The organism is Hydrogenophaga pseudoflava (assembly GCF_031020795.1).
GTDB lineage: Bacteria > Pseudomonadota > Gammaproteobacteria > Burkholderiales > Burkholderiaceae_C > Hydrogenophaga > Hydrogenophaga pseudoflava_A.
This window is the reverse complement of record NZ_JAVHJP010000002.1, coordinates 726,442-782,145: the sequence shown is the minus strand read 5'-3', so window position 1 is coordinate 782,145 and position 55,704 is coordinate 726,442. Positions and strand designations below refer to the sequence as shown.

General features: G+C 64.3%; 58 protein-coding genes (2 of these 58 cut by a window edge). 22 read left to right on the top strand and 36 right to left on the bottom strand.

The window, feature by feature from the left end; translation table 11 throughout:
- From RCO38_RS09475 to RCO38_RS09450, 6 genes are all read right to left on the bottom strand, one after another.
- Positions 1–2,111 carry the 5' portion of an efflux RND transporter permease subunit gene (locus tag RCO38_RS09475; RefSeq protein ID WP_308328041.1) on the bottom strand. The gene continues 1,012 nt to the left of window position 1, outside the view, so 2,111 of the gene's 3,123 nt are visible here — the first part of the coding sequence; it begins with the start codon at positions 2,109–2,111; its stop codon lies beyond the left edge, outside the window.
- Positions 2,108–3,745: an efflux RND transporter periplasmic adaptor subunit gene (locus RCO38_RS09470; protein ID WP_308328040.1), complete on the bottom strand. Its 1,638-nt coding sequence runs from the start codon at positions 3,743–3,745 to the stop codon at positions 2,108–2,110. Before RCO38_RS09470 ends, RCO38_RS09475 begins: the two co-directional genes overlap by 4 nt.
- Positions 3,742–5,085 (bottom strand): TolC family protein, encoded by a 1,344-nt coding sequence (locus RCO38_RS09465; protein WP_308328039.1) that lies wholly within the window; start codon positions 5,083–5,085, stop codon positions 3,742–3,744. The genes RCO38_RS09470 and RCO38_RS09465 overlap by 4 nt, the downstream gene beginning before the upstream one ends.
- A 110-nt stretch (positions 5,086–5,195) precedes the next feature.
- Positions 5,196–5,552 carry a hypothetical protein gene (locus RCO38_RS09460; protein WP_308328038.1) on the bottom strand — a complete coding sequence of 119 codons (357 nt, stop codon included), beginning with the start codon at positions 5,550–5,552 and terminating at the stop codon, positions 5,196–5,198.
- Positions 5,553–5,561: 9 nt separating this feature from the next.
- Positions 5,562–6,959, bottom strand: a complete 1,398-nt coding sequence (locus RCO38_RS09455) for a heavy metal sensor histidine kinase (RefSeq protein ID WP_308328037.1) — start codon at positions 6,957–6,959, stop codon at positions 5,562–5,564.
- On the bottom strand, positions 6,959–7,645 hold the full coding sequence (locus tag RCO38_RS09450; protein WP_308328036.1) for a heavy metal response regulator transcription factor: 687 nt from the start codon (positions 7,643–7,645) through the stop codon (positions 6,959–6,961). Before RCO38_RS09450 ends, RCO38_RS09455 begins: the two co-directional genes overlap by 1 nt.
- A gap of 146 nt (positions 7,646–7,791) precedes the next feature.
- Between RCO38_RS09450 and RCO38_RS09445 the strand changes: the two genes are divergently transcribed.
- From RCO38_RS09445 to RCO38_RS09400, 10 genes are all read left to right on the top strand, one after another.
- The gene (locus tag RCO38_RS09445) at positions 7,792–8,901 is read left to right on the top strand and encodes a TolC family protein (protein ID WP_308328035.1); all 1,110 of its coding nucleotides are present in this window, start codon (positions 7,792–7,794) and stop codon (positions 8,899–8,901) included.
- 13 nt (positions 8,902–8,914) lie between these two features.
- Positions 8,915–10,303 carry a multicopper oxidase family protein gene (locus tag RCO38_RS09440; RefSeq protein WP_308328034.1) on the top strand — a complete coding sequence of 463 codons (1,389 nt, stop codon included), beginning with the start codon at positions 8,915–8,917 and terminating at the stop codon, positions 10,301–10,303.
- A gap of 60 nt (positions 10,304–10,363) precedes the next feature.
- Positions 10,364–10,855: a cupredoxin domain-containing protein gene (locus RCO38_RS09435; protein ID WP_079364956.1), complete on the top strand. Its 492-nt coding sequence runs from the start codon at positions 10,364–10,366 to the stop codon at positions 10,853–10,855.
- 49 nt (positions 10,856–10,904) lie between these two features.
- Entirely contained in the window at positions 10,905–11,243 is a 339-nt protein-coding gene (locus RCO38_RS09430) for a copper-binding protein (protein ID WP_079364955.1), read from the top strand.
- Positions 11,244–11,383: 140 nt separating this feature from the next.
- Positions 11,384–11,746, top strand: a complete 363-nt coding sequence (locus RCO38_RS09425; protein WP_079364954.1) for a c-type cytochrome — start codon at positions 11,384–11,386, stop codon at positions 11,744–11,746.
- 158 nt (positions 11,747–11,904) lie between these two features.
- The gene (locus RCO38_RS09420; protein ID WP_308328033.1) at positions 11,905–12,405 is read left to right on the top strand and encodes a hypothetical protein; all 501 of its coding nucleotides are present in this window, start codon (positions 11,905–11,907) and stop codon (positions 12,403–12,405) included.
- 282 nt (positions 12,406–12,687) lie between these two features.
- Positions 12,688–14,103, top strand: a complete 1,416-nt coding sequence (locus RCO38_RS09415) for a multicopper oxidase family protein (RefSeq protein ID WP_308328032.1) — start codon at positions 12,688–12,690, stop codon at positions 14,101–14,103.
- A 20-nt stretch (positions 14,104–14,123) separates the two neighbouring features.
- The gene (locus RCO38_RS09410; RefSeq protein ID WP_308328031.1) at positions 14,124–14,372 is read left to right on the top strand and encodes a DUF2933 domain-containing protein; all 249 of its coding nucleotides are present in this window, start codon (positions 14,124–14,126) and stop codon (positions 14,370–14,372) included.
- 4 nt (positions 14,373–14,376) lie between these two features.
- On the top strand, positions 14,377–16,764 hold the full coding sequence (locus RCO38_RS09405; protein WP_308328030.1) for a heavy metal translocating P-type ATPase: 2,388 nt from the start codon (positions 14,377–14,379) through the stop codon (positions 16,762–16,764).
- Positions 16,765–16,931: 167 nt separating this feature from the next.
- Complete coding sequence (locus tag RCO38_RS09400) at positions 16,932–19,196, top strand: heavy metal translocating P-type ATPase (protein WP_374694528.1); 2,265 nt, start codon at positions 16,932–16,934, stop codon at positions 19,194–19,196.
- Between the two features lie 107 nt (positions 19,197–19,303).
- On the opposite strand, the gene RCO38_RS09395 is transcribed toward RCO38_RS09400, so the two are convergent.
- The 9 genes from RCO38_RS09395 to RCO38_RS09355 form a co-directional block, all read right to left on the bottom strand.
- Positions 19,304–20,443, bottom strand: coding sequence for a L,D-transpeptidase family protein (locus tag RCO38_RS09395; protein ID WP_308328029.1), 1,140 nt, complete (start codon positions 20,441–20,443; stop codon positions 19,304–19,306).
- Positions 20,444–20,583: 140 nt separating this feature from the next.
- Positions 20,584–21,912, bottom strand: coding sequence for a M23 family metallopeptidase (locus tag RCO38_RS09390; protein WP_308328028.1), 1,329 nt, complete (start codon positions 21,910–21,912; stop codon positions 20,584–20,586).
- A 42-nt stretch (positions 21,913–21,954) separates the two neighbouring features.
- The gene (locus RCO38_RS09385; protein WP_308328027.1) at positions 21,955–22,494 is read right to left on the bottom strand and encodes an SCO family protein; all 540 of its coding nucleotides are present in this window, start codon (positions 22,492–22,494) and stop codon (positions 21,955–21,957) included.
- A 100-nt stretch (positions 22,495–22,594) separates the two neighbouring features.
- Complete coding sequence (locus RCO38_RS09380) at positions 22,595–23,299, bottom strand: DsbA family protein (RefSeq protein WP_308328026.1); 705 nt, start codon at positions 23,297–23,299, stop codon at positions 22,595–22,597.
- Positions 23,296–23,712 carry a disulfide bond formation protein B gene (locus RCO38_RS09375; RefSeq protein ID WP_308328025.1) on the bottom strand — a complete coding sequence of 139 codons (417 nt, stop codon included), beginning with the start codon at positions 23,710–23,712 and terminating at the stop codon, positions 23,296–23,298. Before RCO38_RS09375 ends, RCO38_RS09380 begins: the two co-directional genes overlap by 4 nt.
- Positions 23,709–24,215, bottom strand: coding sequence for a signal peptidase II (gene lspA / locus RCO38_RS09370; RefSeq protein ID WP_308328024.1), 507 nt, complete (start codon positions 24,213–24,215; stop codon positions 23,709–23,711). The genes RCO38_RS09375 and lspA overlap by 4 nt, the downstream gene beginning before the upstream one ends.
- A gap of 102 nt (positions 24,216–24,317) precedes the next feature.
- The gene (locus RCO38_RS09365; protein ID WP_308328023.1) at positions 24,318–24,656 is read right to left on the bottom strand and encodes a hypothetical protein; all 339 of its coding nucleotides are present in this window, start codon (positions 24,654–24,656) and stop codon (positions 24,318–24,320) included.
- 64 nt (positions 24,657–24,720) lie between these two features.
- The gene (locus tag RCO38_RS09360) at positions 24,721–25,116 is read right to left on the bottom strand and encodes a DUF3703 domain-containing protein (protein ID WP_308328022.1); all 396 of its coding nucleotides are present in this window, start codon (positions 25,114–25,116) and stop codon (positions 24,721–24,723) included.
- Positions 25,091–25,756, bottom strand: coding sequence for a cation diffusion facilitator family transporter (locus RCO38_RS09355; protein WP_308328021.1), 666 nt, complete (start codon positions 25,754–25,756; stop codon positions 25,091–25,093). The genes RCO38_RS09360 and RCO38_RS09355 overlap by 26 nt, the downstream gene beginning before the upstream one ends.
- A gap of 90 nt (positions 25,757–25,846) precedes the next feature.
- On the opposite strand from RCO38_RS09355, the gene RCO38_RS09350 reads away from it, so the two are divergent.
- On the top strand, positions 25,847–26,284 hold the full coding sequence (locus RCO38_RS09350; protein WP_308328020.1) for a Cd(II)/Pb(II)-responsive transcriptional regulator: 438 nt from the start codon (positions 25,847–25,849) through the stop codon (positions 26,282–26,284).
- Positions 26,285–26,290: 6 nt separating this feature from the next.
- Entirely contained in the window at positions 26,291–26,608 is a 318-nt protein-coding gene (locus RCO38_RS09345) for a YnfA family protein (RefSeq protein WP_308328019.1), read from the top strand.
- A gap of 130 nt (positions 26,609–26,738) precedes the next feature.
- Here RCO38_RS09345 and RCO38_RS09340 read toward each other — a convergent pair whose 3' ends face one another.
- From RCO38_RS09340 to RCO38_RS09330, 3 genes are all read right to left on the bottom strand, one after another.
- Positions 26,739–27,443, bottom strand: a complete 705-nt coding sequence (locus tag RCO38_RS09340) for a helix-turn-helix transcriptional regulator (RefSeq protein ID WP_308328018.1) — start codon at positions 27,441–27,443, stop codon at positions 26,739–26,741.
- Between the two features lie 52 nt (positions 27,444–27,495).
- Positions 27,496–27,933, bottom strand: coding sequence for a hypothetical protein (locus RCO38_RS09335; protein WP_308328017.1), 438 nt, complete (start codon positions 27,931–27,933; stop codon positions 27,496–27,498).
- A gap of 200 nt (positions 27,934–28,133) precedes the next feature.
- Positions 28,134–28,547, bottom strand: a complete 414-nt coding sequence (locus tag RCO38_RS09330; RefSeq protein ID WP_308328016.1) for an ACT domain-containing protein — start codon at positions 28,545–28,547, stop codon at positions 28,134–28,136.
- A 266-nt stretch (positions 28,548–28,813) separates the two neighbouring features.
- On the opposite strand from RCO38_RS09330, the gene RCO38_RS09325 reads away from it, so the two are divergent.
- Together RCO38_RS09325 and RCO38_RS09320 are read left to right on the top strand one after the other, a co-directional pair.
- The gene (locus RCO38_RS09325; protein ID WP_308328015.1) at positions 28,814–29,758 is read left to right on the top strand and encodes a fatty acid desaturase; all 945 of its coding nucleotides are present in this window, start codon (positions 28,814–28,816) and stop codon (positions 29,756–29,758) included.
- The gene (locus tag RCO38_RS09320) at positions 29,755–31,014 is read left to right on the top strand and encodes a hypothetical protein (RefSeq protein ID WP_308328014.1); all 1,260 of its coding nucleotides are present in this window, start codon (positions 29,755–29,757) and stop codon (positions 31,012–31,014) included. The genes RCO38_RS09325 and RCO38_RS09320 overlap by 4 nt, the downstream gene beginning before the upstream one ends.
- Here the strand turns inward: RCO38_RS09320 and argP are convergent.
- Both argP and RCO38_RS09310 read right to left on the bottom strand, forming a co-directional pair.
- Entirely contained in the window at positions 30,946–31,956 is a 1,011-nt protein-coding gene (gene argP, locus RCO38_RS09315; RefSeq protein WP_308328013.1) for an HTH-type transcriptional regulator ArgP, read from the bottom strand. The genes RCO38_RS09320 and argP overlap by 69 nt on opposite strands.
- Before the next feature lie 819 nt (positions 31,957–32,775).
- Positions 32,776–32,940: an AlpA family phage regulatory protein gene (locus RCO38_RS09310; RefSeq protein ID WP_308328081.1), complete on the bottom strand. Its 165-nt coding sequence runs from the start codon at positions 32,938–32,940 to the stop codon at positions 32,776–32,778.
- 543 nt (positions 32,941–33,483) lie between these two features.
- Here RCO38_RS09310 and RCO38_RS09305 point away from each other — a divergent pair.
- From RCO38_RS09305 to RCO38_RS09295, 3 genes are read left to right on the top strand one after another with little or no spacing between them, the layout of a single operon-like run.
- Positions 33,484–34,059 carry a 2'-5' RNA ligase family protein gene (locus RCO38_RS09305; RefSeq protein WP_308328012.1) on the top strand — a complete coding sequence of 192 codons (576 nt, stop codon included), beginning with the start codon at positions 33,484–33,486 and terminating at the stop codon, positions 34,057–34,059.
- Between the two features lie 34 nt (positions 34,060–34,093).
- Positions 34,094–35,491 carry a tRNA adenosine(34) deaminase TadA gene (gene tadA, locus RCO38_RS09300; RefSeq protein ID WP_308328011.1) on the top strand — a complete coding sequence of 466 codons (1,398 nt, stop codon included), beginning with the start codon at positions 34,094–34,096 and terminating at the stop codon, positions 35,489–35,491.
- Positions 35,488–36,417, top strand: a complete 930-nt coding sequence (locus tag RCO38_RS09295; RefSeq protein WP_308328010.1) for an LD-carboxypeptidase — start codon at positions 35,488–35,490, stop codon at positions 36,415–36,417. Before tadA ends, RCO38_RS09295 begins: the two co-directional genes overlap by 4 nt.
- Before the next feature lie 20 nt (positions 36,418–36,437).
- Here RCO38_RS09295 and RCO38_RS09290 read toward each other — a convergent pair whose 3' ends face one another.
- A complete protein-coding gene (locus RCO38_RS09290) occupies positions 36,438–36,770 on the bottom strand; it encodes a hypothetical protein (RefSeq protein ID WP_308328009.1) in 333 nt (110 codons plus the stop codon).
- 383 nt (positions 36,771–37,153) lie between these two features.
- On the opposite strand from RCO38_RS09290, the gene RCO38_RS09285 reads away from it, so the two are divergent.
- Positions 37,154–38,098, top strand: a complete 945-nt coding sequence (locus tag RCO38_RS09285) for an adenylate/guanylate cyclase domain-containing protein (protein ID WP_308328008.1) — start codon at positions 37,154–37,156, stop codon at positions 38,096–38,098.
- A 68-nt stretch (positions 38,099–38,166) separates the two neighbouring features.
- The gene (locus RCO38_RS09280; RefSeq protein ID WP_308328007.1) at positions 38,167–40,650 is read left to right on the top strand and encodes a penicillin acylase family protein; all 2,484 of its coding nucleotides are present in this window, start codon (positions 38,167–38,169) and stop codon (positions 40,648–40,650) included.
- Between the two features lie 16 nt (positions 40,651–40,666).
- On the opposite strand, the gene RCO38_RS09275 is transcribed toward RCO38_RS09280, so the two are convergent.
- The 6 genes from RCO38_RS09275 to RCO38_RS09250 all read right to left on the bottom strand — a co-directional run bounded on the left by RCO38_RS09275 (position 40,667) and on the right by RCO38_RS09250 (position 45,795).
- The gene (locus RCO38_RS09275) at positions 40,667–41,440 is read right to left on the bottom strand and encodes an EF-hand domain-containing protein (RefSeq protein ID WP_308328006.1); all 774 of its coding nucleotides are present in this window, start codon (positions 41,438–41,440) and stop codon (positions 40,667–40,669) included.
- A 127-nt stretch (positions 41,441–41,567) separates the two neighbouring features.
- Entirely contained in the window at positions 41,568–42,335 is a 768-nt protein-coding gene (locus tag RCO38_RS09270; protein ID WP_308328005.1) for an ABC transporter ATP-binding protein, read from the bottom strand.
- Positions 42,336–42,349: 14 nt separating this feature from the next.
- Positions 42,350–43,471: a M14 family metallopeptidase gene (locus RCO38_RS09265; RefSeq protein ID WP_308328004.1), complete on the bottom strand. Its 1,122-nt coding sequence runs from the start codon at positions 43,469–43,471 to the stop codon at positions 42,350–42,352.
- Between the two features lie 22 nt (positions 43,472–43,493).
- Positions 43,494–44,210: an ABC transporter permease gene (locus RCO38_RS09260; protein ID WP_308328003.1), complete on the bottom strand. Its 717-nt coding sequence runs from the start codon at positions 44,208–44,210 to the stop codon at positions 43,494–43,496.
- Entirely contained in the window at positions 44,210–44,911 is a 702-nt protein-coding gene (locus RCO38_RS09255) for an ABC transporter permease (protein WP_308328002.1), read from the bottom strand. Before RCO38_RS09255 ends, RCO38_RS09260 begins: the two co-directional genes overlap by 1 nt.
- A gap of 26 nt (positions 44,912–44,937) precedes the next feature.
- Positions 44,938–45,795, bottom strand: a complete 858-nt coding sequence (locus RCO38_RS09250; RefSeq protein ID WP_308328001.1) for a transporter substrate-binding domain-containing protein — start codon at positions 45,793–45,795, stop codon at positions 44,938–44,940.
- 379 nt (positions 45,796–46,174) lie between these two features.
- On the opposite strand from RCO38_RS09250, the gene RCO38_RS09245 reads away from it, so the two are divergent.
- Positions 46,175–46,303, top strand: a complete 129-nt coding sequence (locus tag RCO38_RS09245) for a hypothetical protein (RefSeq protein ID WP_308328000.1) — start codon at positions 46,175–46,177, stop codon at positions 46,301–46,303.
- Positions 46,304–46,364: 61 nt separating this feature from the next.
- Here the strand turns inward: RCO38_RS09245 and RCO38_RS09240 are convergent, their stop codons facing one another.
- From RCO38_RS09240 to mltG, 8 genes are all read right to left on the bottom strand, one after another.
- On the bottom strand, positions 46,365–47,876 hold the full coding sequence (locus RCO38_RS09240; RefSeq protein ID WP_308327999.1) for a tripartite tricarboxylate transporter permease: 1,512 nt from the start codon (positions 47,874–47,876) through the stop codon (positions 46,365–46,367).
- A 19-nt stretch (positions 47,877–47,895) separates the two neighbouring features.
- Positions 47,896–48,384, bottom strand: coding sequence for a tripartite tricarboxylate transporter TctB family protein (locus RCO38_RS09235; RefSeq protein ID WP_308327998.1), 489 nt, complete (start codon positions 48,382–48,384; stop codon positions 47,896–47,898).
- A gap of 112 nt (positions 48,385–48,496) precedes the next feature.
- Positions 48,497–49,129, bottom strand: coding sequence for an ankyrin repeat domain-containing protein (locus RCO38_RS09230; RefSeq protein WP_308327997.1), 633 nt, complete (start codon positions 49,127–49,129; stop codon positions 48,497–48,499).
- Between the two features lie 48 nt (positions 49,130–49,177).
- Entirely contained in the window at positions 49,178–49,978 is an 801-nt protein-coding gene (locus RCO38_RS09225) for a TatD family hydrolase (protein WP_308327996.1), read from the bottom strand.
- A gap of 67 nt (positions 49,979–50,045) precedes the next feature.
- On the bottom strand, positions 50,046–50,414 hold the full coding sequence (locus RCO38_RS09220) for a PilZ domain-containing protein (protein ID WP_308327995.1): 369 nt from the start codon (positions 50,412–50,414) through the stop codon (positions 50,046–50,048).
- Between the two features lie 44 nt (positions 50,415–50,458).
- Positions 50,459–51,490: a DNA polymerase III subunit delta' gene (locus RCO38_RS09215; RefSeq protein WP_308327994.1), complete on the bottom strand. Its 1,032-nt coding sequence runs from the start codon at positions 51,488–51,490 to the stop codon at positions 50,459–50,461.
- Positions 51,487–52,176 carry a dTMP kinase gene (gene tmk / locus RCO38_RS09210; RefSeq protein ID WP_308327993.1) on the bottom strand — a complete coding sequence of 230 codons (690 nt, stop codon included), beginning with the start codon at positions 52,174–52,176 and terminating at the stop codon, positions 51,487–51,489. The genes RCO38_RS09215 and tmk overlap by 4 nt, the downstream gene beginning before the upstream one ends.
- A gap of 6 nt (positions 52,177–52,182) precedes the next feature.
- Positions 52,183–53,163: an endolytic transglycosylase MltG gene (gene mltG, locus RCO38_RS09205; protein WP_374694527.1), complete on the bottom strand. Its 981-nt coding sequence runs from the start codon at positions 53,161–53,163 to the stop codon at positions 52,183–52,185.
- Between the two features lie 97 nt (positions 53,164–53,260).
- On the opposite strand from mltG, the gene ygfZ reads away from it, so the two are divergent.
- Together ygfZ and RCO38_RS09195 are read left to right on the top strand one after the other, a co-directional pair.
- Positions 53,261–54,196: a CAF17-like 4Fe-4S cluster assembly/insertion protein YgfZ gene (gene ygfZ / locus RCO38_RS09200; protein WP_308327992.1), complete on the top strand. Its 936-nt coding sequence runs from the start codon at positions 53,261–53,263 to the stop codon at positions 54,194–54,196.
- A 19-nt stretch (positions 54,197–54,215) separates the two neighbouring features.
- Positions 54,216–55,043 (top strand): NRDE family protein, encoded by an 828-nt coding sequence (locus tag RCO38_RS09195; protein ID WP_308327991.1) that lies wholly within the window; start codon positions 54,216–54,218, stop codon positions 55,041–55,043.
- 13 nt (positions 55,044–55,056) lie between these two features.
- On the opposite strand, the gene RCO38_RS09190 is transcribed toward RCO38_RS09195, so the two are convergent.
- Positions 55,057–55,704 carry the 3' portion of a YbgC/FadM family acyl-CoA thioesterase gene (locus RCO38_RS09190; RefSeq protein ID WP_308328079.1) on the bottom strand. The gene runs 213 nt beyond the window's last position, so 648 of the gene's 861 nt are visible here — the last part of the coding sequence; its start codon lies off the right edge, out of view — the gene reads right to left on this strand; its stop codon occupies positions 55,057–55,059.

Genomic DNA, 55,704 nt, shown 5'->3' with positions numbered 1-55,704 from the left:
ATGGCGGCCTCGATCTGACCTGTGAGGCGGTCGATGGTGGCCAGGTCGGCGCCTGCCACCTTCACGCCCACAGGGCTCTTGATGCCGGTGGCGAGCATGTCGATGCGGTTGCGGATCGGTGGTACCCAGATGTTGGACAGGCCGGGCACACGCACCGTGCGGTCCAGTTCCTCGACCAGCTTTTCGGGCGTCATGCCGGCGCGCCACTGGCTGCGCGGCTTGAACTGGATGGTGGTCTCGAACATCTCCAGCGGTGCCGGGTCGGTGGCGCTGTCCGAGCGGCCCGCCTTGCCGTAGACGCTGAGCACCTCGGGCACGGTCTTGATCAGGCGGTCGGTCTGCTGCAGCAACTCGGCGGCCTTGCCGGCCGACAGGCCGGGCAGCGCGGTCGGCATGTACAGCAGGTCCCCCTCGTCCAGCCGGGGCATGAACTCGGCACCGATGTGCTTGAGCGGCCACAGGCTGGCCAGCAGCAGCACGGTGGCCACCACCAGCGTCAGCTTCGGTGCCCGCAACACCGCGTTCAGGCAGGGGCGGTAGAGCGCGATCAGCAGCCGGTTCAAGGGGTTGGCGTGTTCATCGGGAATACGTCCCCGGATCAGGTAGCCCATCAGCACCGGGATCAACGTCACGGCCAGCCCTGCCGCCGCCGCCATGGCATAGGTCTTGGTGTAAGCCAGGGGAGCGAACAGCCTTCCTTCCTGCGCTTGTAGCGTGAACACCGGAATGAAGCTCAGCGTGATGATCAACAAAGAAAAGAACAGCGCGGGCCCGACCTCGGCGGCCGCCTCACCGATGACGCGCCAGCGCGGTTCGCCCGCGAGGACCTGCCCCGGGTGCTCGTGGCCCCAGCGCTCCAGGTGCTTGTGCGCGTTCTCGATCATCACCACCGCAGCGTCCACCATCGCACCGATGGCGATCGCGATGCCGCCCAGGGACATGATGTTGGCGTTGACGCCCTGCTGCTGCATGACGATGAACGCCATCAGGATGCCCAGCGGCAGCGAGACGATGGCCACCAGGGCGCTGCGCAGGTGGAACAGGAACAGGGCGCAGACCACGGCCACCACCAGAAACTCCTCCAGCAGCTTGAACCCGAGGTTGTCCACCGCGCGCTCGATCAGCCCGGAGCGGTCGTACACCGGGACGATCTCCACGCCCTTGGGCAAGCCGCTTTGCAGTTCGGCCAGCTTGGCCTTGACGGCCTTGATGGTCTGCAGCGCGTTCTTGCCCGAACGCATCACGATCAGGCCACCGGCCGCTTCGCCCTCGCCATCGAGTTCGCCGATGCCGCGGCGCATCTCCGGCCCGAGCTGCACCCGGGCCACGTCGCCCAGGCGCACCGAGATGCCCAGGTCGGTCGTCGTCAGCGGGATGGCCCGGAAATCGTCCAGGGTCTTCAGGTAGCCGCTGGCGCGCACCGCGTATTCGGCTTCGCCCAGTTCGAGCACCGATCCCCCGGCCTCCTGGTTGGCGCGGCCGATCGCCTCGCTCACCATCGTCTGCGTGATGCGGAAGGCGGCCAGCTTGTCGGGGTCGAGCACGATCTGGTACTGGCGCACCATGCCGCCGAGGCTGGCCACCTCGGCCACGTCCGGCACGGTCTTGAGCTCAAAGCGCAGGAACCAATCCTGCAGCGAACGCAGTTGGTCCAGGCTCTGTCGGTCGCTGCGGTCCACCAGCGCGTACTGGTAGATCCAGCCCACACCGGTGGCGTCGGGCCCCAGGGAGGACTTGGCCGACGGCGGCAGCCGCGACTGCACCTGGTTGAGGTACTCCAGCACGCGCGAGCGCGCCCAGTACAGGTCCACGCCGTCATCGAAGAGCACGTAGACAAAGCTGTCGCCGAACAGGGAGTAACCTCGAACCGCCTTAGCCCCGGGCACCGACAGCATGGTGGTGGTCAGCGGGTAGGTGACCTGGTTTTCGACGATCTGCGGCGCCTGGCCGGGCCAGCTGGTGCGGATGATGACCTGGGTGTCCGAGAGATCGGGCAGCGCGTCCAGGGGCGTGCGCAGCATCGACACCACGCCCCAGGCACTGAGCATCACGGTGGCCAGCAGCACCAGGAAGCGGTTGCCGATGCTCCAGTGGATGAGCCGCGCGATCATGGTTTCGCTCCTTGCGCGGGCGGCGACACGCGCTCGATCCGGGTGATCTGCGGTTCGGCCCCATCCTGCGTGCGGAACTCGATGCGCACCGGGTCACCATGGGACAGTCCGCTGGGCCGTTGATCGGGCGGTGGCAGGCGGAACGCCATCGTCATCCCGGGCCACTTGAGCGCCGGGATGGCGGGATGGGTGAGGGTCACGCTGTCCCCGTCCACCGCGTCGATCACGGCATCCGTGCGGTGCAGATCCACAGCCGCCGCAGGGGCCGCAGCAGCAGCCGGGGCCTGGTTCAGGCGCGTCTCCAGCCCACGCAGGCTGGCTTCGGAATCGATCAGGAACTGGCCCGACAGCACCACCCGCTGACCCGCTAGAAGACCTTGCACGATCTCGGTCTGGCCACCGGCCTCACGTCCCGAACGCACCTCCACGGGCCGGAAATGCCCACCGTCTTCGGCCAGCATCACCACGCTGCGGCGACCGGTGTGGATCACCGCGTCACTGGGCACCAGCAAGGCTGGCTGGCCTGCCGGTTCGGCGAACCGCATCTGCACGAACATGCCCGGCACCAGTCTGCCGCCAGGGTTGTTCAGCTCCAGTCGCGCCTTGAGCGTGCGCGTGGCGGGGTCCACCTCGGGCAGGATCGCCTGCACCCGTCCCTCGAAGGTCTGCCCCGGCGCTGCCGGGCTGGTGGCGCTGACCTTCGCGCCGGGCTGGAGTTGTGCCACCTGGCTCTCGGGCACCTGGCCCTCGGCCCAGACCGTGGCTGTGCCTTGCAGGCGCATCAGCGGCATGCCCGGCATCACGGTCGCGCCTTCGCGCACCATCAGCTCGGTCAGGGTCCCGCCGATCGGGGCGCGCAGCGTGAAACGGGGCTGCACAGTACCGGTCCGCACCACCTGTTGAATCTGTGCCGCGTCCATGCCGGCCTGGCGCAGGCGCTGGGTCGCGGCGTCGCGCAGCGGCCCCAGGTCGGCGCCGGGCATGCGGGCAATGGCCAGGTACTCTTCCTGGGCCGCCACCCAGTCGGGGACGTAGATCTCGGCCAGGGGCGCACCGGCCGCCACGCGGTCCAGGGCGGCCCGGACATGCAGCTTCTCAACGAAGCCCATGGACCTCGCGCTGACCACCACCTGGTTGCGCTCGTTCCAGGCTACATTGCCCGCCACCGAGAAGCCGCCATCCAGCGATCCTTGAACCACCTCCGCCGTTCGAAGGCCCAGGCTTTGCTGGATGCGCGGACTCACCGCCACGGCGCCGGTGTCGGCGCTCGCGTTGGCGTTCGCGCCGTCCGCGTAGCGCGGCACCAGCATCATGTCCATGAAGGGCGATTTGCCTGGGGCCTCAAAGTTTTTGCCGGGCACCATCGGGTCGTGGTAATTCAAGATCACCCTGCCGGTCACTGGGTCCAGGTCGCCCGCCTTGAGCCCGTCTCGGACGTGGCGGGCGGTGGCTTCGCCACCTTGAACCATGCTCCAGGCGTCTGGATCCTGCGGGGCGCTGGCGGCACGGGGTGCCGGCTGGGGAGAGCCCATCTCCATGCCCGAGCGCATGCCGGCAGTCCAGGCAACGTAGCCCACCGCGCCCAGGGCCGCCACGGCCACAACGCCAAGGCCGATTGTTGTTCGGACGTTCATGGTGACACTCCTTTGACTGCAGCAGCCGGTTCGGTGGGGATGAGGTAAGCGAGTTGGGCCCACAGGCTGGCGGTTGAGCGTTGCAGTTCGATGCGCTCCATCCGCAGGTCCAGCGCCATGCGCCGCGCGGCCAGCACCTCGCTCAAGGGCGTCCGGCCGCCCCGGTAGGCAGCCAGGGTGGCCTGGATGCGCTGCTCGGCCAACGGCAGCCGCTCGGCGTCGATCAGGGCCAACTGGGCCAGACCGGCCCGCCAGCCCGCCTCCCATCGACTTACTTCGGCCAGGTGTTCCCGGGCGCGTTCCTCGCGTTCGGCACGCAAGCCATCGACCTGGGCGAGCCGGGCTGCAAGTTCCCGGTCCTGTCGCTGAGGTCGATCCCAGGGCAGTGGCACCGAAACCGCCAGCGAGACCATGTTCGGGTAGCCCGGGCCGCGCAGGCTGAGCATGAGTTCGGTGCTCCAGTCGGGCTCGCGCTCCTGTCGCGCCACCTCCGCTTCGGCCGCCATCGCCGCCTCTTGTGCCGAGAGTCGCAGCAGTTCGGGGTGGTGCGCCAGACGCTCGGTCACATCGCCCGTGCCGATGGGTGATGACCCCAGATCGGGCGGCGGGGCCAGCGGCTGTTCGGGGGCGTTTCCGGTCCAGCGGGCCAGAGTGAGGCGGGCGTTCTGGAGCTCGGCTTCGACGTCCAGAAGGGTCTGCTGCAACTGGGCGACCGACTCCCGCGCCGCGATCCAGTCGGCCGGCGATCCCCTGCCGCTGCGCGCGGCCGATTCGCTGGCCTGTACGAGCAGCCGGGCTTCGCCCAACTGCTCGTGCAACACAGCCAGGCGTTGCTCCAGCGCGTACCGCTCCAACCACGCCATGGCGGTTTCTCGGCCGATGGTGGCGGTTTGCTCCACGCGTCCGGCTTCGGCGGTTTGCGCTTCGCGTTCAAAGCGCGCCGAGCGGGCCTGGCGCTTGGCCGCGCTGGGCAGTGTTTGCATCAGCGACACCGATTTCGCTGTCATGAAGTCGCGGGTGGTGCTGAACCGGTCTGGCCCGGACAGCGGGACGTTGTCCAGCGACAGACGCAGGACCGGGTCGGGGCGCTGGCCGGCGGCCACGGCCATGTCCCGTGCCGAGCGGGCGGCCGCGTCCCGGGCGCCCAGCGCGGGGGAGCGCGCCAGCGCCGCCTGGACGGCTTGAGGCAGCGAGAGCGCCTCTGCCGCGTGCGCGATGGAGGACATCGCGAGGCCGATCAGGACTGCGATGTGTGCGGTTGTGGTCGCGGTGCGGCTGCGGGCGATGAAGTGGCCGCGACGGCGGTCCAGCCCACCGAATACCGGTGAAAGGGGTTCCATGTTTCTGCTCCAGAAGAATGCACACGGGCTGAGCACGCGCAGGGACGCGCGGCCGCCGCTGCTGAGCACCGGCCAGCCTCCAAGGGCCGGGCGGTGTCAGGGTGGAAACGTCAGAGCAGGGAAGGGGGACGCCAGATGCTGGTGGGCGGGCCACGCAGTGGCTCGGGGGGCGCGGGTGCGTGCAGATCGCTTACAGGGAACGCCTGTGCCATGGCCATGACCGGTGACACCACAAAGCCCGTGGGGGCCTGGCACTCCTGACCGGTCTTGCACATCTTGCCAGTGAGCTGAAAAGTCTCGGCATCGTTGCAGCAATCGTCCATCGCCATGTCCTGGCCGGTGCCGGCCGTGTCGCCTTGCAGGGCCATGGCCGCTTCCATCGGGCATGGTGGCTGCAGGCGCAGGCCACCACCCCAACCCTGCAGGGGAAGGGCCAGGCACAACAGGAGGGCCAGGAACAGGCGCATGGGCGGATTCTAGGACGCTGGGTCCTGCATGGGAAAGTCCAGGCAGAAGGTGGTCGCCTGATCGTTGGACGCTACCGATGCGGAGCCTCCGTGGGCTTGCATGATGGCTCTGGTAATGGACAGACCCAGACCCGTGCCCTCTGAGTCGGGGTGGCTGCGCGACTTCTCGGTCCGGTAGAAACGGTCAAACAGCCGCGGCAGGTCAGCCGCCGGGATGGCGGGACCGGCGTTGTGCACGCACAGCTGGACCTGACCGTTGCCCTGTTTCACCAACACCTGCACAGGCACGTTCGGTGGCGAGTACCGAATCGCGTTGGACAGCAGGTTGCTGATCGCGCGGCGGATCATCAGCCGGTCGCACACGATGTGCGCATCGCCGTCGGTGTTCAGGTGGATCAGTTTTTCGTCGGCGAGCGCTTCGTAGAAGTCGAACAGGTCCAGCACCTCGTCGCGCAGCGACACGGTCTCGCGGTGCGGCAGCTCGATCCCGTGTTCGGTCTTGGCGAGGAACAGCATGTCGGAGACCATGCGGGCCAGCCGCTGCAACTCCTCGGCGTTGGAGGCCAGGATGTCCTGGTACACGTTCACGTCGCGTTTCTGCGCCAAAGACACCTGGGTCTGGGTCAGCAGGTTGTTGATGGGGGTCCGCAGCTCGTGCGCCAGGTCGCTGGAGAATTCCTGCAAGCGCGCAAAGTCCGCCTGCAGGCGGCCGAGCATGTTGTTCAAGCTCTGGGCCAGATTGGCAAACTCCACCGGCACGGTTTCCACGGGCATGCGCTGGTCCAGGTTCTGGGCCGTGACCGCCATCGCGCGCTCCTTCATGACCCGCAGGGGCTCCAGCCCACGGCGGGCGGCCCACCAGCCCAGCACACCGCTGACCAGAAGGGCTGCCATCAGGTAGAGCGCCAGCGTCTGCCTGAGCGACTGCATGAAATGGGTGTGGTGCGCTGTGTCCAGCGCGATCAGGAGTTCAAGCGCGCTGCCGCCAGCAGCTTGGCCCGTCCACGCGGAGGGAGGGCGGATGGTCGCCCTCAGACCGCGCAGCGTTTGATCGCCGACCGTCCAGTCGAAGGCGTGCCCGTCGGTGCCGATGGATGGCGACAGCGCGGAGAACACCGACCCCTGGTTGCCATAGACCAGCCGGTCGCTGTTGCGCAGTTCGATGAACAACCCATGGTGACTCGTCAGCAACTCATCCAGCCGGGGTGCCAGCATCTCCGATGACGACGCCTCTCCGACGATGGTCTGCACCAGGGCGATCTTGTCCTTCAGGAAATCCCGGTCGAGTTCGACAAAGTGCCGACCCACGGCAATCGAGACCAGCAGGCCCAGCCCGACGAGCACACAGGCCGAGACCAAGGTGTACAGCGCGGTCAGGCGCGCCGTCAGCGACAGGCGGTCGAGCATCAGCTGGCGTCCTCGGGCGCTTCGAGCACGTAGCCCATGCCGCGCACGGTCTGGATCAGGCGCGGTTCAAAACCATCGTCCACCTTGACCCGCAGACGCCGCATGGCCACTTCAATCACGTTGGTGTCGCTGTCGAAGTTCACGTCCCACACCTGCGAGGCGATCAGGGAGCGGGGCAGCACCTCGCCATGGCGGCGCATCAGCAATTCCAGCAGACCGAATTCCTTGGCTGTCAGGTCGATGCGTTTGCCAGATCGGGTCACCCGCCGGCGCAGCAGATCAAGCTCCAGATCGGCCACTTTCATAGATGTGGCCTCCAGTCCCGTCCGGCCTCGCCGCAGTATCGTCCGGACCCTGGCCAGCAGCTCGGCAAACGAAAACGGCTTGACCAGGTAGTCGTCGGCCCCCAGCTCCAGGCCCTTGACACGGTCTTCGACCTGATCGCGTGCCGTGAGGAACAGGACCGGCATCTGCCGGCCCTGGCTGCGCAGGTTCTTGAGCACCTGCCACCCGTCCATGCCGGGCAGCATGACGTCCAGGATCACCAGATCGTGATCCCCTTCCAGACCGTGGTGCAGACCGTCCACACCGTTGGTGACGAGGTCCACGGCAAAACCCGCCTCGCGCAGGCCTTGCTTCAGGTAGTCACCCGCTTTGGGTTCGTCTTCAACGATCAGAATTTTCACGTTCACATGCTCCTGACCGCGAGTTTGCCCTCTGCGGGGTGGGTGTGACCGAAGCTGACATTTTTGTAATCCGGCCGACAGGGAAGTGACGCACACGCATGGCCAGAATCCGCATCACTTGATTTACATCAAAAGGAGCGAATGCAGTGAAACCTTTGTTCAGTTATCGGACCACGAGCCAAATGCTGGTGGCGGGCCTGCTGGTCCTGCCTTTGGCGCTGGCTGCTCAGACCGCCAGCCCAACGCAGGAGGCCGACTGGCGCCGGGCCAACGACGCGGTGGGTGCGCTCAAGCGTGGCCATGCCGACGTGCTCAAGTGGGAGCAGGCCAATGCGGGGGCGTCCACCACGACGCCGGGTAATACCACGGGTGTTGCCATTCCCAACGCAGAGGCTGCGGTTCGGATGGCCTGGACGGTGCACCGCGATCTGGCCCGTGCGTTGGCTCGGCTGGGTCCGAAGAACGAACAACTGATCGCTGAAGGCCGCTGGACAGAGATCGACCCCAGCCTGCAGCGTCGCGTCGAAGATGCCGGTGAGGTGCTGGAAGTGGCTGCAGCGGGGCGCAAAGCCTGGATTGAAGCTGTGGCCGCTCAACAGGTTCTGAAACACCAGCGCGACATGATGGAAGCCGCGCAGGCGGCCTATGAACTGGGGCAGCGCATGGTGACGGTGGGCAACTGGAGCAAGCTGCAGCTGTCTCCCGTTCAACTGGCTGCCTCCAACGCACGCATGAATCTGCGGCGTGCACAGCAAGCCGCCGCCCAGGCCCAGGCCAATCTGGTCAATACGATGGGGCAAACGGGCCTTCAGGAGGGCTTTGAGCTGCCGGGCCAGCTGCCTGCCATCCCGGTGCAGGCCATGACGGAAGTCGATCTGCAAAAGCGTGCCGACGCGATCCGCAACCAATTGCCTGGAGCTGAGAGTCTGCGCAACCGAGCGCTGGCCAGAAGCGCTATGAAGGTTTACTCGGCTGCCCATGCGCTGGCGCAGGACAGCCAGGGGGATGTGCTCAAGACCCGTGAGTTCATCACCGAAGAAACGGTGCTGCACTACAACGGCATGCTCAAAAGCGTCTGGGACCTGCTGGACGAGGTGCGCAACCAGTCCCAAGCCACGGTAGACGCCATTGGCGCACAGCGCGACTTCTGGATCGCCGAGACCGATCTTCAGTGGGTCTTGCAGGGCGGAGAACCGGACAGCTTCGTCTCGCTGGGTGGTGCCGGTGGAAATGCACCGACTGCAGCCGCACATTGAAAGGGCACAACACATGACCAACACAAACTCCAGACGACAGTTTTTTGCCGGCGCCGCCGCATCCGTGGCCGGCTTGGCCGTGGCCCGATCGGCTCTGGCTGGTTTGCCAGAACCCGTCATCCAGACGTCGGTAGAGACCGCACCACCCTTGATTCCGACGACCGGTCGGCCCTACAACCCGGTGGTCACGCTCAACGGCTGGACGCTGCCCTGGCGCATGAACGATGGCGTCAAGGAATTCCACCTGGTGGCTGAGCCCGTGGTGCGAGAGGTCTCACCGGGCTTCAAGGTCAACATGTGGGGTTACAACGGCCAGAGTCCGGGCCCCACCATTGAGGTGGTGGAAGGCGACCGCGTGCGCATCTTCGTGACCAACAAGCTGCCGGAACACACCACCATCCACTGGCATGGTCAGCGCCTGCCCAGCGGCATGGACGGCGTCGGCGGTCTGAACCAGCGCGCCATCCCCGTGGGGAAAACCTATGTGTATGAATTTGAGGCACGGCGCCCCGGCACCTTCATGTACCACCCGCATGCGGACGAAATGGTGCAGATGGCCATGGGCATGATGGGCATGTGGGTGACGCACCCGAAAGCCAGACACCCGCACATCAGCGAGGTGGACCGGGATTTCTGTTTCCTGCTCAATGCGTTCGACGTCGAGCCCGGCAGCAAGACGCCCAAGGTCAACACCATGACCGACTTCAACATCTGGTGCTGGAACAGCCGGGTGTTCCCGGCCATCGACACCTTGAACGTGCGCCTGAACGACCGCGTGCGCATCCGGGTGGGTAACCTCACTATGACCAACCACCCCATCCACCTGCACGGCCACGAATTTCTGGTCACCGGCACCGATGGCGGCCCGACCCCGCCCAGCACCCGCTGGTATGAGGTCACCACCGATGTGGCCGTGGGACAGATGCGGCAGATCGAGCTGATCGCCGACGAAGAAGGCGACTGGGCCATGCACTGCCACAAGAGCCACCACACCATGAACGCCATGGGGCACGACGTGCCCACCATGATCGGCGTGGACCACCGTGGCCTGGTCAAGAAGATCCAGAAGGTGGCGCCCGACTACATGCTGATGGGTGAACGCGGCATGGCCGACATGGGCGAGATGCAGATGCCCATTCCCGACAACACGGCACCCATGATGACCGGCACCGGCCAGTTCGGCCCGCTGGAGATGGGCGGCATGTTCACCGTCTTCAAAGTCCGCAAGGACCAGAAGCCGGGTGACTACAAGGACCCGGGCCCCTACAAGTTCCCCGAAGGCACCGTGGCCTACGAGTGGAACGGTGCACTGCCCCCGACACCGCGTCCTGCGGCCAGCAGCGACACCACACCCGCCACCGCCCAGGCGATCAAGCCCACCGCCAAAGGCATGTCGCACTGAGCGCTCAGCGTATCCAAGTTCTCCTCACTGTTTCCCCAACCACAACCCTGAAAGACAACCATGAAATTCGTCAAGTTCCACATCGCTCCCCGTGCTGGCTTTGTTTTCGCTGCTGCGGCTTTGGCAGCTTCCGCCACGTTCGCTGGTGGCACCCACGGCGGTGGGCACGATGAGTCGCCGATCGGCGAGGCCGGTGTCGCCGCAAACGTCACACGCACGATTGAAGTGGACGCCGCAGACAGCATGCGCTTCACGCCTTCGAACGTGTCGGTGAAAAAGGGTGAAACCATCCGTTTTGTCATCAAGAACTCCGGCAAAGTGCCGCATGAGTTCAGCCTTGGCACGGAAAAAGAGCTCAAGGAGCACTACGAGGTCATGAAGAAAAATCCAGGCATGGAGCACGAAGAAGCCAACAAGATTTCGCTCAAACCCGGTAAGCAAGGTGAAGTGATCTGGCGCTTCACGAAACCCGGTGTGGTGGACTTCGCCTGCCTGCATGTGGGCCACTACGACGCTGGCATGAAGGGCCAGGTCAAGGTAGCCGCCAAGTAAGCGGCTTTCCCAGCATCACAACCTCCACCCAATCACACAAGGATTCACGATGAAACTGCGACTGGTTCTGAGCGCAACCGCTCTGGCCTTCACGGCCTTTGCAGTCAACCCCGTGTTCGCTCAGATGAACATGGACCACGGAAAAATGGGCATGGCAGCCATGCCCGGCATGACCGACGGCGAGGTCCGCAGGATCGACAAAGAAGCGGGCAAGATCACCATCAAGCACGGTGACATCAAGCACATGGACATGCCCGGCATGACCATGGTCTTCGTGGTCAAGGACAAGGCCTTGCTGGACAAGACCAGCGTCGGCGCCAAGATCCAGTTCATGGCCACGAACGAGAACGGTCAGATGACGGTGACGGATATCCAACCGGCGAAGTGATCCTTCACCGTTTCAAGTCACTCCGGTTGGCTGCGGCCGTCCTAGCTCTGGCAGGGGTTGCCGCAGCCTTTTTCGGGTGGCGATCTCCTGACCTCTTCCGATCAGAGCCTGTCGGGCTGCTTCGACCTGATGACGCCGTGATGCTCACGCAGGGCGCGCTGATCTACCAGGCCCGGTGCGCCATTTGCCATGGCGTGAAACTGGAGGGTCAAGCCAACTGGAGAGAACGGGGCCCAGACGGGCGATTGCCAGCGCCGCCCCATGACGAAAGCGGTCACACCTGGCACCACCCGGACGATGTGCTGTTTCAGCTGACCAAGGACGGCGTGGCGAAAGCCGCAGGGCTTTCGGACTACGCGACCAACATGCCCGCCTTCGGCGATTCCCTCAGCGACGCTGACATCGTCGCAGTGCTGTCCTGGATCAAGTCCCAGTGGCCACCCGAGACCCGATCCCAGCACGACGAGCTCAACCGCCAGGCGAGACAGCGTTCGCAACACTGAACCTGACTTTTTTGTCATCTTCGGGTCATCTTGCCGACCCGGATCGATTTCTACAGTGACGGCATGGCGTGAAGGTGTGACACGCACCCCCGGTGACCGATCACCTCCATGCCGGCTCTGGCAATCCCGCCAGCAGCCAGTCATGAAAGGAAATTGACATGTCCAAGTTGATGCGCTCTCTGGTGGCCGCCGCCATCGCCGGCATTGCGTTCGCAGCCTCTGCTCAGCAAGCCGCAGACCACACCCAGCACCACCCGTCTACCTCGGCGGCCAGCACCACAACCCAGCAGGCCACACCCCAGGCTGGTATGCCGATGGGCATGTCTTCGATGCCGCAGATGCAGGAGCACATGCAGCAGCACATGGTCACCATGCAGGCACTTCGCGCCAAGATGGCAGCGGCCAAAACGCCGGCCGAACGCCAGTCTCTGATGGCAGCGCACATGAAGGCGATGCAGGAGGGCATGGACATGATGAAAAACATGAAGTCCATGGGGGGCATGTCTGGCATGCCGGGGGCGGGCACGCCTGGCGCCGACACGCCGGACCTGACCCAACGCCATCAAATGATGGAGATGCGCATGGACATGATGCAGAACATGATGGAAATGATGATGCAGCGCATGCCGCAGTCCCCCGCCAGTACCGGTGCCCAGTGACCGCGTCCACGTTCTGAGGCAGCGCCAGCTTTCGTTTTCAGTTCAGGAGATTTTGTGATGTCGATGTATTCGCGGCGGCAGTTTCTGAGTGGCGTAGGTGCTCTGGGTGCCGCGACAGCCTGCCCGGGCATCTGGGCGGCCACCGTTGCCCAGTCAGGCCTGTCCTCAGAACAGATCCTTCGCCTTGAGGCGCAGGCGCTGGGTTTCTCCAACCCCTTGCGACTCCCGGGAAGCAGCGGTCTTTTTGGCGTTCTGCCTGCGACAGACTTCAAGGAAGTCCACGTGGTCCGCAGCGAGATCGAAGTGCTGCCGGGGCAGCGCACCCCCATCCTGGCCTACGCCGTGGAATCGGGTGGCAAGAAGTTCCTCAACCCGGCGCTTCTGGCCCGCCGTGGTGACGAGATGCGGGTGAAGCTGATCAATCACATCGATCAACCGACGGTCATTCACTGGCATGGCCTGGGTGTCGACTCTCGCAACGACGGCAATGGCCTCAACGTCGTGGCGCCGGGCCAGAGCATGGACTACGCGTTCGCCTTGCAGGACCGGTCGTCGATGTACTGGTACCACCCCCACGCCCACGGATACATCCCTCAGCAGGCCTATCACGGCCTGGCCAGCCTGCTGTTTGTCGAAGACGATGATGAAGCCGCCCTGCGCAAGGAGTTGGCGCTGGCGCTGGGCGAATCCGAAATCCCGCTGGTGCTCCAGGACAAGGAGTTCGATGCACAAGGGCGCCTCCAGTACGCGCCCAGCACTGCCCAGTCTTTTGGTGGCTGGGTGGGCAGCCGGATGATGGTCAACCTGACCGAGCGCTCACACCTGAAGGCCGGGCATCGCATCGTGCGTTTTCGCATTCTCAACGGCAGCAACGCGCGCAGCTACCGGCTCGCGTTCCTGCAGGACGGCAAGGCGCTGGGCTTCTACCTGGCGGGCACGGACGGTGGCCTGCTCGCGCAGCCCTTGCGCATCGATCAGACCTTTCTCTCCCCGGGTCAGCGGCTGGATGTGCTGGTGGATTTCCGGGAAGCCAACCCCACCCGCCCGGTGACCCTGGCGTCCTTGCCCTTCGATCCGATGCACCAGGAAGGTGGTCACGACATGGCAACGATGGATCACAGCCAGCATGGCGCTGCACAAGGCACCGCCTCGCCTGCGGCGATGGCCATGGAAGGCGATGCGCTGGCGCTGATGCGGATCGACCTGACGCCGTCCAGCACGCTATACGACCGCCGTCTGCCTGCACGCCTGTCCAGCCTCACCGCTCCGGCTGAGCCGGCGGGCGCTGCGCGGCGCATGCAACTGGGCCACGATGGCAAGGGCCACTGGACGATCAACGGCGGGGTGTTCGACCACGCGGCGGTCCCATTGACCGTCCAGCGCGGTGCGCGTGAAACCTGGCTGATCGAGAACGCCGAACGCAGCATGCCGCACCCCATGCACCTGCACGGGTTCTCGTTCCGGGTGCTCGAACGCCTGGGCAGTCCCGCGCAGGTTCGCACTCTGGCCGGTGCACGCGGTCTGCTGCCTCAGGACCAGGGGGTGGTCGACACCCTGCAGGTGTGGCCAGGTGAATCCGTGCGCATCGCCATCGACTTTTCGCATGCGCACCAAGGCGATCAGGACTACGTCTTTCACTGTCACACGCTGGAACACGCCGAGGCGGGAATGATGATGCGATACGCGGTCAAAGCCTAACCAACAGAGCACCAGACACCATGAACCACGATGACAACGAGCCCCATGTGCCTTCTTTCTGGCGGCGCCCAGCCGGCATGGCGCTGGCGACGGCCGCCCTGATCGCCGGGTTCTATCTGCTGCGCGAGCACTGGGGCCATGTCCTGGGGTTCTGGCCCTACCTGCTGTTGCTGGCGTGCCCGCTGATTCACCTGATGCATGGACACGGTCATGGAGGACATGGTCGGCAGCCGCAGACACCCGGTCGGCCTCAGGACCACAAGCCGTAGGCCCATGGACATGAGCACACACCAACACCACAGCAGCGGCACCCCGCCGACCGTGCCCCCCCAGCCCACCGATCTCAAGGACCCGGTGTGCGGCATGAAGGTCACGGCGCAGTCGGCGCACACGCTGAACCACGCGGGGCGACCCTACTACTTCTGCAGTGTCAGGTGCCAAGGCAAGTTCGCGGCGAACCCGCTGCAATACTTGGTATCCGCAGCGCCGGCAGACTCAGCGCCAGCGCCAGCGCCAGCGCCAGCGCCAGCGCCAGCGCCAGCGCCAGCGGCCGCAGCCGCCGGCACCGTCTACACCTGCCCGATGCACCCGGAGATTCGCCAGGACCATCCTGGCATTTGTCCCAAGTGCGGCATGACGCTGGAGCCCTTGCTGCCGGAGCTCGAAGACGACGACAACCCCGAGCTGCGCGATTTCCAGCGCCGCTTCTGGTGGACGCTGCCGCTGACCGCAGGGGTCTTTGTGCTCGCCATGTTTGGCCACCGCCTCCGGTGGATGGACATGTCCGTGCAGAGCTGGGTCGAGATGGTCTTGTCCATTCCCATCGTTCTGTGGGCCGGGTGGCCGTTTTTCTCGCGTGGCTGGCAATCGGTGGTGAACCGAAGTCCCAACATGTGGACCTTGATCGGCCTGGGCACAGGGGCCGCGTTTGTCTACAGCGTGGTCGCGACGGTCACGCCCCAGGTGTTCCCGGACTCGTTCATCTCCATGGGCCGCGTCGCCGTGTACTTCGAGGCCGCCGCCGTGATCATCTCGCTCACGCTGCTGGGCCAGGTGCTCGAACTCAAGGCACGGTCGCAGACCTCGGCGGCCATCAAGTCGCTGTTGGGCCTGGCGCCCAAAACCGCCCGCCGCATCCGCGCCGACGGCACGGAAGAGGACGTGCCATTGACCCATGTGCATGTGGGTGACGTGCTGCGCGTGCGCCCCGGCGAAAAAATCCCGGTGGACGGCGAGGTGACCGAAGGCGGCAGTTCGGTCGATGAATCCATGCTCACGGGCGAGCCGATGCCCGTGTCCAAACGGGTGGGTGACAAGGTGATTGGTGCCACGCTCAACACCAGCGGCGCGCTGGTGATGCGCAGCGAGCGCGTGGGCGCGTCCACCATGCTGTCGCAGATCGTGCAAATGGTGGCCCAGGCACAGCGCTCCCGGGCACCGATGCAGCGCATGGCCGACGTGGTGGCGGGCTACTTCGTCGTCACGGTGGTGGGCATTGCCTTGCTGACTTTCTTCGGCTGGGGCCTGTTCGGCCCCGAGCCGCGCTGGGTGTTCGGCCTGATCAACGCGGTATCGGTGCTGATCATTGCCTGTCCCTGCGCCCTGGGTCTGGCCACTCCCATGTCCATCATGGTCGCGACCGGTCGGGGCGCCACGCACGGCGTGTTGTTCCGGGACGCCGCGGCGATCGAGAACATGCGCAAGATCGACACCCTCATCATCGACAAGACCGGCACGTTGACCGAGGGCCGCCCGAGTTTCGAGCGCGCCATTCCGGCGCCCGGATATGACGCCGACGAGGTGCTGCGCCTGGCCGCCAGCCTGGACCAGGGCAGCGAGCACCCGCTGGCCGAAACCATCGTGCGCGCCGCCCGCGAACGCGGCATGGCGCTGGACAAGCCCGAGAACTTCGAATCCGGCTCGGGCATCGGCGTGCGTGGCCAGGTGGCCGGGCGCCAGCTGGCACTGGGCAACACCACGCTGATGGAACAAATCGGTGCATCCGTCGCGGCGCTGGTGCCGCAGGCCGAGGCCTTGCGTGCAGAAGGTGCCAGCGTGATGCACCTGGCGGTGGATGGCCAGCTGATGGGCCTGCTGGCGGTGTCCGATCCGGTCAAGGCCAGCACGCCGGAGGCCTTGGCGACCCTCAAGGCATCGGGACTGCGCATCGTGATGGCAACCGGTGACGGCCTGACCACGGCCCAGGCTGTGGCCGCCCGCCTGGGCATCGACGAGGTGCATGGCGAGGTCAAGCCGGCCGACAAGCTGCTGCTGGTCGAGCGCTTGCAGAAAGAAGGCCGCGTGGTGGCCATGGCCGGCGACGGCATCAACGATGCGCCGGCACTGGCCAAGGCCGATGTGGGCGTGGCCATGGGGACCGGGACCGACGTGGCGATGAACAGCGCGCAGATCACGCTGGTCAAGGGCGATCTGCGCGGCATTGCCATTGCGCGCGCGCTGTCCGAGGCAACGGTGGGCAACATGAAGCAGAACCTGGTGTTTGCCTTTTTGTACAACGCGCTGGGCATCCCGGTGGCGGCCGGCGTGCTGTACCCGTTGACGGGCTGGCTGCTGTCGCCCCTGATTGCCGCGCTGGCCATGAGCCTGAGTTCGGTGTCGGTGATCGGCAATGCGCTGCGGCTGCGACACGGGAAACCCTGACGACGCCTTCCGATGGGCTTGGTCGGACCTGTTCAACAAGAACGGACTTTGAGGACAAGAAGGAGATCCTCGCCACGCTCTGCAGACCATCTCAAAAGGGCTTGACTCTGTGGTCGCTACAGGGTTTTAAATGTGCCGATTGCTTCAAAGCCATTCCGAGGACCCTCATGAGTACCCTGCATCCCGAAGAACCCCATGCCAGCCACTCCTGTGGGTGTGGAACCACCTGCGGAGCGGGGCCCTCTGCCACCGTGATGCCCCCGCCAAAACCGGTTCCAGAAGGTGTACCGGTTTTTCGTATTCCTACCATGGACTGCGCGGCGGAAGAGGGCGAAATCCGCCATGCTCTGGCCAATCTCCCGGGCCTGCGCAGCCTGAGCTTTCAACTGGGCGCACGTACGATTGCCATCGATGCCCCTGCCGATTCGGTTCAGCAGGCGTTGGATGCCATTCGCAAAGCCGGATTCAATCCGGTTCCCTTGTCCGAGGGCGCGGCAGGCGAGCATTCCGGGCACGATCACGATCACGATCATCGGCATGACGACCGGGGCCTTGCGCTGCCAGAAGGTCTGCCCAGATACGCGCTGGCATTGTTGTTGGCCTTTGTTGCTGAAAGCATCTCATTCTTTGCGCCAAGCACCCTGGTGTTCACCGGCCTTGGCATGGCCCTTGCGGCGGCGGCCATTGGCTTGGCCGGGTTTTCGACCTACGTGAAGGGCTTGGCCGCATTGCGCAACCGGCGTTTGAACATCAATGCGCTGATGACTGTCGCGGTCACGGGCGCGTTCCTGATCGGTCAGTGGCCGGAAGCGGCTATGGTGATGGCCCTGTACGCGATTGCAGAACTCATTGAGGCCCGCTCGGTGGACCGTGCGCGCAACGCCATCAAGGGCCTGCTGAACATGACGCCAGAAATGGCCGAGGTCCAGCAAGCGGATGGTTCCTGGTCTGACGCTCTGGTCAAGACCGTCGCGATCGGCTCCATCGTCCGTATCAAGCCTGGAGCGCGGGTTCCCCTGGATGGCGAGGTTGTCGCGGGCAACACGTCCATCGATCAATCGCCTGTGACCGGTGAAAGCATTCCTGTTGACAAAGCGGCCGGAGACCTCGTGTTCGCCGGCACCATCAATGCGACCGGCATGGTTGAGGTCAGGGTCAAATCCGAGGCCAATGACACGCTGTTGGCTCGCATCATCCACGCGGTCGAGCAGGCGCAGGGGTCGAGGGCTCCCACCCAGCAGTTCGTGGACCGCTTTGCCTCCATCTATACACCTGCGGTTTTTGCACTGGCATTGGCCGTGTGTTTGCTCACGCCTTGGCTCATGGGCTGGACCTGGATGCAGGCTATCTACAAGGCCCTGGTGCTTTTGGTCATCGCTTGTCCTTGTGCGTTGGTGATCTCCACTCCGGTCACGGTGGTCAGTGGTCTGGCTGCAGCAGCTCGTCGCGGCATTCTGATCAAGGGGGGTGTCCATCTGGAAGGCGCACGCAAGATCAAGGCCATTGCGCTGGACAAGACCGGCACCATCACGCAAGGAAAACCCAAGCTGGTGGCGACCGAAGTTCTGACTGGTGGCCCCGGTGAATCACAGGTCCTGCGCTGGGCCTCGGATCTGTCGGCCCACTCCGACCACCCCGTCTCACAAGCCATCGCACAAGGGCTTGAGAGAGAAAAGGGCGGCAGCCTGTTCACTGGTTTCACCGCATTGCCGGGGCGTGGTGTTGAAGCCCAAGCCGATGGATTGACATTGATTCTGGGGAATCACCGACTGATGGAAGAGCGCGGCCTCTGCAGTCCCCAGATCGAGGCGCGTCTGGCAGAGCAGGAAGCACAGGGCCGCACGGTCACGATGCTGGCGTCCAGCAGCCAGGTGCTGGCAATCTTTGCTGTGGCCGACACCATCAAGGAGAGTTCGCGCGAGGCCATTGCAGAGCTTCACGCTCTGGGTGTGACGTCGGTCATGCTCACGGGTGACAACGTTGCCACCGCCAAGGCCATCGCGATGCAAGCTGGGATTGACGATGCGCGCGGTAATCTGCTTCCGGAGGACAAGCTCGCCGCTATCGAGGCGTTGCAAAAACAATTCGGCTGTGTGGCCATGACGGGCGACGGGATCAACGACGCTCCAGCGCTTGCGCGCTCCGACATCGGCTTTGCCATGGGTGGCGCGGGTACCGATACGGCCATGGAAGCGGCGGACGTGGTGATCATGAACGACGATCTGCGCCGCATTCCCGAGACGATCAGGCTCTCACGCAAAACCCAGTCCATCCTCTGGCAAAACATCGCATTGGCTCTGGGCATCAAGGCCGTGTTCTTGCTGCTCGCCTTGTTCAACGGCGCGACGATGTGGATGGCTGTGTTCGCCGATATGGGGGGCAGTCTGCTCGTCGTTTTCAATGGACTGCGGGTGCTTCGCATGGGGCGCTGATTGGCATGCCCCGGTCTGAAAACCGCGCTCAGTGGGGCCCCTCCTACCGGTGAAACCCTGCCGAGATGTTTGGGTGGTCACGTTTTTGCGAGACAACCAAACGCAGATCAGCCGGTCACGCCGTCGTAGAACAGCTTCCAGCGGCCCTGTTCCTTGCGCCAATACTGGCGCTTGACCAGCCCGCGTGTTTCACCTTCCACGATCTCGGCAAAGTTGACCACCGTGACTTCGGCGCCGCGTTTCCAGCGAAAGATCGACACCTCCTTGAGATCGATGCGCCGGTTCTGGCGCGTTGGCGCTGCAGCGCGCACCAGCGTCTTGAGCGGCCGGTCCTGTACCCCATCGTCCGCCTGGAAGTCCCGGGCTGACAGGGCCAGCATCGTCGCCCGGTCGCCCAGTGACCTGGCTTCCGTCCAGCGTGAGAGCAGCTCGCGAAACTCCGCTCTTTGGGCAGAGAGCGTGTCCGGTCTGACCCAATTCACCTCGTCGGCAATGATGACCGGCGTGCGGCGTGGCTCCAGCTCGCGCATGAGGTAGGCCATGTCGTCGTTGGCCAAGGCCACACAACCTTCGGTGGCGTAGGGGCTGCGGACGTAGGACACGCGAGGCACGCCATGCAACCAGATGCCGCTGCCCGTGCGGCCCATGCGGCGGTCGTGCTCGTTCGGGTAGTTCAGCGGCAGCGCGCCGATGCCGTACAGCTCTTCGACCTGCTGGTCGTCCAGCCGGCTGGTGATGTGGTACACGCCCAGCGGCGTGCGCAGATCACCTTCCACCTCTTTGTCGAAACCCGCCCGACCGATGGACGCGTAGAAACTGCGGATCAGCTGCAGGCCGCCTGACTGCTGCTCGAACACATAGACCCGTGAATGGCTGGCGTCCACGACGACCACATGCCGAATGTTGCGGGCGAGCTCCAGCAGCTGCTCCGGCACGGTGCCGGGCAGTGGCATCTCCCTGAGTGAACCCAGGCGCCGGGTGGCTTCGGCGCGCAGCTTCTGCAGTTGCTCCCGAACAGGCGGAGGGCCATCCGTCACCGTGGAGAAGCTGGACATCGATCCACTCTGGGCCATCAGAAGGTCCCCGTAGACGAGCTGTCCCAACTGGAAACCCGGCACATCCCGCACCAGCGCTGCGGCCAATGGCAGGGCTTGCCGGTCCCCGGCCGCGATGGCGCGGTAGACCGCGATGAGGCGTGCTTCCGGCGACGAACGCAATGAGCCGGCCAAAACAGCGCCGTCATTCAAGCTGTTCCTGGTGGTCTGGCCACTGGCCTGTCCGAAAGGCAAGACCAGAGACGCACTTGCGAGCGCCGCTCGGGAGAGCAACTTTCGTCGGGTGGTGACCCGATCGGGTGGTACCAACATGGCGTCGTTCTGTCCGAAGGTCATTGCGCGTTGGCCTGGGCGACGGAAGCGGCCATGGCGAGTTGTTCCCGCATGGCCTTGACCTCCTGCTTGAAGCCGGGCAGCTGGGCCACCGCAACGGTCGAGACCGACGTATCGCTGGCGATCCGCGACGGGTTGGTTTGCACGCCTTTGACGAGGTATTCAAAGTGCAGGTTCGGGCCTGTCGCCGTGCCGGTGGAGCCGACCGTTCCGATGGTCTGGCCTTGCTGCACGCGTTGGCCCACCCGGACGGCGATGCGTTCCAGGTGCGCATACGCAGTGGCGGCTTTGTCGGGGTGCTGGATCACGACGTAGTTGCCATAGCCACCTTGGCGACCCGCGAAGCTCACCACGCCGTCGGCCACGGTTCGGATCGGGGTTCCGGCCGGCGCGCCGTAGTCCGTGCCCTTGTGGGACTTCTGCTCCCCGAACACCGGGTGGATGCGTGGCCCATAAGAGCTGGTGACCCTGGAAAACGCCAGGGGAGAAGCCAGGTAGGCGCGTCGCTGACTCGCCCCATCTAGGCTGACAAATTCGCCCGCTTTGCCAGGCGCCTGGAACCACATGGCCTGGTGTGTTTCCCGGCCATGCTGGATCTCGGCGCCCAGCAGCTGTCCTGTGAACAGGATTTCGCCGTCCAGCTCGAAGGCTTCATAGACAAGATTGACGCGCGTACCACGCCGCAGATCGTGCTGAAAGTCGAGGTCTCCGGAAAAGGCCTCGACCGTCTGCGCGGCGATGGCATCTGGAATGTCGGCCTGATCGGTGGCCGCGTAGAACGAGGAGCGAATGGTGAGCGAGCCGAACCGCACCAGGCGACGTGGCGTGGGCTGTTCGAGCCGGGCGTTGAATCCAATGTCTTGCCGCTCCACCACCAGTCGACTGACGCGCTGCTTGTCGGCGTCCACCCAGCGCACCGACAAGGTGCTCAAGCGCCCCTCGGGGGTACGGGTGACAGAAGCCAGCTTGCCAGAAGCACCCGTCAGCAGCAGCCGTGATGTGGTGTCACGGGCGAGAAAGCTCTGTGCTTCACGATCATCGACGCCCAGCCGTTTGAGCAAGGCCTGCAGGGAGTCGTCTCGGCGGGTGAGCTGCGATTGGTGAATCAGAAACTCGGGCGCCGATGCCGTCAGCGCAGGCTCCGCCAGAGGGGTATCCATGGTCTCCAACACCTGCCGGACCGGCCACTGGGCGGCGTCAGGCAAGGTAGGTGAGACGCCAAAGGCCACGACACCCGTGCCCAGCAGCAAGGTGCCCAGGGCGGCCAGCACGGGCCGTCGGTGGCTGTGGATCAGTGTTTGCAGATTGCGCAAGTGGACAGGCTTCATGGCAAGGCAGGCAGTGGCTTTATTCCCAGGGCTTGAAGCGCCTCAGGCCGCGGACAAAAGGACCTGGATGTCCGATGCGATCGTGGCGGCATCGGTTCCGTAGGCGGAAAACAGGCGGACCCGGGCTTCGGTGTCGAAGATGTACTTACCCGCCGAGTGGTCCATGGTGTAGGAGGTCGGGGTCGAACCCGGGACCTTCTTGTAGTAAATCTTGAAGCCAGTTGCGACGTCCTGGAGTTCACCGGGTTCGGGCCGCAGCGCGATGAAACTCGGGTCGAAGTTCGCCATGTACTCCTTGAGCAGCGCCTGCGTGTCCCGCTCGGGGTCCACCGTGATGAAGAGCACCTGCAGCTGATCACCCTGGGCGCCCAGCAAGCGCTTGACTTCCGCCATGGTGGTCATCGAGGTGGGGCAGACGTCCGGACACTGCGTGAAGCCGAAGAAGACGACCGCGATCTTGCCCTTGAAGTCCTTCATCGTCCTCAGATTGCCGTTGTGATCCTTCAGCCGGAGATCCTGGGCAAAGGAGGCGCCGGTCACATCGGTGCTCTTGAACTTGGGCGCTTCTTGTGAACAGGCCATCAACGCAGGGATACCTGCCAAGCAAGCGAAAAACGTCTGAACAAATCGCCGACGGTCCACCGACGAATCGTTTGAAATGGGTGAAAAGCGCTGTGTCATGTCACTTTTTGGCTTTGGCCACTTCTTCGGCCACGAGCGCCATCAACTGCTGATCGCCAAAAGACGGCAGTCCGCGGCCATTGACGAAGAAGGTGGGCGTCTTGGTCACTTCCAGGGCGGTCAGGTCCTCGATGTCTTGCTTCAGAACCGCGTCGATGGCTGGCGTCTGTGCGTCGGCCTGTGCCTTCGCGATGTCCAGGCCCGCCTCTTGCGCGGCGCGGTACGCCAGATCGAGGTTGGGTTTGCCGTGGTCGGCCCACTGCGGCTGGGCGGCCAGCACCATCTCCAGCACGGGCAGGTACTTGTCCTGCAGTTTGGCGGCCTCCAGCAGCTTGACCACCTGATCGGAGCCCGCATGGAAGGGGGCGTACCGGACCACCAGGCGCACATCGTTCGGGTATTGCTTGAGGATGTCTTTGACGATGGGATAGAACGCCCGGCAGGTCTCGCACGCCGGATCAAAGAACTCGACGATGGTGACCGGCGCGTTGCGCGGCCCAAAGACTGGCGAATGGAAGCGGACCAGGCGGTTGTCTGCCTGGCTGCCCGACGGGTTGACCGGCTGACCGGTGGATTCTTTGACGGCCTGATTGACCTTCTCCGCCTGCGAGTTCTGGACCCGCTTCTGGTAAGCATTCATGCCCAGGACGAAGAACACAAGGACGATGGTGACCAAGGCGGCGACGGTGATTTTTTTGGAGTTCATCGGGAGGACTTTCTGAGGTAGACGACGAGAAGGATGACCAGCGCCATGAACGCGGCCAGTGACAGCCAGGGGATCTGGACGCCGTTGAGGATTTCGAGCTTCTGGTCCGCGCAAGACACCCCGGCGCTGCATGGCACCCAGGCTTTGGGGATCAGGCCCGCGACCAGCAGGGTGTGGTAGCCGGCCATGGCCAGACCGCCCAATGCCAGGGCCAGGGCATAGACAGCGCCCCGGCGGTCATCGGTGAAACAGGCGATGCCCAGAACGATGGCGATGGGGAACATGAAGATGCGCTGGTACCAGCACAGCACGCAGGGCGTCATGCCCATGACTTCACCGATAAAGAGCGCGCCCAGGGTGGCGGTGGTGGCCACCAGCCAGGCCAGCAGCAGCAGGGTCCAGGAGCGCATCATGGGGCGCTCCCTGAGGTTGCTTTGGTCGGGCGAAAGGACATCAGGATCCAGACCCCCACAGCGAGCACGATGAACACGTCGGCCAGGTTGAACGCTGGCCAGTGCAGACCACGCCAGTGCAAGTCGAGGAAGTCGGTGACGGCGCCACTGACCATGCGGTCAATCAGGTTGCCGCTGCCGCCGGCCACCAGCAGCGCACCCGCCACGCGTTCGAGTGGGTCCACCCGGCGCGCCAGACTGACGAATGTGATGGGAACGACCACCGCGAAACCGACGGCGATGAAGAACACCCGCTGCCAGCCACCCGCATCGGCCAGCAGCGAAAACGCGGCGCCGGTGTTGAGCACGTGGACTAGGTTGAACCAGGTGGTGACTTCGACGGCCGAGCCCAACGCGATGGTGCTGGCGAACCAGGCTTTGCTCAACTGGTCCAGTGCCAAAAGAAAGGCCACGGCGGTGAGCCAAGCCAGACGGGGACGATCCCGCGAGGGAAATGCAGACATGAAAAAGACCCTGAAAGAACGGACATCACCAGCCGCGAGGGCTGGCGCGTTTCACAGGGATCGGAGTCAGCGCTGGGCGCCGTCAAAAAAACCGAACCCTGGTCAGGCCAGGGTGGGCCACTGCGGCCGTTCGGGCCGCTCAACGAGAAGGACTTCGGTCCAGAGGCTGGCCACCATGTGCAAGCGGGTGGCCTCGTCGCTCGAGACAAAGGGCGCGCAGACCGGCAGGGCCAAAGCGCCGGAGTGACAGCTCCCGCAGTGGGAGTGCTGCGCATAGGACTCGCCGAGGTGGTCATCGGTGTTGGCCAGCGCAGGCGGGACTGTCAGAGTAGCATGCGCCGAAGCACAGAGCTCATGCACACAAGGCTCGTGCTCGGCCGCTCCCGCCCATTGCAGGGGCAGGCAGAACAGCATCAAGAGGGTGAGCAGAACGAGGCGCATTGAGAAGGGATTTTACGGCGCTGGCGCTGGATGGGATGCTCAGACCTGGTTGGCCTCAGGTTGTTCAGCTGTCAGGTGAGGACTGGAACTGGCGAATGGTGGCCCAAAGTTTCGGGGTCACCTTCATGAGCTGGAACGCACTGATGTTTGCGCGACCGGGGTTGCCCAGCGGCAGACGGCCAAGAAGATGCCCAAGAGGCACCAGGAGCAGCCTCAGGAATTGCCCGCTCAGCTCGGAACGGTCGCGCGTCCGCCAGGCGAGCCCCAGCATGCACCAGTGAGAGCGTGCATGCGGGAGCAAACGCGTCTGCCCCAGGACATGCATGGCTTCGAGCAGGTGCCAGGCTTGAGCAACATCGTGATGATCAAGGCGCTGGTAAGCCTGTGACAGCCGCTCGAAGGTGTGCGCGTCGAACGCCACCGTCGCCACGGACTCAATGGGCGTGGCCATGGTGGTCATGCCCGTGGTCGCTGGCATCTGTGGTTCCAAGTTCTCCCCTGGCCTGACGCAACACCTGCCAGCCGGCGTGAAGGGCGAGCAACGCCATCAGGCTGGCCACTATCAGGTCTGGCCATGCTTTCCCGGTTCCGAACACCCCCAATGCGGCCAGAAACACCGCCACATTGCCGATCGCGTCGTTGCGCGAGCACAGCCAGACGCTGCGCATGTTGGCGTCGCCTTCGCGGAAGGTGTAGAGCATCCAGGCCACACCCAAGTTGGCGGCCAGTGCCATGAGGGCCACCACGCCCATGGTGGGCGCGTCTGGCGTACCCCCGTTCCAGATCGACCAGATGGCCTGACCCAGGACAAACACCCCAAAGCCCATCATGCTGACCGCCTTGAGCATGGCGGCACGCGCGCGCCAAGCCAGGGCCGACGCCAGCACCGCCAGCGACACGCCGTAGTTCAGCGCGTCACCCGCAAAATCGATGGCGTCGGCGATGAGGGACAAGGAGCCCGACGTGAACCCTGCCGACAGTTCAACAGCGAACATCGCGGCATTCACCGCCAGAGCGATCCACAACACCCGGCGGTAGCGGGTAAGGTTGGCAATCTGGGCGGGCTTGGGGGTTTCGTGCTCACAGCAATGGGCGGACATGGGAACTCCTACAGGTACAGAATGAGGGTATTGAAAACCCTGAAGCGGCTCCAGAGTCAAGTCTTCACCTCAAACGACCTGAAAGACCTCATGCGCATCAAAGAACTGGCACAGGCCACTGGCGTGGATGTTGAAACCATCCGCTACTACGAGAAGCAAAGCCTGCTGCCAGCACCGGCGCGGCAGGACAACGGCTACCGCGACTACACCGATGCTCACCTGGAACAGTTGGCCTTCATCCGGCACTGCCGAGCGCTGGAGATGCCGCTGGCCGACATCCGCCGACTGCTGAGTGCGCTGGATGCACCGAGCGAGCCGCACCCGGACGTGGATCACCTGGTGCAAGAACAGATCGAGCGGGTGCGTGCAAGGCTCAAGAGCATGCGAGCGCTGGAGAAGCAGCTGTTGCTGCTCAAGGCCAGTTGCGGGCGTTGTGACGACAACGGGGCCGATTGCGGCATCCTCAAGGAGTTGGTGGCTGCCGCGCACGGCGAGGCCTGTGCATGCCATGCCCATCTTGCGCATTGACCGACCATGAATACCTTTTTGCTTTACGTCGCTACCGCATTGGCCGAGATCGTTGGCTGCTATCTGCCCTGGCTGTGGCTTCGCCAAAGCGGCTCAGCGTGGTTGCTGCTGCCGGCCGCAGCCAGTCTCGCACTGTTCGCTTGGCTGTTGACTTTGCATGATGCAGCTTCGGGCCGCGTTTACGCAGCCTATGGCGGCGTGTATATCGGTGCAGCCATCGCGTGGTTGTGGGCGGTGGATGGCGTCCGGCCTTCAGCCTGGGATGTAACCGGTGCGGCAGTAGCCTTATTGGGTATGGGGATCATTGCGTTCCAGCCACGCTGATCGTTTCGGCGCATGGTCGGTCCATCCTTCAGACCAGCCGACCAACTGTTGCTTGAGGGCCTCTTCGTCGAATGGCTGCTTGCTGGCTCATACAACATTGGCGCGACATGAAGGAATGTCTGGGGCTAGCCTACAGAAGTCCGTAGAGACGGGCTATGCGGACGGCTGACCGCCGGTCAGGCGCCCCCAGCTTGGCATTGAGCCGCTGAAACCGGCAGTCGATGGTTTTGGCTTCCAGATTCATGGCAGCGCCGATGACTTTGCTGCTGTGGCCAGCGGCCTCATGACGCAAGAGGGACAGGTCCGCTTCCGTAAGGTGCCCCCCTTGTAGCAGCTCTTCTCGCATGGATCGTGCGATCCAGTGATGCAACTCCATGGCGAGCGCACGCGCCAGCACCCGCACCTTGGGGTAGCTTTCGCCGTCTAAATGGCTGGGGTCAACTGATCCCAGGCACAAAACGCCCACCCGGGAGAGGCCTACGGGGCTGGGAGCAGGTGCAATCAGGGTGGGAGTGAAGCCATGCTGTGCCGCTGCGTTGGTGAAATCAATTTCTTGGTTCGATGAGCAGGCCAAGTCGCTGGAGCGGATCGGCTCCGCGTTGCTCGATGCATACCGCAACCAGGGGTCGTGTTCGAACCATCGGTGAGCCGCGTATGCAGCCGCCCATGACGGGTCGCAGGCCCACATCGACCGAAAGGAGGTTTGGGTCGCATCATCCCGAAGGCAACTCAGGAAGACACCCGCGTCAGCACCCAGACCAACAACAACTTCGTGAAAGAGCAACAGCACCTCGCCTGAAGACCTGACATCTGCGATCAGCGGCAGGAGCTGCAAAACACGAACGTCCTCCACGCAGCCCCAGCTGTGCGAGGCGTACTTGTTGCGTTCAGAACTTGGCTCTGAATGCCGCATGGCCTTCGCGCACCAGCTTGTTGAACAGTAGTCCGTCTTCAAACCGAAGGGGCTCAACCGCGCACCAGAAGTCGAAGCTCTTCTCGTCACGAAACACCATCATCTGTACCAACCGTATGCTCGCACCTTGACGCTGGGTGCGCTCCATCAGCAAACCGTAGTTGGTTGTGCGCAGCAGAAAGGTCACGGCGCCATCGGCGGACACGAGCAACGAATCATTACCCGTAGAAATTGCAGTATTGCGGCCAGCAGCCAACGCAGTCGACTCAGCGCGTTTCGTAACTAGCGCCGAGCGCTTGGCGCCCAGCGCGCGAGCGGGTGCATCGATGGGGTCAATGCGGCGTTTGAACGTGGGTCTGGTCAACACGGAAGGTGCTGACGTCAGCACCACGGGATTCTGAAAGTTCCTCATCCCCACTCCTGCAGATCTGGTTGACCGACAGGCCGCGCAGCGCTGTTGCCGCGTGACCCACACATCAAGTCTCAACTGACTGGATAGAGGGGAGGGTAGACAAGCGCATCGCGCGATGTCAAAGGAATTTCGGGGAGGGCGACCAAATCTGCAGCTGGGTCAGTTGCGCTAAACGACGAGAACCCGGTGCACCCAGCGAGTCAAATCACTGCTGGTGCGCTGCTTTGGCTCAATGCCTCCAGCAACAAAACCGCTTCGTCGGCCCGATTCACAGGGATGAATAGGTGATCGTGGTGGAAGGCTGCGACCGCGTTGCAGGGGATGCTCGCTTTGGCCAAGGTCGTGGAGATCATGGCCAGGAAGCCGATGGCCTCCAGTGACGAGTGCACGGTGAGCGTGATGAGTTTGGCCTCGAAAATGAAGGGCACTTTGGCCCGAACGGCTTGAGAGCGTTCCACAATGGCCGTCAACCCTTCTGACTCCCTGAAAGTGCAGATGGGAGAGAAGTCAGCAGGGAGTCGATGATCCTGGAAGGTGCAGTAGACGTAGGTCTCTGGCCGAAGGTCAGGGGCCATCATTTTCTGCAGCCGAACTTGGTCTTTTTCTCCGCTCATCCGATGTCCTCCTGCACAGGTCAATGATGTTGGCTTTCGGAGTCGATTATGGGCGGGTGGTGTTCGTTCGGCGCGTGCACAAGTGCGCAGGTACGTCGCTGAATGGGTCGGTTTAGCTGAATTGACGCGCCGCCAAAGTTCCTAAACCGTGGCGCTCAACCGGAATCTGCTGCTACCGTCTGGCGCAGCCCGGCACAGACTCCCGCCATCCACTGCTTTGACTGCCGGGCACCACACGGCAAAGCACAGTGAGAAGGAGTGTCCACATGGCACCGACTTCCGAAATCCTCGCGGACATGGCCGACCTTCGCAACCAGCTGAGGCAGCAGCGTAGTCCGTACAGCGAGTTGTTCAAGCTGCGTCCCTGGCAAGTGCTGCTCGATATTGCGTTCGATTGGGCGTTGATCCTCGCCGCAGTCGCTGCGGTCGTGTGGCTCGATGCAGTGCTTGCGCCGTTGTCCGTGCTGGTGATTTCCAATCGGCAACGGGCACTTGGCAACATTCTTCACGACGCGGGTCACCGGAACATCTGTAGAAACAAGCATAGGAACGACTTCATCGCCCGGGTGCTGGTGGCGCCACTGCTGTTCGCCAGTCTCTCCCGGTATCGGGAGACACACTTCCAGCACCACTTGGAGTTGGGCCGCACGCAAGGTGACCCTGACCTGATTCTGGGGCAGGATCAACTGCCATCTTTCTGGATGGTCAGCTACGCCAGGTGCTTGCTGCCGTGGCACACTTGGCTGGGCTCACTGGGCGGTCATCTGTTCGCGCGGGAGGTCAGCTTGCGGAGCAAGGCCTTCATCATCGGATGGTGGACGAGTCTTGTTGGAGTGCTCGCCATGTTGGGTAGTGGCGATTTTGCGTTGGCTTTTGTGGGGCTGTGGTTGCTCTCGCGAGCCACGCTTTTTCATTGCATCACCACTTTTCGCGAGATGTGCGATCACTTCGGGCTGCTCCCGGGTGGGGTGTTTGGCTTCACCCGTGACATGGTCTGTCACGGACCCTGGCGCTGGATCATCCATCCGCGCAATAACGGCTACCACCTCACCCACCATCTGTTGCCAGCAGTTCCGTACTACCGACTTCCGGAAGCTCACACACTGCTAAGTCGGTTGCCCATGTTCGAGGATCGGGCACACATTTGCCGCGCTTACTTCCGCACAAGGAATGCGGTAACAACCGAGTGGCAGAGCAGGGGGGCGACGTGATAGATCGCGTCCTGAACAGCATCCAGATCGCGGCGTTGTTGGTGTCAGCCAGCTACGGCATCGGCTTCTTGTTCGGTTCTGGAGAACTGGCCCTGGCACACGGGATGGCCGGAAGCATCTACGGAGTCGCCACCGGGTTAGGCATGCTGGCACTCGCACTGGTGGCCAAGCCTTTGTGGAAGTCTGGGTTGTCAGTATGGGAGTTGTTTGGGCAAGCCTACGGCGCGCAAATGCGTGGCCTGGTCGCTACGCTGTCCCTGCTTTGGATGGCAGGTGTGCTCGCCGCACAGATTCATGGCGGTGTGGCTGTCGCTCGCTTGCTGGGAGTGCCAGATCCGTATGGACTGATCATCGTGCTGGGGCTGATCTACGCCGCAGCACAAATGAGCCTTCACATCGCTTCGGGAGTGTTCGCCGGATGCCTCCTGTTGAGCGGAGTGGTTCTCGTGTACACCCTTGTCACTGCAGATGGGCTGGCACTCTACCTGGATGCAATGCCTAGATTTGTGGAGGACTTGGATACCTTCAGTCCGCCCCAACTGGGTACCATGTTGCTCGCTGTTGGCCTCCTGGTCGTCACGGGAGCCGACTACCACCAGTTCGTGATGTCTGGTCGATCGGCCCGAAGCGCTGTGATTGGATGCGTCACCGCCGGAGTGGTGCTGATTCTGATTGGGTTCTTGCCGGCGGCCGTTGTGGTGGCAATGCAGTCGGGCGGTGTGTTGGTGGATATGCCAGATGGCAAGCAAGTCATCCCTTGGGTGTTGTCCCAAGCGTTGGGCAATCTTGCGTGGGGACTTGAGGCTGCCATGTTGGCAGCACTCTCGCTTGCTGCGCTGGGTTCGGGCGCGGCGATTCTGCGAGCGATGTCCTCAGCCATGAGCACGACCCAGTCAGCCAAACACCGACCAAGGCTTGCGTCGGCTGTATCTCTCATCATCGGGGCTGCGCTTGCCTCGCGAGATCAGGGCATCGTCGAAACCATGGTGTCGGTCAACATCATTTATCTGGCCAGCGTCGGCGTCTGCTTTGTTGCCCTGCTTGGAGACATCAGCCTGACTCCTCAACGTGCCAGGGCCACCATGGTCACGGGGGGTGTCGTGTCTGGATGCGTATATGCGGCCAGTTGGCTAGGCCTGTGGGCACCGCAGCCTGACGCGCTCTCGCTGATAGCCGGACTTGCTGCATCAATGGGAGTTGCAGTCGGCTTTGGAGTTGTTGCCAGCCACAGCCGCACTGACGTGACGAAGTCTTGATGCTGAGTCGCCCGAACCTGCAACCAGGACCACCGGCGCATCGACTGCGCGTGAAACCAGTTCGCGGTGAGCCACTTTGACTATCAACGCAGTCACGTCGTGGGCCAATGGCGGTTCGAGTTCCCAATGGTGCCAGTACAGATCGACCATGACGCTGTGGTTGGGGCACAGGTCCAGGAGCCGTCCGCTGTCCATCAACGCTTGGGCCTGGGTGCTTGGGATCAGGCCATAGCCCGCGCCCATAGCCACACCCTCCAGCAAAGCCACCGGTGAAGGCAAAAAGTGTTTCGAATACCGGTCAATCGAAAACCCGAATCGGCTCTTCAGGAACTCGTCATGCAGGGAATCTTTTCGGTTGAAGAGGACAGCAGGGGCGGTGAGAACCGATGGAACAGTCAATCCGTCTGGAAAGGCACTTGCCGCGAATTGAGGCGTTGCATAACAGCGGTACTCCATGGCTCCCAGGCATTCGGCCGCGAAACCGTCTGCTGCCTTGGCACTTGTCGAGATGCACCCGATGACTTCGCCGCGAGACAGTAACTGCGAAGTGTGATCCTGGTCATCTGCGACAACTTCTAGTGCGACCAGCTGGCTCAGCAGAAGTTCTTTCAAAACCTCTGGAAACCAAGTGGCCAATGAATCGGCATTCACCGCGATGGACAGCGGAATAGGGGCGTGGAGTTTTGGCTGTGGCGCCAGCGCCTGCAAGGCGGCCCCCTCCATAACCCTGAGTGCCTTTACGTGCCGCAGCAGAACTTCACCTGCTGGGGTGGGTGAAACTGGCCGATCCCGAAGCACCAGAACCGTAGATAGCGATTCTTCCAGCGCCTTGATTCGTTGGGATACGGCGCCCCGTGTGATGCTCAGTGCAGTCGCCGCTTTTTCAAAGCTCTGCTGCTCAATCACCACAGCAAAAGTTTCCAACTGATCACGATCCAGCATGGGTATCTCCCGATGTCTGGCTGACGCGGTTGCCAACCTGCGCTATTTAGTTGGTCAAGCGGAAAATGTGTCGATGGTTTTCATGTATCAATCGCTTCCGATAAGTTACAAGCGGTATCGAGTGTTTTCCGATTCAAGGAGGTGAGAAATATTTCTGGAAGACAAAAATTACACGTGGTTGCCGTGCGTAATTAATCGCTTGAAGGAATGTGGCATCCTTTAAAGATCAGAAAAGGAGGTGGCCTATGTGGCTGCTGGTTGCTCGCGAACCGAGTCAAAATGCCCCCCAATGGGCTGGTAGAAGGAGCCTCGCTGCGTTGGACGCGGTTGCTTGGCCCGTGGCCACCGTACTCTTGATTTCCCTTTCGCACCTGCAACTCGGAGTCATAGGACCAGTTTTGATGGCGGCAACTCTGTTGCTGTCAGTTTGCCGGCTTCGCCGAGCCATCTGGCTGAACCAGCGTTACCGCTTCACCACTTGGCGATGGGGTGGTATGGTTCTCAGTCTGATGTTAGTTGGGGCTGTCCTGAAGCTGAGCATCTGAACGATGCAGCAAGCGTGGAACAGCGATGCCAAACCTCGCTGGATCGTGCAGCCACTCAAGCGTGTTGCGCCAGATCTTTCGGCGCCATGGCCTAGGCTGCACCCAGGGGAATGCGTATCGGGTGCGATAGATGCCAGAGGCATTCTGTCCCAGCACGATCATGAGCATATCGGCGCGCTTGGCATCTGAATCGTGGATGACCAGGTCACCTGGCTTCCAATGCGTAGTGTTCGGCTCGTGAATCAGGCCCACGTCTTGACCCACTTCGAATCGATCAGTGGGGCACGGTGGGCCGAGTCTGGCTCCAAGAATCAATATCAGCTCTTCGCCACGCCACGGCGCGCGGAGCAAGCCGCACCGGGCTGGGAAACTCATGGCTCGCCATCAAGCGATAAATCGTTGAGCGACCAAGACCAGTGATCTTCATTACCATGCGCATACGCAAGAGCACAGCCACTGGTGGGTCGATCTGATCAGCAGAGGGGTGGAAGCGGAGGTGGTGCACGATGCGTCTCCCGGTTGAAGCAACGCCTTCACTGTGAGACCAATAGGCTTCAGCCGCCTTGCTGGATTCACTTCTAAATCGTGCATCAGTGTCCAACGATCCGTGTGAGCCGAACAGGTCAGAGTCAAGGAGGTTTGTGATACCGTCGTCCCACCCTTGAGTACCGTCGTCTCCTACCGGAATGAGCATCCGATACCGTCATCGCGCTACAGAACATGCCACTTTCGCATTCCAATCGCTGCTGCGAACCATCAATGAATGAAAGCGAGAGCAATGTACCCCGGGAAGGGCTCTCGAACGTGACGGTAGATCTGTCGGTCGCGGGCCTGTTCTCGCCCGGCAAACAGTGCTCTTTTCCTCTGAGACGCGGCCGACTGTTGACAATAGAGTGGGAATGATGCCTGCACAGGAACTGTACAAATAGACAGTATTTGTGCAGAATGGGTGCCTCTCAATTGCAGCCCAAGGAGGTGTTGCATGAGTACCCTACACAACCTGTACTTGATGTTGCACCCGCCCCTGGCCATCACACAAGACATTGGCCGTTTGCAACGGTTGCTGAACCGCTCGTACCACGGACCTTCCAAGCCCATGGCCGCAGAGCGGCTGCACACCACACTGGTGCCGCTGGGATCGTACGAGCATCAAATTCCTCGCGAGGTCGTGGCACTGGCCCTGCTGGCTGGGTCGTTGTTGGACACCGCACCATTTCGCGTCTGTTTTGACACGCTGCAGTCGCGCGGCCCTCACAGTGAAATCGGCACTGTCGAGCTGGCGGGACATGGCACTGGCGTGCGACCGTTGTACCGTCTTCGACGGGAGCTGGTCGCGGCTCTGCTTTCGGTCGGATGGCCCGAGGCTTGGATACGGCCCAGCTTCTATCCGCACATCACGGTGGATTACGAGCGCGTCCCCGTCGGTGTCCGGCGCGTCGAGCCATTGGCCTGGGATGTGACCGAGGTGAGGCTCGTGGACAGCCTCTACGGGCAGGGGCGCCACGAGGTGCTGGCAAGCTGGCCGCTGCAGGACCGGCAGCCGTCGCTGTTCGATTGACGACCGAGGCCAAAGGGTGCGGGACAATGGCGGCATGAACGATGCCGACTACATGGGCCTGGCCCTCCTGGAAGCCGAGCTTGCACGCGCTGCAGGCGAGGTGCCGGTAGGAGCGGTGGTGGTGCATCAGGGACGAGTGGTGGGTGTGGGGCGCAACGCACCGATCACCGCACTGGATCCCACCGCCCATGCAGAGATCGTCGCGCTGCGCGCGGCCGCGCAGGCACTGGGCAACTACCGCTTGGACGACTGTGAGCTGTTCGTGACGCTGGAGCCCTGCGCCATGTGCAGTGGTGCCCTGCTGCATGCGCGCCTGAAGCGGGTGGTGTACGGTGCCCGTGATCCAAAGACGGGAGCGGCCGGCTCGGTGGTGGACCTGTTCGGGAACCTGCAGCTGAACCATCAGACGGTGGTGCAGGGGGGCGTGAGAGCGGCGGAGTGCGGGGGCCTGCTCAGCCATTTCTTCAAGGCCCGCCGCGACCAGCAGCGCCGAGTGGTCCATCCCTTGCGGGACGATGCGCTGCGCACGCCCGAACGGCTTTTCGACGGTTTGCCCGGATACCCCTGGGCGCCCCACTATGTGAGTGATCTGCCATCGCTGGACGGCCTTCGCCTTCACTATCTTGACGAAGGTCCACGGGACGCGCCCCGCACCTGGGTCTGCCTGCACGGCAATCCGGCGTGGAGCTATCTGTACCGCAAGATGATTCCCGTCTTCGTGGCGGCAGGGGATCGTGTGGTGGCTCCCGACCTGATCGGCTTTGGCAAGAGCGACAAGCCCAAGAAGGACACGTTCCACCACTTCGACTGGCACCGTGAGGTGCTGTTGGAACTCATCGAACGACTGGATCTGCGCAATGTCGTGCTGGTGGTCCAGGATTGGGGCGGTCTGCTGGGTCTGACCTTGCCAATGGTCGCTCCGCACCGATACGCCGGGGTGCTGATCATGAACACCATGCTTGCCACTGGCGACCAGGCGCTGTCGGCCGGGTTCCTGGCGTGGCGGAAGATGTGTGCGGACAAGCCGTTGTTCGACGTCGGACGTCTTTTTGCACGCGGCAATCCGCACATGGAAGCCGCCGAGTGCGCGGCCTACAACGCACCCTTTCCCGATGCGGGCCACCGCGCGGCGCTGCGGGCCTTTCCCGCCATGGTGCCTGAGCACGCCGACGATGAGGGAGCGCCGATCACGCGCGAGGCGCGGCGGTTCTGGCGCGAGCACTGGCAGGGCCGGACACTCATGGTGATCGGTGCGCGCGACCCGGTGCTGGGAGAACCGGTCATGCAGGAGCTGGCCCGTAACATCCGGGGCTGCCCGCCGCCCTGGACATTGCCCGATGCCGGACATTTTGTGCAGGAGCACGGTGAGCAGATCGCCCGCGCCGCCTGCCGGCACTTTTCCATCGCCCCCGATTCATTCAACGAGCCATGAGCCACATCTACATTTACTCCCCATCCAGTGCCGTGCGTGACAAGGCCGCCTTCCGCCGTGGGGTGAAACGGCTGCAGCAGCTCGGCCACGAGGTTGAGATTGACGAGGCGGCGCTCAGCAGCCACATGCGCTTCGCAGGCGACGATGCAACCCGCGTGGCGGCCGTCGGGCGGGCCGCCGCCAGCGGTGCGGACGTGGCGCTGATTTCGCGAGGAGGATACGGGCTCACGCGCATCCTGCCGGAACTGCCTTACAAGCAGTTGGCCAAGGCCATCGACAAGGGAACGCAGTTTGTCGGACTGAGCGACTTTACGGCGCTGCAGTGCGCGCTGATGGCCAAGACCGGGGCGGTGACCTGGGCGGGGCCTGCAGTGGGCGAAGATTTTGGTGCCGAGGCGCCCGACGACATCATGGAAGCGTGTTTCGATGACCTGCTCGACGGCCAGGGGGAAGGTGCCGGCTGGGTTCTTCCCAAAAAAGACCTGCCCGGTTTGCCGGTGGCCCCCAGCGACGAATCCGCATCACTTCATCTTCGCAAGGCCATGCTCTGGGGCGGCAACCTGTCGGTGTTGTGTTCGCTGGTCGGCACGCCCTGGCTCCCCGAAGTGAAGGGAGGGGTGCTGTTTCTGGAGGACGTTAACGAGCATCCCTACCGCATTGAGCGACAGCTCACTCAGTTGCTGCACGCGGGCGTCCTGGGGCGCCAGAAGCTGGTCGTTCTGGGCAGTTTCAACCGGTTCAAGACGGTTCCGCACGACCGCGGGTTCAAGCTGCAGACGGTGGTGGACTGGGTGCGGAGCCAGACCCGGACGCCCGTGCTGACGGGGCTGCCGTTCGGGCATGTGCCCACCAAGGTGTTGTTGCCGGTGGGCCGGGACGTGGAGGTGATGGTGCAGGGGTGTGAAGCTCTGCTGTTCTGGGGTTGAGGGGATTGCTCGCTGGCGCTTCAGCGCGCCGAGCGGGTGGATTCCATGAGGCCTTTGGGCAGGAGGCCGTTGAACACCGGTGTCACGCTGCGCACGAGATCGACCGCGCGAGCTTCCCCGTGCAGCCGGCTCAGCACGGCCACCATCTCGGCACGCGCGTACCAGAGGGCGTGCACATCGTGCACATACATGAGGCGGTGTTTGAGCCGGGGATTGGCTTGTGCTCCTGCTTCACCCAGAACCGCAAGCATGGCCTGGCGCACCGGTTCCAGCGACTCCGGCGAGTGCTTTCGCACCTCGTTGCCCAGCAAGGCGGAGATGCTGTGGCGGATGGTGGGTTTGATCCAGCGCATTTGCGATCCCAACGATAGGAAGTTATGGGCGCAGGATAAGTCCGCCAGGCCCAAGGGAGCAAGTTCTGTAACTTGATGAAAGTCAAGAAAACAACAGCCAAATCAAGCGTTTAGAAAGACTGTTTAAGATATTGCGTGTACAGGTCAGGTGACGACGCCTGCAATTGCTTCGGAAAGTGTTCAATGGCGGCGGGTTTGTTTAGGTCCTTTGGACTCAACCTTGTGGATACTCCCAATAGCGGCATTGGGCGACGTCAATTCCGGAGCTCAAGCGGCAGAATGTGTGATAAACCACACACCCTGTTACCGTCTGCCGGGCTGTCCTGGCGGCGGAGGACTCTTGCAGCGCACGGCCTCTCCCAGACCGACTTCCACTCATTTCCATGGCCGAACTGACGATTGCCTTCGTGGACCTGACCGGCAGCGTCTCGGTGTTTGAAACACTGGGCAACGACCGCGCCGCCAAGGCGGTGACCAAGCTGACCCAATGGATCGGTGCCATGGGCCTGGAGCACAACGGCAAGGTCGTCAAGATGCTCGGCGATGGCGTGCTGCTGTCGTTCACCAACAACCGGCTGGCCGTCGAGTGCATGAGCACCATCCAGCAGGAGCACTCGCAAAGGGTGGCCCAGTGGCCGAACCGCCTCAAGCTGATGATGCAGATCGGCATGGCGCGGGGACAGGTCGTGCAAGTCGACGGCGACTGCTTCGGCGACGCGGTCAACGTGGCATCCCGTCTGAGCGATCTGGCCGGCCCGGAGCAGATACTGGCCAACGACATGGTGATCCGCAAACTGGGCAAGGGACAGCACGTGCGCAGCCGCAGTCTGGGGCCGATCCGCATCAAGGGGCGCGTCGAGCCGGCGGAGGTCTTTCGCATCGAGTGGCAGACCGAGATGCTGTCTGAGTTTCTGACGCTTCCGGCCGATCTGCACGCTCTGCGCAAGACCACCGAATCGGTGTTCGGTGGCATCGAGCTGGGCTGGCTGGACGCCAGCCAGTCGTTCAATCTCACGGACCTGCCGCTGAAGATCGGCCGGGTGCCCGAGGCCGATTTTGTGGTGAACGATCCGCGGGTCTCGCGGATGCACGCCTCCATCGACATCCGCTCAGGCAACTATCTGCTGGAAGACACCAGCAGCTACGGCACCTGGGTGCGCTTTGCCGGCGCCGAGAACGCGATAGCGCTGAGGCGGCAGGAATGTCTGCTGCACAGCGACGGCGAGTTCTCGATGGGCGCGCCGTTCACCGACATCAGCGCACCCACAGTGAGCTTCCGTCTGGTGGACGGCCAGATGGTGCTCGGGCACGGTCGCGCCCGCGTCTGAGTCGTTCGCCCTGACGGCTGCATCGGCGGTCCGTCGCCGCTACCATCGCACCACCCTTGGAGGTCCTGATGCGCTGGTTGAGCCGTACTTTCGTTCTGTTGCTGTTGCTGGTCCTGCTCGGTGTGGCTGGGCTGGCGATTTACGCCTGGAGGAGCCTGCCCCAGATGGACGGAGAGCTCCGTCTCCCGGGGTTGCACGGGCCAGTGCAGGTGCAACGCGACAGCAGCGATGTGGCCCACATCCTCGCCGTCGACCCCCGGGACGCGTGGATGGCCATGGGCTATGTGCATGCGCAAGAGCGCGGATGGCAGCTGGAGTTCAACCGCCGCCTGATGCGCGGACGTCTGTCCGAGGTATTTGGCCGCTCCACGCTGGAGACCGACCTGCTCATGCGCACGCTGGGCATCCGCCAGGCCGCTCAGACACAGATGGCAGGCATGAGTGAAGAGGGGCGGGCGGCGCTGAAGGCCTACAGCGATGGCGTGAACGCTTTCTTCGCCGAACGCGGGCAGGCCCTGTCGCCGGAGTTCCAGATCCTGCGCATCGATCCTCGTGACGAAGCTGCGGCAGGGCGCTATTGGGAGCCGGAAGACAGCGCTGGCTGGGCCCTCATGATGGCGCTGGACCTGGGTGGCAATTGGGGCAACGAGTTGGCCCGCCTGTCCGCACTGCAGGTGCTGGACACTCCTGCGCTGTGGCAGCTGTTTCCGCCGTATCCGGGCGAAGCCCCTGCAGCCTCGGCCGATCTGGCAGAGCTGTACCGGGCGCTGCGAGTGTTTCCGGCCACAGAGGGCAAACAGTCTCGCGCCATCCACTCCGGGCCAACGGTGGATGCGCTGGCCCAGGGCGTGGTCGAGTGGACCCGATCGTTGGGTGAGGTGGAGGGCAAAGGATCGAACAACTGGGTGGTGTCGGGCGCGCGCAGTGCCAGCGGCAAGCCGCTGCTGGCCAACGACCCCCACCTGGGCCTCAGCGCGCCGGCGATCTGGTACTTCGCCCGCCTGCAGGCGCCCGACGTGCCCGGCCTCAAAGGCATGGACGTGATCGGCGCCACGCTGCCGGGCACGCCCTTCGTGGTGCTGGGGCGTACGCCCGACGTGGCCTGGGGCTTCACCAACACGGGGCCCGACGTGCAGGACCTGTATCTGGAGCAGTTGGATCCCAGTGACCCGACCCGCTACCGCATGCCGGCGCCCGCAGGACAGGAGGCGTGGGCGCGGTTTGACGAACGTGTTGAAACCATTCGCGTCAAAGGCGAGCCCGACGTGGTCCACACGGTGCGCACCAGCCGGCACGGCCCCGTGCTCAGCGACGCGCCGGGCCGTGCGCGCGACCTCATCGACACTGGGCGCTTCGCGCTGGCGCTGCGCTGGACCGCGCTGGAGGCGGACAACCGCAACGTGGACGCCACCCTGGCCTCCAACCGCGCACGTTCGGTCGACGACCTGGTGGAAGCTTTCCGCCACTTCCATGCGCCGATGCAGAACGCGGTCATGGCCGACCGCAGCGGGCGCATCGCGTTCAAGGCCGTGGGCAAGGTGCCACTGCGTTCCCCGGACAACCGTATTCGCGGCGTGGCCCCGTCGCCGGGCTGGGATGCGCGCTACGACTGGACAGGCTACCTCCCGTACGAAGACACCCCGCAGGACGATGGCGCCAAGGGCTGGATCGCCACGGCCAACCAGCGCATCCACGCGGCCGACTACCCGCATTTCCTCACCCAGGACTGGGCGGCGCCGTACCGCCAGGAACGCATTGAGGCGCTGCTGGCGCGGACGGAGAAGCACGACGCGGCCAGCTTCCGCGCCATGCATGGCGATCTGCATTCGGAGGCCACGCTGCGCCTGCTGCCGCACCTGAGCAAGACCGCATCCAGCCACCTGCTCGCCGCTGCGGCGCAGGCTTCGCTCAAGGACTTCAAGGGCGACATGGGCGCCGACGCCGCCGCGCCGCTGATCTACAGCGTCTGGGTCGACGAGTTCACCCGCGGGGTCGTCGGCCAGCGGCTGGGTGTGGAGCGGTTCGAGAAGCTCTACGGCAAGCGCCTCTTCCGCAACGCGGTGGAAGGCATTCTGGAGCGCGACGACCGCGGCTGGTGCGGTCCGCAGGGCTGTGCAGCGGCCAGCTCCGCGGCGCTGGACCGAGCGCTGGACCGCATCAGTGCGCAGCAGGGGTCGGATGTGTCGCGCTGGCGCTGGGGCGCCGCCCATCCGGCGATTTCAGTGCACCGACCGTTCAGCAACGTTGGTGCGCTGGCGCCCATGTTCGAGGTTCGCAAGGAAACGGGCGGCGACCCGTTCACTGTCAATGTCGGCCAGTACCACCTGGACAAGGCCGATGCGCCTTTTGCCAACCGGCACGCGGCCAGCCTGCGCGCCATCTACGACCTGGCCGATCCGGAGAACTCCCTTTTCATCTACCAGACCGGGCAGAGCGGCAACGTACTCTCCAGCCGCTATCGCGACATGAGCGACACATGGGCTGCGGTGGATTACCGGCCGCTGAAAATGGCGCCGACACAGTGGCGCAGCCGCCTGGAACTCAAGCCCTGAGCGGGCCCGCCCGGTATCAGGCCGATTCGTTGAGGCTGCCGCCGCCCAGTGAGGCCAGGGCGGTGTCGTTGTAGCGCTTGCTGGCGGCCTCGGCCTGCGCACTGAGCTTGGCCACGTAGGCGTTCAGCTCGGTACTGGAGATGTCGCCGCTGCCATCGGTGTCGACGGTCTGCATCAGGGCCTGCAGCGACGCGTCCTCGGTGGCGGCCGCGTCCTCGGCGCTGGCGACCACCGTGGTGTCATCCGGCGTGCTGGCCGTGTGCACGGGGGCCGCCGTGACCGGTGTGGTGGAACCGCTGCCTCCGGCCGGCGCGGTGGCACCGTCCGATGCGATCTCCTGTGTGGTCGTGATCACCGTGGTGGTCTGCACCACCGTGGTTCCCGTGGCCGGGGTGATGCCGAATTCGGCCATCGAGATCTGGCCGTCGTTGTCGGCATCGAGCTCGGCGAACCGGGCCTCGTCGCCGCGCGACTGCACAAACGCCTGGGTGTTGGAGGCCGAGGAGAAGAGGTTTTGCAGCAAGGTCCCGACCTCGCTGCCGTTGAGTGCACCGTCCTTGTTGGCATCCAGCGAGGCGTACAGCTCGGACGCGCCCTTGCCCGCGTCCACGCCCAGCTTGCCGGCGACCTTTTCAAGTGCCGCCTGGAATTCGCTCTGGCTGACGCCACCGTCGCCATCGGCATCCATCTTCTTGTGCATCTTGTCCTGCAGGTAGCTGGACATTGCACCGCTCAGGGACGACAAGGTCTGTGACCAGGCGCTGGAGTTGCTGGTGTCGACGGTGCTCATGGAGAGTTTCCTTTCTGGCGGGTGGTTCCGGGATGCAGCAATGCTCTCGCATCCGGACCCCACAGAAACCCGCCAACAGCAGGACGGAAACCCCGCTGTTCGCCCGATTGGCGGACGTCGCCGCGACCTACTTGAGCTTGCCCGAAAGGAACTGGGACAGCCGCTCGGACGTGGGATTGACCAGCACCTCGCGCGGGTTGCCCTGTTCCTCGATGCGCCCCTGGTGCAGGAACAGCACGTGGTTGCTGACCTCGCGCGCAAAACCCATTTCGTGCGTCACCACCACCATGGTGCGGCCTTCCTCGGCGAGGGTTCGCATTACGCGCAGCACCTCGGTGACGAGTTCGGGGTCGAGCGCACTGGTGGGCTCGTCGAACAGCATCACCTCGGGCTCCATGGCCAGCGCGCGGGCTATTGCGACGCGTTGCTGCTGGCCACCCGACATGTGGGCCGGGTACTTGCCCTCGACGTCCCGCAGACCGACTTTTTCGAGGTACTTGCGTGCGGTGGCGACGGCCTCGTCCTTGCCCTTGCCGAGCACGTGCATCGGCGCCTCGATCACGTTCTCCAGCACGGTCAGGTGCGACCAGAGGTTGAAGTGCTGGAACACCATGGCCAGCTTGGCGCGCAGACGCTGCAGCTGCTTTTCGTCGGCGGCCTTGAGCATGCCGTCCTTGGCGGTGACCAGCTTGAGTTCCTCGCCGGCCACGACGATGCGGCCCTGCTGAGGGCGTTCGAGCAGGTTCATGCAGCGCAGAAAGGTGGACTTGCCCGAGCCGGATGAGCCGATGATGCTGATCACGTCGCCGGCCTTGGCCGTCAGGGAAATGCCCTTGAGCACCTCGTGTGAGCCGTAGCTCTTGCGGATGTCGATCGCTTCAAGTTTGGTGGTCATGGTGCGTGGGTCTGTCAGGGGCTCAGCAGGTTGCCGGAGCGGATCGGGGTGTGGCCGGCCACCCGGCAGAGCTCCATGCCCGTCGTGGCCCAGCGCAGGTTGTGGCGGGCGTAAACGATGCCTTCGATGCTGCTGCGGATCTCGGTTTCGCGTGGCGCCAGAGGGTCGATCACCCGTGCCAGCAGCTGGCCGGCGGCCACCCGCTCGCCAACTTGGGCGACAAAGTCGATCACGCCCGGGTGCGGGGCATGCGACGCTTCCGTACCGGCCAGCGGCGTCGGCTCACACTGTGGTTCGGGCAGGGCAGGGGCCGGTCCGGACATCACGCCGGCGTGGCGCAGGTAGCCGACGATGGCCCGGGCATCCTGTGTTGCGAAGGCGTCCGACACATCGGTCTGGCTGCGCAGCTCGACGGTGGTGCTGGCACAGCCCAGCGGGATCGGTGCGCGGTCGGCGAAATGCGCCTGCAGGCGCCACCACGGACCGGACAGCGCCTCGTCGAAGGAGATCGACGGGCCCGAGCCCCGGGCCCACAGCAGCGTCTGGGCACCGAGCAGGCGGGCCAGAGGCGCCATCAGGTCGAGCATGGGCTGCTCGACGTACATGTGAAGAATGGCTTCGAAGTCACAGTGCAGGTCCAGCACCACGTCGGCGTCGCAGGCCAGGCTCATCAGCACCCGGCGCAGGCTCTCCAGTTCGGTGCTCACCACCTGCTCGCCCAGCACCTCGTGCATGGCCGCCCGCACAATGTCCTTGTTGGTATCCCCGTCCGGTGTCAGCTTCGGCGCGATCCGGTCTTTGACCAGGTTGAAGAAGTCCGGGTAGTTCCGGTTGAAGTTCTCCATGGTCAGCAGTTCGAAGCGGCCGACCTGATGATGCATCAGACTCTGGTCCAGGCCGATCGGGTTGCTGACCGGCACCAGCACGACCTCGCCGGGAATCTCGCCGGCCGACTCGGCCGCCTCCAGCAGCCCCCGCAATTTGTGGGCGGTGAGCATGCCGGGCAGTTCGTCAGCGTGCAGGCTGGACTGGATGTAGGCCTTGCGTCCGTTGGCGCCCTGACCGAAGTGCAGGCTGGTGACCTGGCGCTGGGTACCCAGCGAAGGAGAGAGCAGGTGGTGGTGGAGCTGTCGCATCCGAGAAAGGAGAAAAACGAAATCAGTGCGTGCGCGGACGCAGATAGGCCAGGAAGCGCTTTTCCAGCAGCCGGAACACGTAGACCAGGGCGAAGGTCAGTATGAAGTACAGCACCGCCACCACGATGAAGGGCTGGAAGGCCAGGTAGTAGGTCTTGTAGATCGCGTACGCCGCGTTGGTCAGGTCGTACAGCGCGGGTACGACGCTGGCCAGCGAGGTGGCGTGCAGCATCATCACGACTTCGTTGGAGTAGCCGGGCAGGGTGCGGCGCAGGGCACTGGGCAGCACCAGGCGGAACATCATGTTCCACTTGCTGTAGCCGGCCGCCTGTGCGGCCTCGATCTCGCCGGCGGGTGTTTCCTTGATGGCGCCCGCCAGCATTTCCACCGTGTAGGCGCAGGTGTTGAGCGAAAACGCGGCCACAGCGCAGAAGAAGGGGTCCTTGAACAGCGTCCAGGGCCAGACCGTGTCCCACAGCGACTGCACCCATTCGAGTTGGGCGATGCCGTAGTAGATGAAATAGACCTGGATCAGCAGCGGTGTGCCGCGCACCACATAGGTGAACAGCCAGACCGGGGTCGACACCCAGCGGTTGCGCGAGACCCTCATCAGCGTCAGGGGCAGCGTGAGCAGGCCGCCCGCCAGCAGGCTGATGGCCAGCAACTCCATGGTCGCCAGGAAACCGGTCCAGTACAGCGCGAGGTTCTGCGGCTGAAAAATGATCGCGAACTTGTCCATCAGAACTCACCCCGCTTCACGCCCACGGAATAGCGGGCTTCGGCCTTGCGCAGCAGGATCAGGCTGACGGTGGAGATCAGAAGGTAGAGAAAGCCGGCGAAGGCCATGAAGATGATGGCGGCACCGGGAATGTCGCCGCGTGCGGCCGCACCAGCCTGCTTGGCCAGGTTGGTGATGTCGGCCAGGCCGATCACCGAGACGAGGGCGGTGGCCTTGAGCAGCACCAGCCAGTTGTTCGTGAAGCTGGGCAAGGCAAAGCGCACCATCTGTGGCAGCACCATGCGGCGGAAGGTGTAGAAGCGGCTCATGCCGTAGGCCCACCCGGCCTCCGATTGCCCTTTGGGCACGCTCATGATCGCGCCGCGGAAAGTCTCGGTCATGTAGGCGCCGTAGACGAAGCCGATGGTGAGCACGCCCGCCACGAAGGGGTTGATCTGCGGGCCGCTGCGGTAGCCCATGGCCTCGAAGATGTCGTTGATCAGGATCTGCCCGCCAAAGTACAGGAGCAGCATCCACACCAGGTCCGGGACACCCCGGATGACGGTGGAATAGATGTCGCCGAGCCAGTTGAGCCAGCGGTAGGGAGAGAGTTTGGCCGCCGCGCCGGCCAGGCCGAGCACGGCGGCGACAAGAAGGGCGCCCAGCGAGACGCCGAGGGTGACCAGCAGGCCCTGGAGGATCTGGATGAAATAGGTCGTCATCGGCGCTCGCGGTTCAGCTCAGCGGATCAGGAGCCCCAGATGTCCACGCCAGGGACGTGCTTCTCGGAGAGTTCTTTCCACTTGCCGTTGTCGCGGATGGCCTTGATGCCCGCGTCCAGCGCGTCGCGCAGGGCGGTGTCTTCCTTGCGGATGGCCACGCCGGCGCCGGCGCCAAAGTACTTGGCGTCGAACTCGACGGGAATGCGGCCACCGGCGCAGCTGTAGTCCTTGCCGTCCGGCGTGGACAGGAAGCCACCCTGGACTTCAACCACGTCGGCCACGGTGCCGTCCAGACGGCCGGACTTGATGTCCAGGTAGACCTGGTCCTGCGCATCGTACGGCACCACGGTGGCACCGGCGGTCTTGAGCTCACCCATGGCGTACTTTTCCTGGGTGGAGGCCTTCAGCACGCCCAGCTTCTTGCCCTTGAAGCCCGCGGCTTCGGCGCCCAGGTTCAGCGCGGTCTTGACGACCACGCAGGACGGCGTGTTGTAGTACTTGCCCGTGAAATCAACCGACTGCTTGCGCTCTTCGGTGATGGACATCGAGGAAATGATCGCGTCGTACTTCTTGGCCAGCAGACCGGGAATCATGCCGTCCCAGGCCTGCTCGACGAACACACACTTGCTCTTGAGTTCGTCGCACAGGGCTTTGGCCACGTCCACGTCGAAGCCGGCGGGCTCACCGGCGTCCGTCTTGTAGGTGAAGGGCTTGTAGGTGGGGTCGATGGCCACGCGGAGTTCGGGCCACTGGCTCGTGGTGGGGGCAGGAGCCGGCGCTGCCGCGGTGGGTGCAGGCGCAGCGGGTGCGGGGGCTTCGGTCTTGCCACAGCCCACCAGGGTGGCGGCACCGATCATGCTGAGAGTCAGAAACAGATGCTTCATGAACGTCCTTGAAAAGGTTGAATGGACCTGGCGGATTGGACTCCTGCCGGTGGGCAACATTGTAGGTGTGGGCAGTCCACTTGATGGATGCACCAAGCTGGTGTTTCCCCGGATGCAGGCGTTGGCCGTCTGTTGGGTTGAGCAACATTCAGGCCGAACTCAACAGCATGAACCACCCCGACCATTAACTTAACATAATATACATCGAGGAACATTTCAGGGCACGTTGCAACCGGAAACATTTATTACGTGGCGCCACGCAAACGGCCTCAAGTCAGCTTGGGAGCAACCGAACTGGAGTCATGAGCAAATCTGTGATGAATCGCACATCCCGGCTGAACCCTCGGTCCACCTGATTCACAACCGCCAAGGAAACATCATGCTGTCCACGTTTGAACACTACGTTGCCGCGCTCCTCGAATTCCTGGTGTTCTGGGCTTGCGTTCTTTCGCCGGTCGTAGCGTTCTGGCAGGTACTGGCATGGGCTGGCAGCCATCTGCCGGGCTGACACACAAGAAAAAACCCCGGCCAGTGGCTACTGACCGGGGTTTCGCCAAGTGACAAGGCGCTCAGTCTTCGACAAACGCCTCTTCGCGCTTCTTCTTCACCGACGGCATCAGCACCACGATCAGCAGGATGGCGGCCACCACCAGCAGGCTGGCCGACAGCGGACGGGTCACGAACACCGACCAGTCGCCGCGAGAGATCAGCAGCGCGCGCCGGAGGTATTCCTCCATCATGGGGCCCAGGATCAGGCCCAGTAGCAGCGGCGCGGGTTCACAACCGAGCTTGATGAAGCCGTAACCGATCAGGCCGAACAGCGCCACCATCCAGATGTCGAAGCTGTTGTTGTTGGTCGAGTAGACGCCGATGGCACAGAACAGCACGATGGCCGGAAACAGCCACTTGTAAGGCACGGTCAGCAGCTTGATCCAGATACCGATCAGTGGCAGGTTCAGGATCACCAGCATCAGGTTGCCGATCCACATCGATGCGATCAGGCCCCAGAACAGTTCGGGGTTGCTGGTCATGACCTGCGGGCCCGGCTGGATGTTGTGGATGGTCATGGCCCCGACCATCAGCGCCATCACGGCGTTGGGCGGAATGCCCAGCGTCAGCAGCGGGATGAACGAGGTCTGCGAGCCGGCGTTGTTCGCCGACTCGGGCGCCGCCACGCCGCGGATATTGCCTTGGCCGAACGGCACTTCACCCGGTTTGAGCTTGGTCTTCTTCTCGATGGTGTACGCCGTGAAGGCCGACAGCAGTGCACCACCACCGGGCAGAATGCCCAGCGCCGACCCGAGCGCGGTTCCGCGCAGCACGGCCGGGAACATGTTCTTGAAGTCCTCGGCGGTGGGCAGGATGCCCTGCACCTTGCCGGTGAACACCTCGCGCTTTTCGTCCGGATGCGACAGGTTCTGGATGATTTCACCGTAGCCGAAGATGCCCATGGCAATCGCCAGGAAGCTGATGCCGTCGGTCAGTTCGGGAATGTCGAAGCTGTAGCGTGCCACGCCCGAGTTCACGTCGGTACCAACCAGCCCCAGCAGCAGGCCCAGCACGATCATGGCCAGTGCCTTGACCAGCGAGCCAGAGGCCAGCACCACGGCACCGATCAGGCCCACGATCATCAGCGAGAAGTATTCCGCCGGGCCGAATTCGAGCGCGAGTTCGGTCAGCGGCGCGGCAAAACCAGCCAGGATCAGCGTGCCCACGCAGCCCGCAAAAAAGGAGCCCAGACCGGCCGCGGCCAGTGCGGGGCCGGCCCTGCCCTTGCGGGCCATCTGGTAACCGTCGATCACGGTCACCACGGACGACGATTCGCCCGGCAGGTTCACCAGAATGGCGGTGGTCGAGCCACCGTACTGCGCGCCGTAGTAAATGCCGGCCAGCATGATGAGTGCGGCCACCGGAGGCAGGCCGTAGGTGGCCGGCAGCAGCATGGCGATGGTGGCCAGCGGGCCAATGCCGGGCAGCACGCCGATCAGCGTGCCCAGCAGGCAGCCGATGAAGGCGTAGATCAGGTTCTGGAAGGTGAAGGCAACGCCAAAACCCAGGGCGAGGTTGTTGATCAGATCCATGTTGTTGTTCTCCTCGGGTTCAGTTGGCCAGGAACCAGGGCAGCACGGGGAACTGCAGGTTCAGCAGCTTTACGAAGGCCAGGTAGCTGCCGATGGCCAGGATGGTGGCCAGAATCAGCGACTCCTTGAGCCTGGCCCCTTCCCGCGCATACCCGGCCATGACCACCAGACCATAGATCGCCACGATGAGACCAAAGGCCGGAATGCCCAGCGAAGGAATGCCCACCAGCAAGGCGCCGAACAGCAGGTTGGCCCCCAGGATGAAGACCAGTGGCCTCCAGGCGACGGCCCCGATCTTGTCTCCGCCCGGAGGGCCGGACTTGAACGAGCTGAAGGTGACCAGCGCACCCAGCAGCACCAAGAGGAGGCCCAGCATGAAGGGGAAGTACCCCGGCCCCATGCGTGCGGCTTCCCCGATCTCGTAGTCCACCGCACCCCAGGCGAACGATCCGCCCACGGTCATGAACATGAGTCCCGAAACAAAGTCTTTTTGACTGGCTATCGCCACGGCTGTCTCCTCGGAATAAGAACATGGCGATTCTGGGGGGCATTCGCCCCGCTACCCATGTGGGTTACACCTACGGACACCAAGCCCAGTCGCTGATGCGACCGGCTGCTTTTCAGCGACCCGGCGGGCGGCGCTGGCGCAGCCGCTGGGCGATCAGCTCGGCCAGATCATCGCGGTCGGCACGGCGAGCGAAGTCCACGGCGGTGAGGCCCTGCTCGTTGCGCAATGAGGGATCGGCCCCCTCTTCCAGCAGCAACGGCACAAGGTCGCGATTCCCGTACATGGCGGCCAGCATCAGCGGCGTGGACCGGTTGGGCGACTCCGCGTCGATGTAGGCATGGTGTTCCAGCAGCAGACGGACCATGGCGACACTGTCGGGTTCGGCCCTCGAGGCGGCGTAGTGCAGGGGTGTCCAGCCCGGTTTGTTGACTTCGGCGCCACGCCGGATCAGCTGACGGGCCATGTCCAGGTGACCTCGGATGGTGGCGATCATCAGCGGGGTTTCCCCCTGGCGGTTGCGCAGTTCCACTCGGACGGCGTTCTGGGTCAGCAGGAAGTTCACCACCTTCAGCGAGCCTTCGCGCAGCCCCACGTGCAGCCCCGAATCGCCCTTTTCATTCTGGCTGTTGAGGTCGAAACCGCGCAGCGCCAGCGCCACGACCGCCGACTCGTTGTCCAACTCCACCGCCTTAAAGAAGTCTTCGAACGAGCCTGCGAAACCGAGGTTGCAGAACAAGAAAAACACATTGAAAACAATGAATTTTTTTATCTTCTTCATGTTCTGCATCAACATTTAGACAGCTCGGTTGAACAGCTGCTCGAAGTTCCGGCTCGTGGCTTCCCCGACGACTTCCACGTCCAGTCCCTTGATCTCGGCGATCTGGCGGGCCACATGTGGCACATAGGACGGGTTGTTGGTCTTTCCACGGTGTGGCACCGGCGCCAGGTAGGGGCTGTCGGTTTCGATGAGCATGCGATTAACCGGCACGAAGCGCGCCACCTCGCGAAGGTCGGCCGCGTTGCGGAAGGTCAGGATGCCGGAGAAGGATATGTAGAAGCCCAGATCCAACGCGGCCCGGGCCACGTCCGCCGTCTCGGTGAAGCAGTGGAACACCCCGCGCGACACAGGGCCGGAAGCGTTGTCAGCAAAACCGCCCTCCTCGCGCAGGATGGCCAGGGTGTCGTCCGAAGCACTGCGGGTGTGGATCACCAGCGGCAGACCGGTCTGCCGGCCGGCGCGGATGTGCACCCGGAAACGTTCGCGCTGCCATTCCATCTCGGCCAGGCTGCGGCCGTTGAGCCTGTAATAGTCCAGACCCGTCTCGCCGATGCCCACCACCTTGGCGCGCGCCGCTCCCGCCAGCAGATCGTCCAGCGAAGGCTCCCGCACCCCTTCGTTGTCGGGATGCACGCCCACGGTGGCCCAGAGCTGGTGGTGGTCGCGAGCCAAGGCATGCACCGCGTCGAACTCTTCCAGAGTGGTGCAGATGCACAGCGCCCGGTCGACCCGGGCCTCCTCCATGGCCTTCAGGATGGCCGGCAGTTGCTCGGACAGTTCGGGGAAGCTGAGATGGCAGTGGGAGTCGGTGAACATGGCGGTGACCACAGGCAACGCCCGGGACATGGCAGGCAACAGGATGCAGGACCGGCGCAGGCGACGGTCAGATTGTCTGCGTCGGCTTCTCGGATGCGAGCGCCGAGCCGAGGATTTCCTCGATCTTGATCTTCAGATGACGGGATTTTTCGTCCGCCGGAAAACGGATGCCCACGCCCTGGGTGCGTCCACCCTGCGCCTTGGCCGGTGTCACCCAGGCCACCTTGCCGGCGACGGGGTAGCGTTGCGGATCGTCGGGCAGGCTCAGGAGCACATAGACGTCGTCACCGATCCGGTAGTCACGCGACGAGGGGATGAAGATGCCCCCGTCGGTGAACAGCGGGATGTACGCTGCGTAGAGCGCCGCTTTCTCCTTGATGGAGAGCTGAATCACGCTGGGGCGTGACGAAGCGGGCTGGCTCGGGCTGGTGCTCATGGGCGGCAAGTTTAGCGGCAAATGCCTCTGAGCCGTGGACCTGCTCAGGTGCGGGTGGTGCTGCGCATGAGCACCTGTCGCGTCGCGGCCACCCAAGCCTCCTGCATGAGACCGGCGTTGTAGGGGTGCTCGACCGTGCGCGCGGCCTCGGTCAACGCCTTTGACCAGCGCGCCAGCACGGCCCACCGCGGCGCTGGCGGCAGGCTGTCCACGGGAAAGAACCGGGGCCCTGCCCCCGCCGCGACGGACATCAGGTCGTGACAGAGCTTTTGCAACATGGCCAACTGCTGCGGAGCGGACCAGTCGGACACCAGTGCCCAGTCGCCACGGGCCAGCGCCTGGGGCAGCTGTGACCAGCGCGCGGCAGTCAATCCCGATTGCGCCCATACCAGGGCGTCTTCCGGCCGGCCTCCGGAGGCCTGGAGCCAGGCGCGGGCCTCTGCATCGCCAACCTCTTTCAAGCCGGCCTCCCGGGCTCCCGCCTGGAGCCAGGCGACGGCCTCGCCTTCGGACGGCCAGGCCATGGCGTGGGTCTGACAGCGGCTGCGGATGGTGGGCAGCAGCTGATGGGCCGATTCGCTGGCCAGCACGAACCGGGTGTCCCCCGCGGGCTCTTCCAGGGTCTTGAGCAAGGCATTGGCCGTCACCGTGTTCATGCGTTCGGCCGGGTACACCAGCACCGCCGTGCCGCGCCCGCGCGCACTGGTGCGCTGCGCGAAGGCCACCATGTCGCGCATGGCCTCGACGCGGATTTCCTTGCTGGGTTTGCGCTTCTTGTCGTCGATCTCTTTCTGTGCCGCCTCAGACAGGGGCCAGCCGCGCGCCAGCATCTCGGTCTCCGGCATCAGCACGACCAGGTCCGGGTGCGAATGGCTGCCGATCAGGTGACAGCTCTCGCAGACCCCGCAGGCCCCCTGAGCCGTGGGCTTCTCACACAGCCAGGACCGGGCCAGCGACAGGCCCAGCGCATACTGGCCGAGCCCGCTGGGGCCCTGCAACAGCCAGGCATGACCACGCTGGGCCAGCAGGCGTTCGCGCTGCTTCAGCAGCCATGGAGCGTCCAGGGTGGTGGTCATGCCGGTCCGCTGTTGGCCGCGACCATGATGGACAGCCAGCCGCGGCGCACGAAGGTCGCTGTCAACTGCTGCCAGACCTGGTGGCGGGTCTGGTCGGCCTGAATGCGGGCGAAACGCTCCGGCTGCGCTTCGGCCCGCGCCGCATACCCGGAGACGACGCGCCGGAAGAACTCAAGCGGCTGGGCCTCGAATCGGTCGGGGGCGCGCGCGTCGGCCAGACGTGCAGCGGCGGTTTCGGGCGGCAGATCGAACCAGACCGTCAGGTCCGGCTGGCGCAGGGCGTTTGCGGCGGCCGGGGTCGTCTGCACCCAGCACTCCAGCGTCCGAAGCACGTCCAGGTCAAAGCCCCTCCCTCCGCCTTGGTAGGCGAAGGTGGCGTCGGTGAAGCGGTCGCACAACACCACCTCGCCGCGCGCCAATGCAGGTTCGATCACGGTCAGCAAATGGTCGCGCCGCGCCGCGAACACCAGCAGGGATTCGGTCAGCGGGTCCATCGGATCGCCCAGCACCATCGCCCGGAGCTTTTCGGCCAGGGGCGTGCCGCCTGGTTCGCGAGTGAGCGTGACGGTGCGGCCCTGGTCCCGGAAGGCCTTGGCCAGTCCTTCGATGTGGGTCGACTTTCCGGCACCGTCGATGCCTTCGAAGCTGATGAACAGGCCGCGCGGGGCGGTCGTTTCAGGACTCATGGTGGTTCACTTCTGCAGCTGGAACTTGCGCACTGCCGCGTTGTGTTCGTCGAGGGTGGCGCTGAACTGGCTGCTGCCGTCCCCGCGCGCCACGAAATACAGGGCCCGCGTGTCGGCCGGCTTCACCGCCGCCAGCAGCGAGGCCCAGCCGGGCATGGAGATCGGCGTAGGCGGCAGCCCGGCGCGGGTGTAGCTGTTGTAAGGGCCGTCGGTCAGAAGATCGATCTTGCGCAGGTTGCCGTCAAAGCGCTCGCCCAGCCCGTAGATCACCGTCGGGTCGGTCTGCAGGCGCATGCCAATGCGCAGGCGGTTGTGGAACACGCCGCCGACCATGGCGCGGTCGGCTTCGGTGCCGGTTTCCTTTTCGATGATGCTCGCCAGGATCAGTGCCTCGTCGGGCGAGCGCAGCGAGGTCGACAGGTCGCGCTGCTCCCAGGCCAGGGCCAGCCGCTGTTCCATGGCCTGGGCCGCCTGCTTCAGCAAGCTGGAAGCGGTGGTCTGGCGCACCATGCGGTAGGTGTCGGGGAAAAAACGCCCTTCGGGGTGGCGTCCCGGATAGCCGATCCTGGCCATGATGCCGGCCGCATCCAGCCCCTCCAGGTCCTGGGTCAGGTCGGGCGAAGCGCGCACCGCGGCCATCAGTTCGCGGAAATTCCAGCCTTCGAGCAGCGTCAGGCTGCGCAGCGCCTGCTCGCCTCGGACCAGCTTGCCCAGCAGGCTGCGCGGCGTGGCGCCGGGCTGTATTTCATACACACCGGCCTTGATGGCACGCGACTGGCCCGAGAGGCGGAACCAGGCCTGCAGCAGCAGTGTCGGCGTGCGCACACCGGCTCCGGTGAGCGCAGCGGCCACGCCGCGGGCCGAGGCGCCGGGTGGAATCTCCACTTCCAGCGGTTGTTCGGCCGTGACCGTGGCAGGCAGTGCCAGCGGCTGGCCCAGCCACCACCAGGCAACACCGGCCAGCATCCCGGCCAGCAGAAGTGTCAACAGCAGGAGCCGGGAAAGCAGTCGTGTCACAGCAGGAAAGGGGGGCTTGGCGGACGCCGGGGCGCGTCGTGGAACGGGGCATGATAATCGACCAACCATGTCCCAAGCCCCCGAACTCACCCCCGCCCCCACCCTGCACGGTGTGGCCCTGCTGCCCCGGCTCGGCGTCATCCGCGCCCAGGGCGAAGAGGCCGCCAAGTTCCTGCACGGCCAGCTGACCAACGACTTTTCCCTGCTGGGCCTGTCCGAAGCCCGGTTGGCCGGCTTCTGTTCGGCCAAAGGGCGTCTGCTGGCCAGCTTCATCGGCTTCAAGCGCAACCACGACGAGATCCTGCTCGTTTGCAATACCGATGTGCTGCCGGCGACGCTCAAGCGCCTGTCCATGTTCGTGCTGCGCGCCAAGGTCAAGCTCAGCGATGCCAGCGCCGAGTTCCAGCTGCGCGGTCTGGCCGGCGACGCGGTGCCCGCCGCCCTGCCCGCCGCGCCCTGGGGCAAGCTGGACGCTGACGGCGCGCAGTTCGTGCGCCTCTACCCTGCGGGCGGCACCGCCCGCGCCCTGTGGGTCGCGCCCACCGGGGTGGAACCACCGCCGGGCCCGGCACTCGCCAGCGCCCACTGGGACTGGCTGGACGTGGTGGCTGGTGTGCCGCTGCTGAGCCAGCCGGTGGTGGAGGCCTTCGTGCCGCAGATGATCAATATGGAATCGGTGGGCGGCGTGAACTTCAAGAAAGGCTGCTACCCGGGTCAGGAGGTGGTGGCGCGCAGCCAGTTCCGTGGCACCCTCAAGCGCCGGGCCTTCCCGGTGCTGGGAGATGCGCCGATGGCGCCCGGCCAGGAGGTGTTCCACGACGGCGACGCGTCGCAGCCCTGCGGCACGGTGGTCGCCGCCGCGGCCTCGCCTGCGGGCGGCTGGCACGCGATGGTGTCGATGCAGACCAGCGCGGCGGAGGCTGGCGGGCTGCATCTGGGGGCCGCCGACGGTCCGTTGCTCACGCTGCTGCCCCTGCCGTACCCCCTGCTGGCGGACGTGTAAGCCGCTGGCGCGTGCGGCCATGTGCCTGATCGCCTTCGCCATCGAGACGGCCCCGGCCCGGCCCCTGCTGCTGGCCGCCAACCGCGACGAGTTCTTCGAACGCCCGACCGAGCCGCTGCACCGCTGGGCGCTGCCTGATGGCACCGGCGTCGTTGGAGGGCGCGACCTGCGCGACGGCGGCACCTGGCTGGGCATGAACGAGGCCGGCCGCGTGGCGATGCTGACCAATGTGCGCAGCGCGAACCCCGGACCCGGCCGCCGCAGCCGGGGCGAGCTGCCCACACGCTGGCTGAAGGCCGGTCATTCCTGGGAGGCGCTGCTGTCGGGCCTCGATGCGGCCGACTATGGCGGCTTCAATCTGGTGGTCGGTGACCTGGCCACGGGCTTCTGGGCCTGGGTCAGCAACCGGCACCCGGCGCAGCCGCACGCCGAACAGACCGGGGGCCTGCACCACCGGCGTCTGGCACCCGGTGTCTATGGCCTGTCGAACGCGGCGCTGGACACGCCCTGGCCCAAGACCTTGCGCCTCAAGCGGGCGCTGCAGCACGCCCTGTCCACGGGGCCGGATGCGCAGGCGCCGCTGGTTTCTGCGTTGGCCGACCCCGTCCCCCCTGAGCCGGCCGAACTGCCCGACACCGGCGTGCCTGCCGAATGGGAACGCGCGCTGTCCAGCCCCTTCGTCGACCTATCCGGGCGCGGCTACGGCACACGCAGCAGTCTGCTGCTGGACGTGGCGCGCCGCGGCCGGGATTTCCGCGCCGACTTCACCGAGTGGACCCACGCGCCGCCGCCGGCCGGTCCGCACCGCTGGACCGGCACCGCGCCGCGCCGGCTGCAGCTGTCCTGAACCACCGCGGCGCTCACAGCGGCAGGAACATCTCCTGGTGCGGGATGCCCGCTTCCTCGAACACCTCGCCGCGCCGCTGCCAGCCCAGCCGGTCGTAAAAGCCGATGGCACTGTTCTGGGCGTGCAGCAGCACCTCGCGGTCGCCGCGCGCCCGGGCTGCGTCGCTCAGCGCCTGCAGCACCTGCCGGCCCAGCGAGCCGCCGCGAAGCACACGCTTGACCGCCAGCCGGCCCACCTGCGAGACCCCCGGCGTGCTGGTGGAAATCAGGCGCCCGGTGGCGATCGCCTGGCCCAGGCGGTTGTGGACCACGGCGTGCACCGCGGTGGCATCGGCGGCGTCCTGCTCCAGGTCCTTGGGAATCTGCTGCTCGTCGATGAACACCTCGGTGCGGACCGCCCGCGCGTCGGCGCCCAGCGTGGCCCAGTCGCCGACGCGGACCGTGGACACCGCCTCGCCGGCCTCATACCCCAGCAGGACATCGCGCAGCGCCTGCGGCACGGGGCGCGAGGTCTGGGTGGCGGGGTCGGCGAACACATAGACCAGTTCGCCCGAGATCAGGTGCTGGTCGCCGCGGAAGATCGCACCGGTGAACGTGAGCGACGAGGTGCCGATGCGGCTGCATTTCATGGCCACGTCGATCTGGTCGTCCATGCGCGCCGA

Coding starts and splice junctions, on each gene's coding strand:
- RCO38_RS09295 (WP_308328010.1), top strand. CDS start 35,488: ATGAGCCACATCTACATTTACTCCCCATCCAGTGCCGTGCGTGACAAG.
- lspA (WP_308328024.1), bottom strand. CDS start 24,215: ATGTCTGCATTTCCCTCGCGGGATCGTCCCCGTCTGGCTTGGCTCACC.
- RCO38_RS09290 (WP_308328009.1), bottom strand. CDS start 36,770: ATGCGCTGGATCAAACCCACCATCCGCCACAGCATCTCCGCCTTGCTG.
- RCO38_RS09425 (WP_079364954.1), top strand. CDS start 11,384: ATGCTCACGCAGGGCGCGCTGATCTACCAGGCCCGGTGCGCCATTTGC.
- RCO38_RS09195 (WP_308327991.1), top strand. CDS start 54,216: ATGTGCCTGATCGCCTTCGCCATCGAGACGGCCCCGGCCCGGCCCCTG.
- RCO38_RS09305 (WP_308328012.1), top strand. CDS start 33,484: ATGAGTACCCTACACAACCTGTACTTGATGTTGCACCCGCCCCTGGCC.
- RCO38_RS09325 (WP_308328015.1), top strand. CDS start 28,814: ATGGCACCGACTTCCGAAATCCTCGCGGACATGGCCGACCTTCGCAAC.
- RCO38_RS09220 (WP_308327995.1), bottom strand. CDS start 50,414: ATGAGCACCAGCCCGAGCCAGCCCGCTTCGTCACGCCCCAGCGTGATT.
- RCO38_RS09420 (WP_308328033.1), top strand. CDS start 11,905: ATGTCCAAGTTGATGCGCTCTCTGGTGGCCGCCGCCATCGCCGGCATT.
- tmk (WP_308327993.1), bottom strand. CDS start 52,176: ATGAGTCCTGAAACGACCGCCCCGCGCGGCCTGTTCATCAGCTTCGAA.
- RCO38_RS09360 (WP_308328022.1), bottom strand. CDS start 25,116: ATGACCACCATGGCCACGCCCATTGAGTCCGTGGCGACGGTGGCGTTC.
- RCO38_RS09400 (WP_374694528.1), top strand. CDS start 16,932: ATGAGTACCCTGCATCCCGAAGAACCCCATGCCAGCCACTCCTGTGGG.
- RCO38_RS09255 (WP_308328002.1), bottom strand. CDS start 44,911: ATGACGACCTATTTCATCCAGATCCTCCAGGGCCTGCTGGTCACCCTC.
- RCO38_RS09365 (WP_308328023.1), bottom strand. CDS start 24,656: ATGCGCCTCGTTCTGCTCACCCTCTTGATGCTGTTCTGCCTGCCCCTG.
- RCO38_RS09430 (WP_079364955.1), top strand. CDS start 10,905: ATGAAACTGCGACTGGTTCTGAGCGCAACCGCTCTGGCCTTCACGGCC.
- RCO38_RS09390 (WP_308328028.1), bottom strand. CDS start 21,912: ATGAAGCCTGTCCACTTGCGCAATCTGCAAACACTGATCCACAGCCAC.
- RCO38_RS09310 (WP_308328081.1), bottom strand. CDS start 32,940: ATGCGCATGGTAATGAAGATCACTGGTCTTGGTCGCTCAACGATTTAT.
- RCO38_RS09465 (WP_308328039.1), bottom strand. CDS start 5,085: ATGGAACCCCTTTCACCGGTATTCGGTGGGCTGGACCGCCGTCGCGGC.
- RCO38_RS09330 (WP_308328016.1), bottom strand. CDS start 28,547: ATGAGCGGAGAAAAAGACCAAGTTCGGCTGCAGAAAATGATGGCCCCT.
- RCO38_RS09270 (WP_308328005.1), bottom strand. CDS start 42,335: ATGACCACCAAACTTGAAGCGATCGACATCCGCAAGAGCTACGGCTCA.
- RCO38_RS09435 (WP_079364956.1), top strand. CDS start 10,364: ATGAAATTCGTCAAGTTCCACATCGCTCCCCGTGCTGGCTTTGTTTTC.
- RCO38_RS09350 (WP_308328020.1), top strand. CDS start 25,847: ATGCGCATCAAAGAACTGGCACAGGCCACTGGCGTGGATGTTGAAACC.
- RCO38_RS09250 (WP_308328001.1), bottom strand. CDS start 45,795: ATGAAGCATCTGTTTCTGACTCTCAGCATGATCGGTGCCGCCACCCTG.
- RCO38_RS09240 (WP_308327999.1), bottom strand. CDS start 47,876: ATGGATCTGATCAACAACCTCGCCCTGGGTTTTGGCGTTGCCTTCACC.
- RCO38_RS09335 (WP_308328017.1), bottom strand. CDS start 27,933: ATGAGGAACTTTCAGAATCCCGTGGTGCTGACGTCAGCACCTTCCGTG.
- RCO38_RS09405 (WP_308328030.1), top strand. CDS start 14,377: ATGGACATGAGCACACACCAACACCACAGCAGCGGCACCCCGCCGACC.
- RCO38_RS09275 (WP_308328006.1), bottom strand. CDS start 41,440: ATGAGCACCGTCGACACCAGCAACTCCAGCGCCTGGTCACAGACCTTG.
- tadA (WP_308328011.1), top strand. CDS start 34,094: ATGAACGATGCCGACTACATGGGCCTGGCCCTCCTGGAAGCCGAGCTT.
- RCO38_RS09285 (WP_308328008.1), top strand. CDS start 37,154: ATGGCCGAACTGACGATTGCCTTCGTGGACCTGACCGGCAGCGTCTCG.
- RCO38_RS09260 (WP_308328003.1), bottom strand. CDS start 44,210: ATGGACAAGTTCGCGATCATTTTTCAGCCGCAGAACCTCGCGCTGTAC.
- RCO38_RS09355 (WP_308328021.1), bottom strand. CDS start 25,756: ATGTCCGCCCATTGCTGTGAGCACGAAACCCCCAAGCCCGCCCAGATT.
- RCO38_RS09455 (WP_308328037.1), bottom strand. CDS start 6,959: ATGCTCGACCGCCTGTCGCTGACGGCGCGCCTGACCGCGCTGTACACC.
- RCO38_RS09380 (WP_308328026.1), bottom strand. CDS start 23,299: ATGAACTCCAAAAAAATCACCGTCGCCGCCTTGGTCACCATCGTCCTT.
- RCO38_RS09225 (WP_308327996.1), bottom strand. CDS start 49,978: ATGTTCACCGACTCCCACTGCCATCTCAGCTTCCCCGAACTGTCCGAG.
- RCO38_RS09460 (WP_308328038.1), bottom strand. CDS start 5,552: ATGCGCCTGTTCCTGGCCCTCCTGTTGTGCCTGGCCCTTCCCCTGCAG.
- ygfZ (WP_308327992.1), top strand. CDS start 53,261: ATGTCCCAAGCCCCCGAACTCACCCCCGCCCCCACCCTGCACGGTGTG.
- RCO38_RS09385 (WP_308328027.1), bottom strand. CDS start 22,494: ATGGCCTGTTCACAAGAAGCGCCCAAGTTCAAGAGCACCGATGTGACC.
- RCO38_RS09265 (WP_308328004.1), bottom strand. CDS start 43,471: ATGCGACAGCTCCACCACCACCTGCTCTCTCCTTCGCTGGGTACCCAG.
- RCO38_RS09245 (WP_308328000.1), top strand. CDS start 46,175: ATGCTGTCCACGTTTGAACACTACGTTGCCGCGCTCCTCGAATTCCTG.
- argP (WP_308328013.1), bottom strand. CDS start 31,956: ATGCTGGATCGTGATCAGTTGGAAACTTTTGCTGTGGTGATTGAGCAG.
- RCO38_RS09440 (WP_308328034.1), top strand. CDS start 8,915: ATGACCAACACAAACTCCAGACGACAGTTTTTTGCCGGCGCCGCCGCA.
- RCO38_RS09345 (WP_308328019.1), top strand. CDS start 26,291: ATGAATACCTTTTTGCTTTACGTCGCTACCGCATTGGCCGAGATCGTT.
- RCO38_RS09215 (WP_308327994.1), bottom strand. CDS start 51,490: ATGACCACCACCCTGGACGCTCCATGGCTGCTGAAGCAGCGCGAACGC.
- RCO38_RS09470 (WP_308328040.1), bottom strand. CDS start 3,745: ATGAACGTCCGAACAACAATCGGCCTTGGCGTTGTGGCCGTGGCGGCC.
- RCO38_RS09375 (WP_308328025.1), bottom strand. CDS start 23,712: ATGATGCGCTCCTGGACCCTGCTGCTGCTGGCCTGGCTGGTGGCCACC.
- RCO38_RS09280 (WP_308328007.1), top strand. CDS start 38,167: ATGCGCTGGTTGAGCCGTACTTTCGTTCTGTTGCTGTTGCTGGTCCTG.
- RCO38_RS09410 (WP_308328031.1), top strand. CDS start 14,124: ATGAACCACGATGACAACGAGCCCCATGTGCCTTCTTTCTGGCGGCGC.